Origin of the sequence: Marinomonas aquimarina, from assembly GCF_900089755.1 — a bacterium.
GTDB lineage: Bacteria > Pseudomonadota > Gammaproteobacteria > Pseudomonadales > Marinomonadaceae > Marinomonas > Marinomonas aquimarina.
Genome location: NZ_FLOC01000017.1, coordinates 55,681 through 97,306 on the forward strand (window position 1 = coordinate 55,681; position 41,626 = coordinate 97,306).

At 49.4% G+C, this 41,626-nt stretch carries 36 protein-coding genes and 6 tRNA genes (1 of these 42 cut by a window edge); 28 read left to right on the forward strand and 14 right to left on the reverse strand.

The features are described from left to right. Positions 1-669: the 5' portion of an HDOD domain-containing protein gene (locus MAQ5080_RS13785; RefSeq protein WP_067212016.1), read on the reverse strand. The gene continues 198 nt to the left of window position 1, outside the view; only the first 669 of its 867 coding nucleotides appear in the window; the start codon lies at positions 667-669; the stop codon falls past the left edge of the window. Positions 670-781: 112 nt separating this feature from the next. On the opposite strand from MAQ5080_RS13785, the gene MAQ5080_RS13790 reads away from it, so the two are divergent. Next, a complete protein-coding gene (locus MAQ5080_RS13790) occupies positions 782-1,978 on the forward strand; it encodes a class I SAM-dependent rRNA methyltransferase (RefSeq protein ID WP_067212012.1) in 1,197 nt (398 codons plus the stop codon). Positions 1,979-2,019: 41 nt separating this feature from the next. Here the strand turns inward: MAQ5080_RS13790 and MAQ5080_RS13795 are convergent, their stop codons facing one another. Genes MAQ5080_RS13795 through MAQ5080_RS13810 form a run of 4 tightly spaced genes read right to left on the reverse strand, consistent with a single transcriptional unit; the run spans position 2,020 to position 4,980 of the window. Next, complete coding sequence (locus MAQ5080_RS13795; RefSeq protein ID WP_067212009.1) at positions 2,020-2,613, reverse strand: Crp/Fnr family transcriptional regulator; 594 nt, start codon at positions 2,611-2,613, stop codon at positions 2,020-2,022. Beyond that, positions 2,606-3,514 (reverse strand): DMT family transporter, encoded by a 909-nt coding sequence (locus tag MAQ5080_RS13800; RefSeq protein ID WP_067212006.1) that lies wholly within the window; start codon positions 3,512-3,514, stop codon positions 2,606-2,608. Before MAQ5080_RS13800 ends, MAQ5080_RS13795 begins: the two co-directional genes overlap by 8 nt. A gap of 10 nt (positions 3,515-3,524) precedes the next feature. Next, positions 3,525-4,343 carry an arylamine N-acetyltransferase family protein gene (locus MAQ5080_RS13805; RefSeq protein ID WP_067212002.1) on the reverse strand — a complete coding sequence of 273 codons (819 nt, stop codon included), beginning with the start codon at positions 4,341-4,343 and terminating at the stop codon, positions 3,525-3,527. Positions 4,344-4,356: 13 nt separating this feature from the next. After that, complete coding sequence (locus MAQ5080_RS13810; RefSeq protein WP_067211999.1) at positions 4,357-4,980, reverse strand: nitroreductase family protein; 624 nt, start codon at positions 4,978-4,980, stop codon at positions 4,357-4,359. 126 nt (positions 4,981-5,106) lie between these two features. On the opposite strand from MAQ5080_RS13810, the gene MAQ5080_RS13815 reads away from it, so the two are divergent. Further along, entirely contained in the window at positions 5,107-5,706 is a 600-nt protein-coding gene (locus MAQ5080_RS13815) for an NAD(P)H-dependent oxidoreductase (protein WP_082861132.1), read from the forward strand. A gap of 28 nt (positions 5,707-5,734) precedes the next feature. Then, on the forward strand, positions 5,735-6,244 hold the full coding sequence (locus MAQ5080_RS13820) for a hypothetical protein (protein WP_067211995.1): 510 nt from the start codon (positions 5,735-5,737) through the stop codon (positions 6,242-6,244). A gap of 73 nt (positions 6,245-6,317) precedes the next feature. Here MAQ5080_RS13820 and MAQ5080_RS13825 read toward each other — a convergent pair whose 3' ends face one another. Further along, a complete protein-coding gene (locus MAQ5080_RS13825) occupies positions 6,318-6,983 on the reverse strand; it encodes a histidinol-phosphatase (protein WP_067211992.1) in 666 nt (221 codons plus the stop codon). A gap of 134 nt (positions 6,984-7,117) precedes the next feature. Here MAQ5080_RS13825 and MAQ5080_RS13830 point away from each other — a divergent pair, with 134 nt between their 5' ends. From MAQ5080_RS13830 to lgt, 3 genes are read left to right on the forward strand one after another with little or no spacing between them, the layout of a single operon-like run. Then, entirely contained in the window at positions 7,118-7,618 is a 501-nt protein-coding gene (locus tag MAQ5080_RS13830) for an RNA pyrophosphohydrolase (RefSeq protein ID WP_067211989.1), read from the forward strand. Between the two features lie 31 nt (positions 7,619-7,649). Continuing rightward, entirely contained in the window at positions 7,650-9,935 is a 2,286-nt protein-coding gene (ptsP, locus tag MAQ5080_RS13835; protein WP_067211986.1) for a phosphoenolpyruvate--protein phosphotransferase, read from the forward strand. Positions 9,936-9,957: 22 nt separating this feature from the next. Continuing rightward, complete coding sequence (gene lgt, locus MAQ5080_RS13840; RefSeq protein WP_067211983.1) at positions 9,958-10,755, forward strand: prolipoprotein diacylglyceryl transferase; 798 nt, start codon at positions 9,958-9,960, stop codon at positions 10,753-10,755. 76 nt (positions 10,756-10,831) lie between these two features. On the opposite strand, the gene MAQ5080_RS13845 is transcribed toward lgt, so the two are convergent. Beyond that, complete coding sequence (locus MAQ5080_RS13845) at positions 10,832-11,683, reverse strand: thymidylate synthase (protein WP_067211980.1); 852 nt, start codon at positions 11,681-11,683, stop codon at positions 10,832-10,834. Between the two features lie 104 nt (positions 11,684-11,787). Between MAQ5080_RS13845 and folA the strand changes: the two genes are divergently transcribed. From folA to MAQ5080_RS13860, 3 genes are all read left to right on the forward strand, one after another. Next, positions 11,788-12,288: a type 3 dihydrofolate reductase gene (gene folA, locus MAQ5080_RS13850; protein WP_067211976.1), complete on the forward strand. Its 501-nt coding sequence runs from the start codon at positions 11,788-11,790 to the stop codon at positions 12,286-12,288. 5 nt (positions 12,289-12,293) lie between these two features. After that, a complete protein-coding gene (locus MAQ5080_RS13855) occupies positions 12,294-12,713 on the forward strand; it encodes a secondary thiamine-phosphate synthase enzyme YjbQ (protein WP_067211972.1) in 420 nt (139 codons plus the stop codon). Between the two features lie 147 nt (positions 12,714-12,860). Further along, on the forward strand, positions 12,861-13,805 hold the full coding sequence (locus MAQ5080_RS13860; RefSeq protein ID WP_067211969.1) for a carbon-nitrogen hydrolase family protein: 945 nt from the start codon (positions 12,861-12,863) through the stop codon (positions 13,803-13,805). Positions 13,806-13,836: 31 nt separating this feature from the next. Here the strand turns inward: MAQ5080_RS13860 and MAQ5080_RS13865 are convergent, their stop codons facing one another. From MAQ5080_RS13865 to ilvD, 3 genes are all read right to left on the reverse strand, one after another. Next, positions 13,837-15,060 (reverse strand): PAS domain-containing protein, encoded by a 1,224-nt coding sequence (locus MAQ5080_RS13865; protein WP_067211965.1) that lies wholly within the window; start codon positions 15,058-15,060, stop codon positions 13,837-13,839. Between the two features lie 42 nt (positions 15,061-15,102). Beyond that, positions 15,103-15,945, reverse strand: a complete 843-nt coding sequence (locus MAQ5080_RS13870; protein ID WP_067211962.1) for a 23S rRNA (adenine(2030)-N(6))-methyltransferase RlmJ — start codon at positions 15,943-15,945, stop codon at positions 15,103-15,105. A gap of 75 nt (positions 15,946-16,020) precedes the next feature. Next, entirely contained in the window at positions 16,021-17,865 is a 1,845-nt protein-coding gene (ilvD, locus tag MAQ5080_RS13875) for a dihydroxy-acid dehydratase (RefSeq protein ID WP_067211960.1), read from the reverse strand. Between the two features lie 161 nt (positions 17,866-18,026). Between ilvD and MAQ5080_RS13880 the strand changes: the two genes are divergently transcribed. Next, positions 18,027-19,232 (forward strand): EAL and HDOD domain-containing protein, encoded by a 1,206-nt coding sequence (locus MAQ5080_RS13880; protein ID WP_067211957.1) that lies wholly within the window; start codon positions 18,027-18,029, stop codon positions 19,230-19,232. A 991-nt stretch (positions 19,233-20,223) separates the two neighbouring features. Here MAQ5080_RS13880 and fdxA read toward each other — a convergent pair. Together fdxA and mutS are read right to left on the reverse strand one after the other, a co-directional pair. Then, positions 20,224-20,547, reverse strand: coding sequence for a ferredoxin FdxA (gene fdxA, locus MAQ5080_RS13885; RefSeq protein ID WP_067211954.1), 324 nt, complete (start codon positions 20,545-20,547; stop codon positions 20,224-20,226). A gap of 114 nt (positions 20,548-20,661) precedes the next feature. Next, positions 20,662-23,307 carry a DNA mismatch repair protein MutS gene (mutS, locus tag MAQ5080_RS13890; RefSeq protein WP_067211953.1) on the reverse strand — a complete coding sequence of 882 codons (2,646 nt, stop codon included), beginning with the start codon at positions 23,305-23,307 and terminating at the stop codon, positions 20,662-20,664. 75 nt (positions 23,308-23,382) lie between these two features. Between mutS and MAQ5080_RS13895 the strand changes: the two genes are divergently transcribed. The 4 genes from MAQ5080_RS13895 to MAQ5080_RS13910 all read left to right on the forward strand — a co-directional run bounded on the left by MAQ5080_RS13895 (position 23,383) and on the right by MAQ5080_RS13910 (position 28,342). Then, entirely contained in the window at positions 23,383-23,871 is a 489-nt protein-coding gene (locus MAQ5080_RS13895; protein ID WP_067211950.1) for a CinA family protein, read from the forward strand. A 99-nt stretch (positions 23,872-23,970) separates the two neighbouring features. After that, positions 23,971-25,032: a recombinase RecA gene (gene recA, locus MAQ5080_RS13900; protein WP_067211946.1), complete on the forward strand. Its 1,062-nt coding sequence runs from the start codon at positions 23,971-23,973 to the stop codon at positions 25,030-25,032. 264 nt (positions 25,033-25,296) lie between these two features. After that, a complete protein-coding gene (locus tag MAQ5080_RS13905) occupies positions 25,297-26,682 on the forward strand; it encodes an SLC13 family permease (RefSeq protein ID WP_067211943.1) in 1,386 nt (461 codons plus the stop codon). A 133-nt stretch (positions 26,683-26,815) separates the two neighbouring features. Then, a complete protein-coding gene (locus MAQ5080_RS13910) occupies positions 26,816-28,342 on the forward strand; it encodes a coiled-coil domain-containing protein (protein WP_067332982.1) in 1,527 nt (508 codons plus the stop codon). Here MAQ5080_RS13910 and MAQ5080_RS13915 read toward each other — a convergent pair. Continuing rightward, on the reverse strand, positions 28,339-28,788 hold the full coding sequence (locus tag MAQ5080_RS13915; RefSeq protein WP_067211937.1) for a regulatory protein RecX: 450 nt from the start codon (positions 28,786-28,788) through the stop codon (positions 28,339-28,341). The two genes, MAQ5080_RS13910 and MAQ5080_RS13915, sit on opposite strands and share 4 nt — an antisense overlap. A 179-nt stretch (positions 28,789-28,967) precedes the next feature. On the opposite strand from MAQ5080_RS13915, the gene MAQ5080_RS13920 reads away from it, so the two are divergent. From MAQ5080_RS13920 to MAQ5080_RS13970, 11 genes are all read left to right on the forward strand, one after another. Next, positions 28,968-30,224 (forward strand): D-amino acid dehydrogenase, encoded by a 1,257-nt coding sequence (locus MAQ5080_RS13920; RefSeq protein ID WP_067211935.1) that lies wholly within the window; start codon positions 28,968-28,970, stop codon positions 30,222-30,224. 9 nt (positions 30,225-30,233) lie between these two features. Next, positions 30,234-31,325 carry an alanine racemase gene (alr, locus tag MAQ5080_RS13925; protein WP_067211932.1) on the forward strand — a complete coding sequence of 364 codons (1,092 nt, stop codon included), beginning with the start codon at positions 30,234-30,236 and terminating at the stop codon, positions 31,323-31,325. A 222-nt stretch (positions 31,326-31,547) separates the two neighbouring features. Beyond that, positions 31,548-34,166 (forward strand): alanine--tRNA ligase, encoded by a 2,619-nt coding sequence (gene alaS / locus MAQ5080_RS13930; RefSeq protein WP_067211929.1) that lies wholly within the window; start codon positions 31,548-31,550, stop codon positions 34,164-34,166. Between the two features lie 50 nt (positions 34,167-34,216). Then, the gene (locus MAQ5080_RS13935) at positions 34,217-35,458 is read left to right on the forward strand and encodes an aspartate kinase (RefSeq protein ID WP_067211926.1); all 1,242 of its coding nucleotides are present in this window, start codon (positions 34,217-34,219) and stop codon (positions 35,456-35,458) included. Between the two features lie 135 nt (positions 35,459-35,593). Continuing rightward, positions 35,594-35,782 (forward strand): carbon storage regulator CsrA, encoded by a 189-nt coding sequence (gene csrA / locus MAQ5080_RS13940; protein ID WP_067211923.1) that lies wholly within the window; start codon positions 35,594-35,596, stop codon positions 35,780-35,782. A gap of 63 nt (positions 35,783-35,845) precedes the next feature. Then, positions 35,846-35,935, forward strand: a tRNA-Ser gene (locus MAQ5080_RS13945). A gap of 15 nt (positions 35,936-35,950) precedes the next feature. Further along, positions 35,951-36,027: transfer RNA gene (locus MAQ5080_RS13950), tRNA-Arg, on the forward strand. Between the two features lie 68 nt (positions 36,028-36,095). Further along, positions 36,096-36,172: transfer RNA gene (locus tag MAQ5080_RS13955), tRNA-Arg, on the forward strand. Between the two features lie 25 nt (positions 36,173-36,197). After that, positions 36,198-36,274, forward strand: a tRNA-Arg gene (locus MAQ5080_RS13960). 195 nt (positions 36,275-36,469) lie between these two features. Further along, positions 36,470-36,559: transfer RNA gene (locus MAQ5080_RS13965), tRNA-Ser, on the forward strand. Positions 36,560-36,570: 11 nt separating this feature from the next. Then, positions 36,571-36,647, forward strand: a tRNA-Arg gene (locus tag MAQ5080_RS13970). 53 nt (positions 36,648-36,700) lie between these two features. Here MAQ5080_RS13970 and MAQ5080_RS13975 read toward each other — a convergent pair. Further along, the gene (locus tag MAQ5080_RS13975) at positions 36,701-37,612 is read right to left on the reverse strand and encodes a tRNA dihydrouridine synthase (protein WP_067213483.1); all 912 of its coding nucleotides are present in this window, start codon (positions 37,610-37,612) and stop codon (positions 36,701-36,703) included. 211 nt (positions 37,613-37,823) lie between these two features. Between MAQ5080_RS13975 and MAQ5080_RS13980 the strand changes: the two genes are divergently transcribed. From MAQ5080_RS13980 to MAQ5080_RS13990, 3 genes are read left to right on the forward strand one after another with little or no spacing between them, the layout of a single operon-like run. After that, positions 37,824-38,078, forward strand: coding sequence for an OadG family protein (locus MAQ5080_RS13980; RefSeq protein ID WP_067213481.1), 255 nt, complete (start codon positions 37,824-37,826; stop codon positions 38,076-38,078). A 30-nt stretch (positions 38,079-38,108) separates the two neighbouring features. Next, positions 38,109-39,902 carry a sodium-extruding oxaloacetate decarboxylase subunit alpha gene (gene oadA / locus MAQ5080_RS13985; protein WP_067213479.1) on the forward strand — a complete coding sequence of 598 codons (1,794 nt, stop codon included), beginning with the start codon at positions 38,109-38,111 and terminating at the stop codon, positions 39,900-39,902. A 14-nt stretch (positions 39,903-39,916) separates the two neighbouring features. Then, on the forward strand, positions 39,917-41,089 hold the full coding sequence (locus MAQ5080_RS13990; protein ID WP_067213476.1) for a sodium ion-translocating decarboxylase subunit beta: 1,173 nt from the start codon (positions 39,917-39,919) through the stop codon (positions 41,087-41,089). Positions 41,090-41,626: the final 537 nt, after the last annotated feature.

The following is a 41,626-nucleotide window of genomic DNA, read 5'->3' on the forward strand; positions in this document are numbered from 1 at the left end:
ATCACCGGCTATGCGTTCGTTGAACAATTTTTGCGCACGGTGATGATGAGCAATGACATAACAACACGCTTTCGGAAGCGCCCAAGACTTGGCCAGGTAATAACCCACCACGGAATGGTTGGTGCGAAACTTTTTGTTCTCAATGTCGGTTAACTCAAAGTCGTAGCTCTGATAGCCTTCTTCTAGCACGGCTTTGTAACCGTCAAAGCGGCTCATCATCAGCGGGATACCGGCGTTGTGAAACAGGCCCAGTGCGTAACATTCGTCTTGGTATTTGAAGCCGATCTGATTGGCAATGCTGGAACACACGGAAGCCACATCCATAGCGTTGTCCCAGAAGTTATGTAACTGCTCAATGGCACCATCGGATAGCTCACTCTTGACCGCTAAGCCATTGACGATATTGGCCACAGAATGAATGCCGAGCATCATCACGGCTTGCTGGATCGATGAGATTTTACGGGGTAAGCCGTAGTAAGCCGAGTTGACGAATTTCAATACCGCGGCTGACAGGCCAACATCTTGGGAAATGATTTGTGCGATTCGAGCCATATCAGGCTCCGGCATGGCTTGCTCCATATGCAGATCAACCATGACCTGAGGCTGAGGAGGGATGGTGATCCCCTGCAAAACCCGCTTTAATTGCTCGTCATTTAAACCAGTAGACATCGTAACCCCTGTGAGTATTGGCGGATGAAAGTAAGTGAATTACGCCGATAACGTAGAAATCCATAACTGAACACTTATAATAGCGTTTTTTTATGTAACCTTGGTGAGTACTTTGAGTGTAATTAGGTTAAAAGGGCAAGCAGACAGAAGACTTCGTGCGGGCCATCAGTGGATATATAGCAATGAAGTGAATACCGATGCGACACCTTTGAAGCAGTTTAATGCTGGGGATCAAGTGATCGTGGAAACGGCACACGGCAAGCCAATAGGTGTTGCCATGATCAACCCTAATACACTGATTTGTGGTCGCTTGGTGAGCCGCAGTATCGATATGGTTTTAAACAAATCGACCATCGTACATCGACTTAAGATTGCCTTGTCATTGCGTGAAATGAGCTACCCAGAGCCTTACTACCGTTTGGTATTTGGCGACTCGGATGGCCTATCGGGTCTAGTGGTGGATCGTTTTGGCGATATTCTTGTGGTGCAAATTTCCACCGCCGGCATTGAGCGTTTGAAGACTGAAGTTATCGAAGCCCTGCAAGAAGTAGTCAAGCCAAGCGCGATCCTGATGAAAAATGATGGCAAGATGCGTAATGTCGAAGGCTTGGACACTTACGTGGAAGAAGTCTTTGGGCACGTGCCGGAAGTGGTCTACCTAAAAGAAAACGATGTGCTGTTCCAAGCACCGGTATGGGATGGTCAAAAAACCGGTTGGTTCTACGATCACCGTGAAAACCGCAAAACCATGCAACAGTTTTGTTCCGGTAAAAAAGTCCTAGACGTGTTCTCTTACGTCGGTGGCTGGGGTGTACAAGCCGCTGCTGCAGGCGCCACGGATGTGACCTTTATCGATGCCTCTGAAGCAGCATTGGATCACGTGGATGCCAACTTGGCGTTGAACCAATACGAAGGTGAAGCGAACCTGATGCAAGGGGATGCCTTTGAAGCGATGCAATCTCTGATTGAAGAGAAACAGCGCTTTGATGTCGTGGTCATGGATCCGCCAGCGTTTATCGCCCGCCGTAAAGACATCAAAGCGGGCGAAGGCGCTTACCACCGTGCTAACCAGTTGGCCATGCGCCTGGTGGCAAAAGGCGGTATTTTAGTATCCGGTTCTTGTTCCATGCACCTAGAGACGGGCCGTTTGCACGACATCGTGCGCAGCAATAGCCGTCAGCTAGAGCGCTTCTCACAGCTGATCTACCGTGGCACGCAAGCGCCGGATCACCCAGTGCATCCAGCGATTCCGGAAACGGAATACTTAAAAGCACTGTTTTATCGAGTGCACAATAATATGGGTCTATAAGACTTTTAAAAAACGCAGCTTAGGCTGCGTTTTTTTATGGCTCAGCAGGCATTGCTTTTTAATTGGGCGCGAATACGACTCAAGGCAATGGGGGTTATGCCAATATAAGACGCAATCTGTTGTTGCGGCAGTACGTCCTTCAGCTCTGAGAAGTCACGACAAAAGTCCAAATAGCGCTGCGTAGCGGAGTGCTTCACCATAGCGTATTCTTTTTGCTCCTTGGCAATAAAAATGCCTTCTAAGAACTTGGCATAGGCTTGCGTAAAGGCTAAGTCTTGGCTCATCTGTTGATAAAAGTTCTGCCACAAAAATGAAATCGCCACACTAGGGCAGACCGCTTCAATACTAAAGAGCGCGGGTTGAGTAAGGCCTAGAGCGCGAGTGGAACCCACCAACTTAGGCGCCTTGGCAATGGTCTGTGTATATTCCTTGCCGTTTTGTGAAACGCTGTAATAGCGCACTAAACCACTGCATAAAAAGAACATACGGGCACACGATTCGCCCTGCTGCAGCAAGCAGTCGCCTTTAGCGAGCGTGTGCACCTGGATCTCGGTATTGCACAGACGCCAATCAATTCCCGCTTGGTATTGATCGAAAAAGTGCCTCAGTTGCTGTGTTAAATATTGCTTATCCATCGCGTGACTCTGAAGGGCTAATAGGACGGCTGTCAATCATCAATAAGGCCAATAACACCATAGCGGAGCCGATAATAAAGCCATAGGAATAGAGCATAATGGCCCGGCTTTGACTGGCTTGATATAGGGCAACCCAGATGGGCACAGTATAGCTGAAGGCCAATAGGCGTGATGCCCCACCAGAGCGAATAACTAGCTGCTGCAGCACAAAGGTTAGCAGGGTGGTAAACAGGGTCAAATACAACAGTAATAGCCAAAAGGTTGAACTCTGCCAAGCCACCTCAGCAAGCTCCCCCCATAGTAGGGTGATGGGCAGCAACCAAATACAGCCAAACAACAGGATGCGATAGGCGCCCGCAAAAGCGCTCACTTGCCGTCCCCAATGTTGCACGCTAATCACGTGTAATGCCAATAAGCCACAGGCTATAAAATAGATGCCATCACCCACATGCCATGTCAGCACGCCGTCACGTGTAAAGACCAAGACGCTGATGGCACCAGCGGAGCCAATCATATAACCGAGCCAGTGCTTGAAGGAGGTGCGTTGGCCAAAGCACAGCATCAGCAGAGCGCCGAGTAAGGGCACGAAGGTATACATGACGGAGGTGTTTAAAGACGACGTGGTTTTTAACGCACTAAACAGACCGATAAAAAAGCCCACCAAGGCAGCGCTGATCAATAGATACTTTAGGGTCAGCGAAGTGGATTGGAAGACGGTCCTCAAGGAATGTTCCGCCGGTTTTGGCAGCCAATAGTAAATCGGAGTCATCAATACCAGTGCCATCATAAAACGTAGCCCCGTTGTGGCTAAAGGTGAGGCATAAGAGGTGACATAGGCTGACACAACAAAGGATGAAGCCATCAGCCAGGACCAAATCAGGGCGGCAACAATAGACTGCATTGGGGCCCCCTTAAGGTTGCATGTTGTCGAGTCTTGGCGCGAGATAGTGGCTAAACAAAAACTCACATACCTCCTGTTCGCTACTGAGGTTAAACACCTGTGTCAGTGCTTCAAACAGTGCCTCTGAGGACGCGATCAAACGACTTTCACGACCGCTCGCGCTGTGGTGTGTCAGGCGTTCGTTAGTGATCACATAGGTCTCGCGCGCGCTTTTTTGGCTCACGACGAGGTTATTCACAAACGCCGCGTGCGGATGTTTATGGGAGTAAAAGTGCCCCATTTCACAATCCGCATCGCTGTAGTGGGCTAAATCAAAGCGGTATAAAAGAAAGGGGCCATTTTCCCGTAATTGCCACAGCTCATACTCTTGCTGGTTATTCTGTACCACCTGGTAGCGCTCAAAGCCCGCCTGTTGGGGTAAACGATTAGCCAAGGCCAGAGGCTTAATCGGGCAAGCGGCACCAAAGCCGATGTCGACTAGGTAGTGCTCACCCGCCAGCTTTACCAAGGTTATACGATGTGTTCGTGGTACTGGCCGCTCATCATTGTTAATGACCCTAGCCAGAACTAGGCGAACCTCAAAACCGCAAAGGGAGAGGGCTTCATAGGCCAGTTTATTGTGCTCGAAACAGTAGCCACCTAAGCCTTGTTGTACCACCTTATGGAGAATGGCTTGGCTCTGCAAAGAGATCTCTTGATGCAGCAAAACCGCTAAGTTATTAAAGCTGAAACGTTCTAGATGGCGCTCGGTAAAGGTGCTGAGAAAGTCTAAGCTGGGAGCCTTGGGCTGGCTTAAGCCGAGCGTTGTAAGGTAATTGAGAAGTGTCATACAGGGCGCACCTTTAAGCGAAAAAATGGGCAAATTCAGTCGTTGGAGTACGTACTTTTTCAGGCACAGCAATGCTGTTGTCACGGTAGCCAACGGCACAGATAACGCAGGCATTTAACTGTTTCTCAGTCAGGCCTAACACATGATTAAACGCCTCTTGATCAAAGCCCGTCATTGGGCAGGCATCGATGCGTTGCATCGCCGCTTCGCTCAGTAGCGCTCCCAAGGCTAGGTAAGCCTGCTGTTGGGCCCAGGCTTGGCGTTGTGGCGAGTTTTGAGCGGCCAGAGCGGATTTAATGTGCTCGGCGTAGCCATCGGCGCTGCCGACTTCTGTGCCAGTTTGCTGGTAATAGCGTTGGAAATAACGATCAACAGTGTGATCTCCGATCTGAGTGTCATTCACCAGTACCAACAAATGCGAGCACTGGGTAATTTGGCTTTGGCCATAGGCATGCTCTGACAGCTGAGCTAACACCTGTGAGTCGTCAATGACCCAGATTTGATAGGGCTGCAAACCATAGGACGACGCGGCCAGTCGAGCGGCTTCGATTAGATCGTGGACACGTGCCAATGGAACTTTGTCACTGGAAAACTGTTTTAGTGAATAACGCCATTGCAGGGCAGGGAGAGTGCTCATGGTATTTCCTCTGTTTGGTGTGCATTGGACGTTACTGTAAGCTGGCCTTAAGAATGAGTAATTAACCTAGGTTTAGTCGACCTAATTATTCCTCTCAGCGTTCATCTATTTACAAGGAGCGACTCAATGTATCGAATCAATCAGTTCAAAACGCTGTTGTTGGCAGTCATGACGCTAATGCTGTGCAATCTGGCGTTGGCCAATGACAAACCCTATCAAACCGATATTAAAACACTGGTGATTGTGTCGCACCCGTACCCAGAGCGTTCGGTGATGACCAAGGGCATGCAAGCAGCCGCGGAGAGTGTCGCTGGGGTGACGGTGCGTAATCTAGAAACTCTGTATGGCTTTGATACCCGTGCTATTGATGCGTCTCTAGAAAAGCAGCTCACCCGTGAGCATGACCGTATTGTGTTTATGTTCCCCACCCATTGGTTCAACATTACGCCGATGATGAAGGCCTATATGAATGATGTTTGGGGCAGCGTCGGACCAGGTCTTTGGCAGGGCAAAGAAATGCTACTAGTGACGACAGCGGCAGGGGGCAGCACCACCTACGGGGCATCGGGGCGCATTGGTGTACGCTTGGAAGATGTGTTTACGCCGATGCAAGCCAGTGCCTTGCATGCGGGCATGACTTATTTAGAGCCTTTGGCGTTCCAAGCCATTTCCTCTGCTAAACTGCCAGAGTATCAACAGCAGTTAATTGAGCGTTTGCAGCGATAATGTTTAATAACGATAAAGGGAGCAAACTATGAAACGAGTCTTGGGGGCTTTTGCGTTAGTCGCCTTAGTACCACTAGTGGGGTGTGCATCGAAAACAGTGACGCCATCATTGTCTATGGGGGACAGTGTCGTGTTAGATGGCATTGAGGATCAACGGGGCCATGTGTTTGATCATCAAACTAGTATGCAGGCGCTGTTATTTGTCGATGGCATGAGTGCTAAAGACCTCGCCAGAGAAAGCCTTGAAAGCATTGATACGGCTTGCATGGAGCAAGGCAAGTTGGTGTATCTGGCGGACATCAGTGGTATGCCAAGTTTGATTTCAGATCTGATTGCGATCCCTAAAATGCGCCGTTACCCCTATCCCATCTGGCTTGACCGTGAGGGCGATGTGTCGGATTCGCTGCCCGTGCGTGAGGATCAGGTCACTGTGTTGAAGGTCAATAATCAAGTGATCGAATCGGTCTCTTTTGCCGCCAATGCGGCCATGCTGACAGAGTACATTGCTGATGTTTGCCCTGCCGCCAGCGCTACCTAGTTCAGAATAAGCGCCAGCACAATAAAAAAAGCGAGTCATTAGACTCGCTTTTTCGTATCAGGGAGAACAGGGCTTACCAAGAATTGCCGCGCAGAGAAATATGCGGCCAGCCGCGCTCTTTCGCGATATCGGTCAGGGTCGGGTCGGCGTCCACGGCAATCGGGTGGTCGACCAGCTCCAGCAGGGGTAAGTCATTACGAGAATCACTGTAGAAGTAGCTACCGTCCATGGAATGGCCGGTTTCTTTAAGCCAGTCGTTTAGACGTGTCACCTTGCCCGCTTGGAAGCTCGGCACACCGACAATGTTGCCAGTGTATTCATCGTCAATCACTTCGGGCACTGGCGCGATGATATGATCCATGCCTAGTTCTTCGGCAATGGGGCCCGTGACAAATTGGTTGGTCGCGGTGATTAATAGCAATAAATGACCTTGATCCTTATGGAATTTGATCAATTTAGTGGCTTCTTCTTGCATCATCGGACGCACTTTGTGATCCATGAACTCGGCATGCAGGGCATCGCGTTCTGCTTTGCTAAAACGTGTCAGTGGTTTTAGGCTAAACGCAAGGTATTCAAAAATGTCTAACGTACCGGCTTGGTACTGTTCAAAAAAGCGGTCGTTTGCTTCTTTGTATAGCTTTACATCTACCAGCCCTTTCTCAACTAGAAATTGTCCCCAGTTGTAGTCGCTGTCGCCGCTTAGCAGCGTACCGTCTAAGTCAAATATTGCCAGTGTCACAGCATCACCTATCGATTAAATTGTGCTACACAGTATAGCGATGGCATTGACAAATTACAGCCCGATTAATTGTGCGAAACACGGAATTGTGGAACAATGCTGTGCATTAGATTTTAGTTATAAGGTGAGAGCTCGTGATTGATGCAGACGGATACAGACCGAATGTAGGCATCATCTTGATGAACGAGCGAGGCCAGTTGCTTTGGGCGAGACGCGTAGGTCAAAACGCGTGGCAATTCCCCCAAGGTGGCATTAAAGCGGATGAAACGCCAGAACAAGCCTTGTATCGAGAACTTAAAGAAGAAGTGGGCTTAGAACCACATCAAGTTGAGATTGTCGGTAGAACGCGAGGCTGGTTGCGTTATCGTCTTCCTAAGCGAATGCTTCGTCATAACAGCAAACCCCTGTGCATCGGACAGAAACAGAAATGGTTTTTGCTTTCCATTCGCTGCGCGGATGCGTGCGTATGTGTTGACGGAACAGACTGTCCTGAGTTTGATGGATGGCGCTGGGTTAGCTATTGGTATCCGCTGGGCCAAGTGGTTGCGTTCAAAAAGGATGTCTATCGTCGTGCATTGAAGGAATTAGTGCCCAATGCACACAGATGGCTAAAGCGTAGGAATAAGCCTGTATAAGCTTCCTTCTACTCCAGACAGTTGAGGATATATGTTAAGTTTATTGAGACGAATCACCCAAGAGGTTACGGCAGCACAGTCGCTCCAAGCCGCGCTCGAGATCATCGTGCGTCGTGTGCGACGTGCCATGCGCTCTGAAGTGTGCTCAATCTACTTAGTCGATCCCAACACTCAAGATTACATCTTGATGGCGACTCGCGGTTTGAATGCGGAAGCCGCCGGCAAACTAAGCTTAAAAGCCGATGAAGGCTTGGTCAGCTTGGTCGGACGTCGTGCGGAACCGGTCAACTTAGAAGACGCCCATGTGCACCCTGCGTTCCACTATTTAAGTGGTACCGGGGAAGAGCGCTACAAATCCTTCCTTGGTGTGCCGATCATTCACCATCGCCAGGTGCTCGGTGTTCTGGTGGTACAACACGAGGAACGCCGTCGTTTCGACGAGGGTGAGGAAGCCTTTCTGATTACCCTGTCAGCCCAGCTGGCCGGGGTGATTGCCCACGCGGAAGCGACGGGTGCCATGATGTCGCTCACGTCGAGCACGCCAGCCGGCTCCGATTTCCGCTACAAAGGCGTCGCGGGCAGCTCAGGCGTGGCGATTGGTAAAGCGGCGGTGATTTTCCCACCTGCCGATTTAGATGTGATTCCTGATCGCACGCCGCAAAGTGTCGAAGCGGAGGTGGAAGATTTCTACCAAGCCTTAGAAGCGGTACGTGCCGACATTAAGAAAGTCAGCAGTCGTTTAAGTCAACACATCAGCAGTGATGAAAAAGCGCTGTTTGATGTGTATTTGAAGATCCTAGACGACAACTCGCTGGCCGCAGAGATAATCAAAAAGATCGAAGAGGGTAACTGGGCACCGGGCGCCTTGCGTCAGGTGGTGAAGTTGCACATTTCCTTCTTTGAGCAAATGGAAGACCCTTACTTACGTGAGCGGGCCACGGATATTCGTGACCTGGGTCGTCGCATCCTGTCCCATTTGCAAGAGAAAACCCCAAGTGTCACCGAAGAGATAACGGAACCGGTCATTATCGTCGGTGAAGAGCTTACGGCATCGATGTTGGGGGAATTCCCACTCGATAAAGTCAAAGGTCTGGTCTCCGTGATGGGCTCAAGCAGCTCTCACGTGGCCATTCTCGCCCGTGCTATGGGCATTCCAACGGTGATGGGGGCAGTCGATCTGCCTTACAGCAAGTTGGATAAGGTCGACATGATTGTCGATGGCTACTCTGGCCAGATTTTCACTTACCCATCCGATGCCATCATCGATAGCTACCAGCAGATCGTTGATGAAGAGCGTCAGCTAGAAAGTGAATACGAGCAGCTCAAGGACCTGCCTTGTGAAACCCTCGATGGTCAGCGCATTGGCTTATATGTGAACACAGGTCTACTGGCAGACGTTAACCGTTCACTTGATCGTGGTGCGGAAGGGGTCGGTCTATATCGTACCGAAGTGCCCTTTATGATCCGTGATCGCTTCCCTACCGAAGCTGAGCAAGAACAAATTTACCGTCAGCAGCTGGAAGGCTTTGCCCCCGCGCCGGTGACCATTCGTACCCTAGATGTGGGCGGTGATAAGGCCTTGCCTTATTTCCCCATCAGCGAAGAGAACCCCTTCCTAGGTTGGCGCGGCATTCGCGTCACGCTCGACCATCTTGAAATATTTATGGCACAAATCCGTGCCATGATTAAAGCCAGCGCTGGGCTGCATAACCTGAAAATCATGCTTCCGATGATTTCTAACGTGGCCGAAGTGGAAGAAGCTTTGGCCTTGATTCGCCGTGCCTACGCCGAAGTCAAAGAAGAAGGCTACGATGTGGTCATGCCACAAGTGGGCGTGATGATTGAGGTGCCAAGTGCCGTGTACCAAGCCAAAGAATTGGCCGGCATGGTGGACTTCATGTCTGTTGGCAGTAACGACTTGACCCAATATCTGTTGGCGGTCGATCGTAACAACTCGCGCGTGGCGAACCTGTACCACAACTTCCATCCTGCGGTACTGCGTGCCTTGGCCGACATCGTCGAGCGTACCAAGGGCGAAGGCGTCAAGTTGAGCGTCTGTGGTGAGCTAGCCGGTGACCCGCTGGGGGCCATTTTGATTATGGCGATGGGCTACAACACATTGTCCATGAGCTCCACTAGCTTACCCAAAGTCAAAGCGGTATTGCGAAAGTTAACCATGGAGCAAGCGCAAGATATGCTGCGCCAAGTGCTGCCTTTGGTGCACTCGGATGCGGTGCGTCAAACCATGATGAAACTCGTGCGTGAAGCCGGTGTCGAACGTCTGATCCGTCCGTCTAAAACGGCTGCGCTTCAATAAATCAACAGACTGTAGACCCTTTATGATTGCCTATCCAAATATCGATCCGGTAGCGGTATCGCTCGGTCCTATTGCCATTCATTGGTATGGCCTGATGTACTTAATCGGTTTTGTTTCCGCTTATTACCTGGGCGTGTATCGCGCCAAACGCTCGAATGGCCTATGGACGCCAGAACAAGTCAGCGACATGATTTTCTATGGCGCGGTGGGCGTTATCCTCGGTGGCCGTATCGGCTATATCCTGTTTTATCAATTTCCTTCTTTTGCCGATAACCCACTGCTGTTGTTCCGTATCTGGGAAGGCGGTATGTCGTTCCACGGTGGCCTGTTAGGGGTGATCCTAGCCATGTGGCTTTTTGCCCGTAAGACGCAAAAACACATCATCGACATCTTGGATTTTGGCGCGCCGTTTGTGCCGATTGGTTTGGGCTTAGGCCGCATTGGTAACTTTATCGGTGGGGAACTGTGGGGCAAGGCCACGGATGTTTCTTGGGCGATGATTTTTCCAAGCGATCCATTACAGCTAGCACGCCACCCGTCGCAGCTGTATCAGTTTGCCTTAGAAGGCGTAGCCTTGTTCACGATTCTTTGGTTCTTCTCGCAAAAGTCGAAGCCACGTTACTGCGTCTCAGGTATGTTCCTATTGTGCTACGGCATCTTCCGTATCTTGGTGGAGTTTGTACGCGAGCCTGACCCGCAGCTGGGCTACATTGCCTTTGGTTGGTTAACTCAGGGGCAGATCCTATCGACGCCTATGGTACTGTTGGGGATAGCGCTATTGGTCGTTGGCTTTAAGTTGCAACGCTACCCACAGAAGTAAGCCCTGCTTGATTAATAAAAACGCCGCCTGATTTTGAACAAAATAGGCGGCGTTTTTTATGCGTCACTGACAGCGATTACACCGAGAACGGGTAGGCAATCGCTTCATGGTACTCATAGCCTTCGAGCTCAAAATCATCCAGCGTGACCCAAGTTTCCAAATCTTCCAACGTTTTAATGTCTGGGTTGATTTTGAACGTCGGCGCTGCAAACGGCTCACGTGTTAGCTGCACATCACGCATCAGCTCCAGCTGATCTTCATAGATATGGGCGTTAACGATCTTATGGTACGCCTTGCCCGGTTTTTTGCCGGTAATCTGCGCCATAATGGCCAGTAGGAAATACACTTGCACCATATTAAAGTTCAGCCCTAACGGCACATCACAGCTGCGCTGAGTGCTGTTGAGGTACAGAGTATCGCCCAGTAGCGAGAAATGGTGGCTGTACATACAAGGGCGCAGGCAGGCCATGTGTAACGCACCTGGGTGATAGAAGGTAAAGATCTCACCACGGTTGTCCACCCCCTGAGTTAAGTCATCGACGATTTGACGCAGCTGGTCAACGGAACCGCCATCAGGCTTAGGGAAGTTACGGCCAATGGCACCGTAACAAAGACCCATATCGTCTTCGCCTTTACGGTAGGGGTTGTTTAACCAGGCTTGGTTTTCATTCGCGTTAGCGTCCCACGTCTTCGTGCCTAGGGCGCGAAAGTCGGCAGCGTTATCGTAACCACGTAAATAACCAATAATCTCAGCAATGGCGGATTTCCAGTAGCTCTTACGCGTGGTCACCAACGGAAATTCGCCAGCGCCCACATCGTAGGTCAAGTCGGCGTTAATCACCGTTAGGCAGCGTTTGCCGGTACGTTCGTTAGCAACCCATTCGCCTTCATCGATAATACGACGACAAAGGTCTAGATACTGTTTCATGTAATTGCGCCCTTGGTTGGGGTAAAATGGCGAGAATTATAGCAGATCTTAAACTAAAGCCGAGTGGGCTGTGAGATCGAGAATGAACATACATTGGAGTCAACATGCTGTCCCTAATCGTTGCCATGTCTACCAACCGCGTGATCGGTATTAATAATTCCTTGCCTTGGCATTTGCCAAACGATCTGAAGTACTTCAAACAGGCGACCATGGGCAAGCCAATTGTCATGGGCCGAAATACGTTTGAGTCGATTGGTAAGCCACTGCCAGGACGCCGTAATATCGTCATCAGCCGTAACCCAGACTACCAGCCAGAGGGCGTAGATGTGGTGCGTTCATTGGATGAAGCGATTCGTCTAGGTGAAGATATCTGCTTGGTGGATGGCCAAGAAGAAGTAATGATTATTGGCGGCGCGCAAATCTACTCTTTGGCGCTTGAGCGTGCTGATCGCCTGTACATCACCCATGTGGATGCGGAAATCGAAGGCGATGCGTTCTTCCCTGAAGTAGCTTGGAACAACTACGAAAAAATCGGCGAAGAAGCGTTCCCAGCAGAAGGTCCAAACCCTTACGACTACCGTTTTAGCGTGTACCAAAAGGGCTAATCCCGATGTGGTTGCAAAAAGAAATTCAGCTGTCGCCGCGCAAGCGTGGCTTTCACCTAGTGACGGATGAAATCTTGCGCCAGCTGCCAGAGTTGCGCAAATTCGAAGTGGGTATGTTGAATGTGTTTATCAAACACTCCTCGGCATCGCTCACCATTAACGAAAATGCGGATCCGACCGTACGTGTTGATTTCGAAAGCTTCTTTAATCACGCGGTACCGGAAAACGAGCCTTACTATCGTCATACCTACGAAGGCAGTGATGATATGCCCGCACACCTTAAGAGCAGTATTTTAGGTTCAAGCCTGAATATTCCGGTGACCCGTGGTGATTTGAATTTGGGGATTTGGCAGGGTATTTACCTGTGTGAACATCGTAATCACGGTGGCGCCCGTAGCCTAGTGCTGACTTTGCAAGGCGAATAACCGCTCAAGCTTCCCTCTCTCCCAGACAACCTCAGCCCCTGCGGCTGGGGGACTGCTGCTTGCGTCATACTTTATATTAGACAAAATCGATCATTAACGACGGTGCTGGACTACCCTTAGAGTGATATCTGTTTATCTGGGGGGCGTATGAACATCAAGGTTGCAATCTCGCAAAAACCACCTGTGCTGCTGAATCTTAAGGCATCTTTAGCGAGAGCGTTAGAAATTGTCGAGGAAGCCGCTAGCCATGGTGCTAACCTGATCGTTTTTCCTGAGGCTTTTTTGCCTGGCTATCCCACTTGGATCTGGCGCTTACGCCCAGGTAAGGACATGGCGCTTGGCAGTACGCTTCATGCCATGCTGCGGGCGAACTCTGTTGATCTTGAAGCCGGAGAGTTGGAAGGGTTATGTGAAGCGGCACGGCAGCATAATGTCGTCGTGGTCATGGGGTTAAACGAACGGGACAGTTGCTTTAGTGGTACCACGCTTTACAACACTTTGGTGGTGATCGGCACGGATGGGCGAATTTTAAATCGCCATCGTAAAATGATGCCGACCAACCCTGAGCGTATGGTTTGGGGTATGGGCGATGCGTCGGGACTGAAAGTCGTCGACACGCCGTTTGGCCGAATCGGTGCGCTCATCTGTTGGGAAAACTATATGCCTTTGGCGCGCTATGCACTCTTTGCGCAGGATATCGACATCTATGTGGCACCAACGTGGGACAGTGGCGAAGTGTGGGCTGGCTCGATGAACCACATCGCCCGCGAAGGCGGTTGTTGGGTGTTAAGCAGTGCTACCGCGATGACTGGCGCGGATATCCCCGAAGATTTTCCGGATCGAGAGGCCTTGTTTGACGCTGAGGAATGGATCAACCCTGGCGATGCACTGGTGATCAAGCCCTTTGGTGGTGTGGTCGCGGGTCCGATGCATCAAGAAAAGGACATTCTTTACGCCGAAATAGATGTGGACGAAGCACGACGTTCGCGTAAAGCGCTCGATGTCTCAGGCCATTACAGTCGTCCAGATCTATTTGATCTGCAGGTGGACCGGCGCCCGAAGCCCGCGATTAGGCTTATAGATGATGACTAATGCGGGCTATAGGTTGGTGTAACGGTGCGATTTACTCGGCAATGAAGACGGCAACGCCTTCAGTGCGGCCTTTTTCCACCGCCGAGTTGGCGCTTTGTGCCAGCTCTTCGATGGTTTCACCGTCTTCTGGGAAGGTCGCCAAACCAACACATAGGTTGAGGTGGCTGGCATCGGAGAACTCCAATACTTTTTGCTCTTCGTCGTTGGGCTGCAAGAAACTATTGATCAGCTTTTGCGCGTCTTTAAGACTTGTGTTTGGCAACAGCAGTAACAGTTTGTCTTGTGCCACACGGGCTAAAATATCGGCTTCACGAATCTTCTTATAGATAAAGCGTGCTGAGGTGTGGATCGCCGTATTACGTTGCTCTAATGGCATGTCCGCCAGTAAACCGCGAGCGTCTAGGTCAATCTTGGCCATGGTCAATGGGGTGTATTGACGACGAGCTAAACCAAGTTGCTTAGTGAAGTGTGTCAGCGCTGCGCCACGGTTCAAAAGCCCGGTGAGCTCATCAAAGGTTGCCTGGGAGCGCAGATGCTCTTCTAGGGCTTTCTGAGAGCTGATGTCCTCAATAAAGCCGATGATTTTGACGACTTCAGCATTGGGCCCTTGGCTGTAAGTACGGCCGCGCTCGCGCACCCAAGTGTATTCATCATTGCCACGACGAATACGGTACTCGGATTCGTAATAACGCTGCTTGTGCTGTATGTGTTCGTCCACGGTGCGCTGCATTTTCGGCAGATCGTCTTTGTGTACACGGCTTCGCCACGCTTGGCTATTGTGCGGCGTATCTTCTAAAGAGCAACCTAGTAATGAAGCAATGGATTGTGAGCAGGAGATGGTGTCGCCTTCCACTTCCCACATCCAGATGCCCGCTGACGATTCAGTGAGAGCGAACTTCAACAGGGTGTTTTCTGCGACGCTGAAATCCAGATGCTCGGTGTGAGAGATGTAGCCTAGGACATACTCATCATCCAGCTCTGTTAGAGAAATCTCGGCGGTTAGGAAACGATCACCCACTTCCAAGCGCGCGCTGATACGCTCCACTTGACCACGATTGAGTTTGTTGACGATGTCGGCAAGACTCGATTGATCATCATTGACCAACGACTGCCAAGTTTCTTGGCGAGCGGCACCGACATTTAGATACAGGCTTTCTAAACGTTCATTGGCCGCTACGATTTCACCACTTTGAATCTGTGCGATAAACGCGGGAGTCGGCATATGATGAAATGCTGTGGTAAACGGGATGGACATTTAGAGACTCCTTATCAAGTCAGTGTGCTCGCCTCTCGAGCATTACTCTGGGGTAATCCAACGCAGTTGGAAGTGAGCGTCTTGATCTTCTGCTAACGCATCACGTAAAAACGGAAGGAACTCAGCGGCTTCTTTTTCCAGCGTCCAAGGTGGGTTGACAACGATCATGCCACTGCCAGCCATACCGCGCTTGGTTTCGGTGCCGCGAATGTTCAATTCCAATAGTAATGTGTTTCTAATTTTGGTTGCCGCGACCGCATTAAGCAAATCGTCCGCTTGACGTCGATTCAACACCGGGTACCAAATAGCAAAGGTGCCTTGAGCGAAGCGTTTGTGACCCTCTTCCAGCGCTTTGACGACTTTTTTGTAGTCGTTCTTCACTTCGTAAGGTGGGTCCATCAAGACAAAGCCACGTTTTTGTGGCGGCGGTAACATGGCTTTTACCGCCAAGAAACCATCATCTTTTACCACATTTGCCACTCTTTTTTTAGGGAAAAGTGCAGCAAGTACAGGGTAGTCATTTGGGTGCAACTCACACAAATGCATTTTATCTTTTTGGCGCAGGTAGTGGTCCACCACCATCGGGCTACCTGGGTAAACCTCTAATTCACCTTCAGGGTTGAGCTCTTTGACGATCTCAACAAAGCGCTCAAGCGGCTCAGGTAAATCGCTGCGCTCCATTAAGCGGCTGATGCCGGTGTCGTATTCTTGGTTTAACTGGGCTTGATCGGAAGCCAGTTCATACAAGCCAATGCCAGCGTGGGTATCAAGGTAGAAGAAGGGCGCGTCTTTCTTGGTTAAATGACGGCAGATTTGGCTGGCAACGAGGTGCTTGAGAATGTCGGCGTGGTTGCCAGCATGGTAAATATGGCGATAGCTGAGCATGGCATAGGGTCCAATATAATTAAAAAAAGCCGCCCCTCTTGTGGAGGCGCGGCTTTTAGAGGTTAAACGATAGGCTTAGTCTAGTTGGTCTAGATCGCGTACCGCACCTTTGTCTGCGCTGGTAGCAAAGTGTGCGTACACTTTCAGTGCAGGTGATACTTTACGTGGACGAGTTTCCACTGGTTTCCAAGCGTCTGCGCCTTTCGCGTCCATCGCGGCACGACGGTGAGCAAGCTCTTCGTCAGTCAACATAACATTGATGGTACGGTTCGGGATGTCGATCAAGATGCGATCGCCATTTTCTACCAAACCAATCGCACCACCTGCCGCCGCTTCTGGTGAAACGTGACCGATTGATAGACCAGAGGTACCGCCAGAGAAACGGCCGTCAGTCAGTAGGGCACAGGCTTTTCCTAGGCCTTTAGACTTGATGTAAGACGTTGGGTACAGCATTTCTTGCATGCCTGGACCACCTTTAGGACCTTCGTAGCGAACGATAACCACATCGCCAGCTTCGACTTTGTCTTCAAGGATGTTCTTAACCGCTTCGTCCTGAGACTCGGTAACGTGTGCTTTACCTTCGAATACAAGGATCGACTCGTCAACACCAGCACTCTTCACCACACAGCCATCTTGAGCAATGTTACCGTAAAGTACTGCTAGACCACCTTCTAGAGAGAAAGCGTTTTCTAGAGAGCGGATACAGCCATTAGCACGGTCGCCATCAAGTGTTGGCCAGCGGCATGATTGGCTGAAGGCTACTTGCGTTGGGATACCACCAGGGCCAGCTTTGTAGAATTCCACGACTTCCGGCGTAGGTGATTCCATGATGTCCCACTTCTTCAAACCATCAAGCATGGTATCAGAGTGTACGGTGTGCACTTGGTTGTGCAGAGCGCCGGCACGGTTCAGTTCACCCAGTAGACCGAAGATACCACCGGCACGGTGTACGTCTTCGATGTGGTATTTCTGAGTGTTTGGTGCCACTTTACATAGCTGAGGCACTTTACGAGACAGACGGTCGATGTCTTGCATGGTGAAGTCTACGCCGGCTTCACGCGCCATGGCTAGCAAGTGTAGGATAGTGTTGGTTGAACCACCCATAGCAATGTCTAGTGTCATCGCGTTTTCGAACGCTTCGAACGTCGCGATTGAGCGTGGTAGCCACTTCTCTTCGTCTTTTTCGTAGTAGTTTTTAGCGATTTCAACGATGCGTCGACCTGCTTCTAGGAATAGGCGCTCACGGTCAGCGTGTGTCGCAACCACAGTACCGTTACCTGGCAGACTCAAACCTAGTGCTTCGGTTAGACAGTTCATAGAGTTCGCTGTGAACATACCAGAACAAGAACCACACGTTGGGCAGGCAGAGCGTTCGATCTCTTCTACCACTTCATCTGACACGCTGTCGTCTGCCGCGATGACCATGGCATCAACAAGGTCTAGTTTGTGCTCAGAAAGCTTGGTTTTACCCGCTTCCATTGGGCCGCCAGACACGAAGATGACTGGAATGTTTAGGCGCAGAGCCGCCATTAACATCCCCGGTGTGATCTTGTCACAGTTAGAGATACAAACTAATGCATCGGCACAGTGTGCGTTAACCATGTACTCAACCGAGTCTGCGATCAAGTCACGTGATGGCAAGCTGTACAGCATACCGTCGTGGCCCATAGCGATACCGTCGTCGACCGCGATCGTGTTGAATTCTTTTGCAACACCGCCCGCCGCTTCGATTTCACGGCAAACAAGCTGACCTAGGTCCTTTAGATGCACGTGACCTGGCACGAACTGAGTGAACGAGTTCGCGACAGCAATAATTGGTTTATGAAAATCTTCATCCTTCATGCCTGTTGCACGCCATAGCGCACGAGCACCGGCCATATTGCGGCCGCCAGTGGATGTTTTGGAGCGGTAAGTTGGCATTTGTATCCCCACAATTTATTTTGCTTTCTTTATAAGCTTCATGTTACCAAGTTTATTGCCCTCGCCCAAAGCGAAATTTGGCAATATACTGCTTAAATAGTAGTAACGATATGCCATGCCATTTCGACAGGGCAGTTAATGATTAAAAGGTACGAAAATATATGATGTATCACAATGTTGCGCTTGCTCGACAGCCGATCGTGGATAATCGTTTATCTACGATCGGTTACGAGTTGTTGTATCGCCGCAACGCTGACGCCTCTAACGCCGACATTTATAACCAAGTGGGCGCCACAGCACAGGTGATAACGACCTGCGTGCTGGATTTAGGGATGCACAACATTGTGGGCAGCACTGGGAAGGCGTTTGTAAACTTTCCACGAGGCTACCTCGTTAACCCAAGTGGTGTGCCGTTACCAAAAGAGCACACCGTCATTGAGGTGCTTGAGAGTGCTGGGTTTGACGCCGTGCTGTTGGCTTCTTTGCGCCGTTGGCATAACGCTGGCTTTAAGATTGCGTTGGATGACTTCGTCTATGAACCGCGCTTAACCCCATTTGTGGAAATCGCCGATTACATTAAGTTGGATATGGTGGCGCTGGGTAAAGATAAGTTTCATCAGCAAGTTGAGGCGTTGCGCCCCTACGATGTCAAGTTGATCGCTGAGAAGGTCGAAACTTGGGAGGATTACCATTTCGCAAAGCTGCTGGATGTGGACTATTTCCAAGGGTATTTCTTTGAAAAGCCGCAAGCGATTGCCAAAAAAGCGTCTAATGTCAATCAAATGACCTTGATGCAATTGATGGCCTCTTTGATGCGCGCCGGTGACCTGCCAATTGAAGAATTGGAACAAATCGTCGGCCAAGACATTGGTTTGGTCCACAAGCTATTGAAGTATCTTAACTCACCCATGACAGGGTTAGTGGCCTCGGTCGATTCTTTGCGTTTGGCTATTATGTTGATTGGTACAGAGCAGCTGAAATCGATCACCAACCTATTGTTGATGTCCGAGATGACGGCTGATCGAGAAGTTTTGCAAGGTCAGGTACTGCTGCGTGCTAAGCACGCGGAGCTGTTCGCCAAAGCGCAGCAATACGCGAACGAAGAACGCTATTTCCTCGCCGGCATGTTGTCGATGATCGATGTCTGTGTCGGCGTTGACCTGGACAACGTGCTATCGGAGCTGCCATTACCACTTGAATTCACCAACGCCATTCTCGAACGTACTGGTCGTGTAGGCTATACCCTAGATTTGATCGAAGCGTATGAGAAAAATCGCCCTATCAAGTCCGAACAGGATATGGAAGTGCTCGCAGAGACCTATGCAGACGCAGTGAAATGGGTCGAAGGGTTCCGCTCGGCTTTCTAAAATGCAGTGTTTTGTAGGGATATTCCTACAAAGGCTGTAGGGTATTTCTCTAATTTCGCAATAAAATAGTAAGAAAAATGTACAATTTTTTGTAAGCTTATGATTTAAAAGGATTAATCTTAATTTTCTCTTCTTGCTCTTTTTTTGCAACTTATCTAGAAAACGGTATAGTTAACCCATCCAAACGGAACTCATGGACTGAGATGCACATGGAGTGCGGCAAAGTAGGATACTTTGTGGGATGCAAAATGGATGAGTGATGGACACTCTAAGACGGATTTTCACATTAGGAAACAGGCTCTACGGATAAGAGCTAAAGAGCCAAGTAGGGCATAGCACAGGGAAGGGCGTTAGGGATAACCACTCAATGGATGAGCGCTTTAAAGGATTTAGAGCACAACAACGGGTAGCTTAGGCTACCCTTTTTTGTTTTTAACGCTCACTGAGCGCTACAAACCAGCCCCAGAGGCACCCATATCTGTGGTCGTTGGTGGTGGTTTTGTAAGGCAAATCTGACAAGAGTGTAGGGTGTTTCGCTAATGTTTGCGGAATAATAGAAATTTACCCAGTGAAATTTTCTATCTATATGATTTTATTGAATAAATTTCTATTTTTGGTTTTTTTGTTAGACGTTGCATCTTGCTCAAAATAGGGTACATTTAACTTATCCAAACGGAACTCATGGACTGAGACAGCACAGAGACGTGCAGCAAAGCAAGAGGCTTTGTGGGATAACAGGAATCGAGTGAGGATCACTCAAAGACGGACTTTGACAGGACAAACTAACTCGACGGATTTGAGTTACAGGCCAAGATGGCAAGTTACGGACTGACAGCGACGGAATCGCACACTCAAGGAACGAGCGCTTTAACGGACTAAAGCAACAAAACGGGCAGCCTAGGCTGCCCTTTTCTTTGCCAGCTATTTATCAAACGCCTTTTGCAGGCATAAAAAAAGCAGCCGAAGCTGCTTCTTTTCAAGTATTTCAAGCTTAGCGCTCTAGGTACTCAAGCTTGTCTTCCACACCGTCCCACTGGGCTGCATCAGGAAGAGCGTCTTTTTGCTCAGTGATGTTTGGCCAGATCAAAGACAGTTCTTGGTTTAGCTCAACGAATACTTCTTGGCCTTCTGGTAGCTCGTCTTCAGAGAAGATCGCTGCCGCAGGACATTCTGGTTCACAAAGAGCACAGTCGATACACTCGTCTGGGTTAATTGCTAGAAAGTTTGGGCCTTCGTAAAAGCAATCTACAGGGCAGACTTCTACACAGTCTGTGTATTTACAACGGATACAGTTGTCAGTAACGATGAAAGCCATTCGACTTCTCCTAGAATCAGTTCAAAATTTTGCCAGTATTTTAGTGGCATAGGGCGCAAAGCGGCAAGGGACAATTGGCTGTCCCTCTAAACTTTCTGATATTAGCTTATGCAGCTACAGACCACTTTTCAATTTGTGCAATAGATTAAGCGCTTCCAGCGGTGTGGTGTTGTCTATATCAACCGCAGCAATTGCCTCTTTTAGTTGGCTGGCTTCGTCCACGGCAAACATATCCACTTGCAGTGGCGCTGCTGCGGGTTGGCTGGCGGCTGATGGCATAGGCTGTGGTTGCACCTCTGGTGCGGCAATAGGCGCATCTTGGACACTAATCGGTTGCGCCACGCGCTCGCCTTCCAGTTCGCCCAATTTCTGACGGGCTTCGAGAATCACACTTCTTGGAACACCGGCTAGCTGTGCCACTTGCAGACCGTATGACTGGCTCGCTGGACCATCGTGTACCTGGTGCATAAAGACGATCTCGTCTTCGTACTCGGTGGCGGTTAGGTGAACGTTGGCGGCATTCGGTAAACGCTCCGCTAATGTGGTGAGCTCGAAATAGTGCGTGGCGAACAAGACATAGCTGCCCAGCTCATTGGCAAGGTATTCCACCGCTGACCAAGCCAGCGACAAACCATCAAAGGTGCTGGTACCACGGCCGACTTCATCCATCAGTACCAAGCTATCTTTGGTCGCGTTGTTGAGAATGTTGGCCGTTTCCGTCATTTCCACCATAAAGGTTGAGCGACCACCTGCCAGATCGTCCGAAGAGCCCATGCGCGTGAAGATACGATCGACCACGGAAATCGATGCTGACTCAGCCGGTACGAAACTACCCGTATGAGCGAGCAAGCTGATGATGGCGATTTGGCGCATATAGGTGGATTTACCACCCATGTTCGGACCTGTGATCATCAACAGGCTGCGACCCTCGTGCAGGTCTAAGTCATTCGGGATAAAAGGATCTGAAATAACCGACTCCACCACCGGGTGACGTCCCGCTTGGATAGCGATGCCACCACGGTTGTGCACTTCAGGGCAGCAAAAGCTTAAACGGTTGGCACGTTCGGCAAAACACGCCAGCACATCCAGCTGAGACACTGCTTGGCTGGCGGTCTGCAGTGGGCCTAGCACAGCGTTTAGCTTATCTAGTAATTGCTCGTACAGTTGCTTTTCACGGGCTAAGGCTTTCGATTTGGCACTAAGGGCTTTGTCTTCGAACTCTTTCAGTTCTGGGGTGATAAAACGCTCGGCATTCTTCAATGTTTGGCGGCGTACGTATTCCGTCGGCGCCATATCGGAATGCAAACGACTGATCTCAATGTAGTAGCCGTGCACTCGGTTGTAGCCCACTTTTAATGAGGCAATACCTGTGCGCTCTTTTTCACGACGTTCTACCTCGGCCAAGTAATCGGTGGCGTTGGTGGAAAGAGAAATCAGTTCATCCAGTTCTTCATCGTACCCCTGAGCCATGACGCCGCCATCACGAATCACCGCAGGTGGGTTTTCCACTAAAGCGCGTGCTAATTCGTCCGTTAGCTCTGGTTGTTCTACTAGACGATCGTGTAGTTGTGAAAGACGAACATTTTCTGGCATCTCATTTAGAATGCGGCGCAGCTCGGGCATGGTTTCCAGTGCCATGCGTAGGCGGACTAAATCACGAGGACGAGCGGAACGCAGTGCCACACGAGATAAAATTCGCTCCATATCACCGACGGCCTTGATGGTGCTTTGCAGGGTTTCAAAGGCAAAGTTGTTCATCAGGTCACGCACCGCATGTTGACGGCTGTGAATTTCTTCAAGCTTGCGAATCGGGGTGTGTAACCAGCGCTTTAGCAAGCGCGAGCCCATCGGCGTGGTACAGCTGTCAATCACGCTCATCAAGGTGTTGCTGGTGCTGCCGTTGAGGTTCTGATCGATTTCTAAGTTACGACGGGTGGCGCCGTCGATCAGAACTGAGTCATCACGTTGCTCAACACTGATGGCTTGAATATGCGGCAGTGCTGAGCGTTGGGTATCTTTGGCGTACTGTAGCAAGGCGCCAGCTGAGGCAATCGCTGCCGTCAGAGCTTCGCAGCCAAAGCCAGATAAATCTTTGGTGTTAAATTGCTGAATCAGCTGACGGTAGCTGGATTCAAAGTCAAAATGCCAAGGGCCCAGTTCGCTGACCCCCCGTTCAAGGGTAATCAGATCGCGGGCAGGGAAGTCCTCCGATAGGAGAATCTCTTTTGGTGATAAACGCTGTAACTCGCTGGCGAGCGCTTCGTGGCCATCGACTTCAAACACACAGAAACGGCCGCTGGCCATGTCTAGGTAAGAGAAGCCAAACACATCGAGGCCTTTACGTTGTACGTGAGCGACAGATAACAGTAAGTTTTCACGTTTTTCCTCAAGGAACGCTTCATCACTGATGGTGCCGGGTGTCACAATACGCGCCACTTGACGCTCTACAGGGCCCTTGCTGGTCGCTGGGTCGCCCACTTGTTCAGCAATCACCACCGATTCACCCATACGAACAAGGCGGGCGATGTAGTTTTCTGCGGCGTGGAAGGGAATGCCTGCCATAGGAATCGGTTTACCGCCAGAATGACCCCGAGCCGTAAGCGTAATATCTAACAATTCGGCCGCGCGTTTGGCGTCGTCGTAGAACAACTCATAGAAGTCACCCATGCGATAAAACAGCATCTGATTGGGGTGCTGTGACTTGAGGCCAAAATATTGGCGCATCATGGGGGTATGGTTGTCTTTGTCTGATTGGCTCATGTGAAGGCTCACGTTGTATGGATGAAACAGGGCCGATATTCTAAGGCATAATTTATTGATATTTAAGGGAACACAATGGTTCAAGAAAAATTCCTTAAAGACTTGGTGAAACAAGTGGCACAGCGCTTGTCAGAACGCCAGCAAATGCTGGTCACCGCTGAGTCCTGTACTGGTGGTTTGATTGGTGCTTACTGCACTGAGTTAGCGGGCAGTTCGGAGTGGTTTTATGGCGGCGTGATCAGCTACGCCAATGAAGCCAAAGTCGATGGCTTAGGCGTTTCCGATGTCACGCTTAACACCGAGGGCGCGGTGAGTGAGTCGACGGTACAGCAAATGTGTGCCGGTGCCTTGGCGCTTGGTGGTGATGTGGCGGTGGCCGTCAGTGGTGTCGCCGGCCCAAGTGGTGGCAGTGTCACTAAGCCAGTGGGCTGTGTGTACATTGGTTGGCAGGTGAAAGGGCAGCCAGCCATAGTCGAGCGCTGTCAGTTTGAAGGTACGCGTCGCGCGATTCGTCGTGAGACGGTGGCGCGAGCGCTACAAGGTGTTTTAGAGCAGACAAAATAAAAATCTGTGTTTTTATACAGTATTTTCTTGAGCGTCTTTTTAAAACGCGCTACATTAAGCTCAGTTTAAATCTACGGATATACCACTTAGGATTGAAATATGGCTTCCACGGCAGACAACAAGAAAAAAGCGTTAGACGCAGCGCTTTCACAAATCGAGCGTCAGTTTGGTAAAGGCGCCATCATGAAAATGGGTGAAGGTGCGAAATTAGACATCGAAACCGTTTCAACTGGCTCACTTGGCTTGGACATCGCCTTGGGGGCGGGTGGTCTGCCATACGGTCGTATTTGTGAGATCTATGGTCCAGAATCTTCTGGTAAAACAACGCTGACGCTAAGCGTCATCGCTGAAGCGCAGAAGCAAGGTAAAACTTGTGCCTTTATCGATGCGGAGCACGCGCTTGACCCATCTTACGCGGAAAAACTAGGCGTCAACATCGGTGAACTATTGGTGTCTCAGCCAGACACGGGTGAACAAGCGCTCGAAATCTGTGACATGCTGGTGCGTTCAAACAGTGTTGATGTAGTCATCGTTGACTCGGTCGCAGCGCTGGTACCTAAGTCTGAAATCGAAGGCGAAATGGGTGACTCTTCTGTTGGTGTGCAAGCGCGTCTATTGTCACAAGCGATGCGTAAACTGACAGGCTCCATCAAACACGCTAACTGTCTTGTTGTGTTCATCAACCAGATCCGTATGAAGATCGGTGTGATGTTCGGTTCGCCTGAGACCACAACTGGTGGTAACGCACTGAAATTCTACAGCTCGGTTCGTCTAGACATTCGTCGTATTGGTTCGGTGAAGCAGGGTGACGAAGTCATCGGTAACGAAACCCGTGTGAAAGTGGTGAAGAACAAGATTGCGCCACCATTCAAACAAGCAGAGTTCCAAATCATGTACGGTGCCGGTATCTACCGCATGGGTGAAATCATCGACTTGGGCGTGAAGCAAGGCTTCATTGATAAGTCGGGAGCTTGGTACGCCTACGGCGGTAATAAGATTGGCCAAGGTAAAGCCAACGCGGCGCAATACCTAGCCGACAACCCAGCGATTGCCCAAGAAGTCGAAGGCATGATTCGCGAAGCCTTGTTGACCAAAACGAAGAAATCAGAAGAGTCTGCGGACGCTGCTGATGCGCTAGAAAGCGAAGAACTGGATTTTTAATTCAGATAAGAAGCTTCAGAGAAAGCAGCCTTAGGGCTGCTTTTTTTATGCCTGAAAGGGGCTAAATGCGTAGAGAAAGCTATCTTTATGCTTTTTATTGTTGGGAATCTATTGTTTTGCAGCAAAACGCTAGCTGAACTGACATATTTTTCCGTTATCCCATGTTGCCAGGCTGCTTAGGGTTTGGACTATCATCCTCATGCCTCTACATGGCGCTCGGATGGAGCGCTATGGTGATGATTGCCTCGATAAGGAAATATAATAATGAATCCAAATGATGCTTCAACGATACAAAACACACCGCCAACAGGGCTCTTTAATGCCAAGAGCTGGATTGTGTTAGCGGATGTCATTCTGTTTGCTGTGTTATACAACACCCTGCCATTTGAGCCCAATATTGTCTTAGGCCTTAGCATATTGGTGTTTATTGCAGTGCTGTGGCTGACCGAAGCCTTGCATGTCACCGTGACCGCGATCCTAGTGCCTGTTGTGGCCGTGTTATTTGGCGTGTTTGATACCCAGACGGCCCTGCATAACTTTTCAAACGCCACGATTTACCTATTTCTAGGGGGCTTTGCCCTCGCTGCAGCGATGCGTGTGCAAGGCTTGGATAAAGTCATTGCCGATAAAGTCTTACTGTTGGCGCGCGGTAGTATGAGTGTGGCGGTGTTTATGCTGTTTGGCGTCACGGCTTTGTTGTCTATGTGGATCAGTAACACCGCGACCGCGGCGATGATGTTACCGCTGGTACTGGGCCTACTGAGTAAGGTGGATGAAGAGCGTGGCCACCGCACCTACGTGTTTGTGCTGTTAGGCATTGCCTACAGTGCCAGCATTGGTGGTATTGCGACCCTTGTTGGGAGTCCGCCAAATGCCATTGCCGCGGCGCAAGTCGGGTTGTCATTTAGCGATTGGATGATGTTTGGTCTACCTGTCTCCGTGGTGATGCTGCCTGTGGCGGTGGCGATCTTATATTTGGTGTTAAAACCGGACCTACGTGGCAACTTTGAGTTGCAGGTGGCGCAGATTGAATGGAGCCGCGGCAAACTGCTGACCTTAGCGATCTTCTCTTTGACGGTATTTCTGTGGATTTTCAGTAAACCCATTAACGGTATGCTGGGAGGTATTAAGAGTTTTGACACCATTATTGCCCTAGGGGCCATTATCTTGATTTGTTTCTCTGGAACAGCGAAGTGGAAAGATATTGAGAAAACCGCAGATTGGGGAGTATTGCTGTTGTTTGGTGGCGGTATCTGTTTAAGCAATGTGCTGAAGCAGACGGGCGCCAGTATGTTTCTTGCCAATGAGCTCAGTGCCCTAATTGCCGACTTTAACTTGGTGATGGTGATCCTAGTGATTGCGGCGTTTGTGGTGTTCTTGACCGAGTTTGCCAGTAATACCGCCAGTGCTGCTTTGTTGATTCCCGTGTTTAGTGCCTTGGCGGAAGCCTTTGGTGTGTCACCGGTGATTCTGGCCGTGCTGATTGCCATTTCGGCTTCTTGTGCCTTTATGTTGCCCGTGGCAACACCGCCCAATGCGATTGTGTTTGCTTCGGGACATATTAAGCAGAGCGAAATGATGCGTGTCGGCTTTATCTTGAATATTGCCTGTATCGCCTTACTCAGCGTCATTGCGGTACTGTTCTGGTAAGTGTGATAGAGGTCGTCCTGATGTTGGGACGCTGACGTACAGTGCCCCAACTGTTAAAAAGCGTAAGGCCTATGGTGTCGCTTTTTATTAGCGACTATTCTAGGGTGAAATCACTAGAAACTCGGGACTTTGCATGGATTTGTTTTGGATGCTCGTTAGTGCCTCTGGCGTATCTGCTGTGCTGCTGGCGATCAGTGCTGGCTGGTATTGGCATGTCCGGCGCACGCAGGCGTCTGAGACAAGCGCGTTGGACGACTCCGAGGACGACCGAGCAGATGCCGAGGTGGTGGTTGACGACACTGTTTCACAAACTGAGCGCTGGTTAGAGCTGATTGATCAGCAATTGGTCTTTTGCCAAGAGTTACTGGAGCAGCAGCGGGCGGTGGGAGAAGACGATCTGACATTACGCTGCTGGCAGACCTTCCTGAACATAGAGCGTATTCTTTTACAGCAACAAGATGCCAACTTCGAAGATTATCTCGATCAATTTGAATTTGTGTTAGAGCAACTCAAGCATGCCCAAGAAATTGATGCCTTGTTAAAACAACTGACTGTCAGCAATCAATTGCTTAAGCATCTCAACAAGATTGTTCAAACCACCAGTGAGTCGGTGTTTGAGCAGGTCAATATCACCGCGAATCTCAACCTTAAATTGGAGCAGTTGCAAGAGCGCTTGCAAGCGGAAGTCAGGCTCGATAAAGAGCTCGCTGGAGTGCGCGAGGAGCTGGCCAGCTTGTTTGATATGGCGGAGCAATTAAAGCAGCAAGTGGATACTCAAGAAGAGCAGGATAAGGTCTATATGGAGATGCTCTCGGAGTTTTTAGGTAGCGTCTCTTCGGACAGCTTTCTCTCGCCAATTAAAAATGAGCTGGACGAAAAAGTGCATGAGTTACAGCACCTTGCTGACTATCGTGCACAGGTGATTGCGGAGTTAAAGGAGCGTTTAAAGACATTACGCAGCGCCAGTGCGGGGCAGCAGGATTACATCGCCGAATGCGATATCGCCTGTGCTCGCTTTGAAAAAAGCTTATTGGAGAGCAATAAGGTGATCAAAGCTTTGGAGCAAAAGCTGGAAAGTTTGCAAACCATCAAATACAACTTAAATGTTGATCGTCGGAAACGAGAAGAGGCATTAAAAGTCAAAGATGCGGCGCTTCGAGCCAAGGGCGTAGAGACCAAGCTGAAAGCGCAGGCGGCGATTGCCCGTGAACAGAGTTCGGTCGATGCTATCGTCGACTTTATGGATAAAGTGCCTTTGTCGGCGGAGTTTAGTGACTTTGAAACCCAGCAAAGTGAGAAGTTGGCGACCCTGCAACAATTGGTCAATGAATCCGAGTTGTACGTCAGTGTTTTGGAGCGTGATCTTGAAAAGGAGAAATTTGAGCATGAGCAGCTGCTAGCGCGCCAGCAACAAGGAGGAGCCGAACCGCCCGTTTTGTCCACTCAAGAGCAAGAAGAGCTGCGCAACTTACGGGAAGTAAACAGTGAGCTTGAAGAAGAGAAGATTCGCTTACTTGAGCAGCTGTCGGCAACCCACGACGATGGCGAAGCCATTCAGGTGTTGCAGCAGCGCATCAAGGAGCTCGATATGAAAATTGAGACGCTGCAAATCAACTACGTCAATATGGAAGAGCGCTACCTCAACTCACTTATGTCTTAATCTTCTTCAGACCATTCTGTGGCATATTTGACTTCATCAAAACTAAAACCACGATAGACCAGATAGCGTGTCTGTTTCGCACGCGCTTTGAAGTCTTTTTCAACGGCGTTACCGAATTTGCGTTGTTTCAGCTCAAGCGCTAATTCAAACCAGTCCACCTCCAGTGAGTTCAGCGCGTGCTTAGCCATCTGCTCAGGAATGCCTTTCATACGCAGTTCATTCAAAATGCGTTGCTTGCCAAGGGGTTTAGCGGCTTTGCTGCGGCTAAATGCTTCGGCATAACGCTCGTCGCTAAGATAGTTCAACTCCAGTAAATAATGGATTGCGTTATCTATCGCGTCTTGCTCATAGCCTTTTCGTGCCAGTTTTTGTTGCAACTCTTTGGTGGAGTGTTCGCGCGCACCGAGTAGCCATAAGGCGTAATTTCTCGCGTCTTGCTCCGACATGTCTGATCCTAAATAAAATGAAAATGATTATAGCTGAAATGATTGAATTATGAATTTATATTAAATTCTTCTTAATGTTTATTTTATAGTTTTTATCTCTACATATTTACATTTAAATAGTAAGATATTTTGGTTTTCTTTTGCAAAAATAGCGAATAATTCTTCTGTAGAGGTTTGCTATGAAAGTTTGTATTTTGGGCGCAGGTGTTATTGGTCTGACATCGGCTTATTATCTTGCGAAGAAAGGCATGCAAGTGACTGTGATTGATCGTCAAGCTGACGTGGCATTGGAAGCCAGCTTTGCCAATGCCGGTCAGGTGTCCCCTGGTTACTCGGCGCCTTGGGCGGCTCCAGGGGTACCATTGAAAGCGGTCAAGTGGCTGTTCGAAAAGTACTCGCCGCTTAAGATCAGCCCAGAATTGGAGCTGAAAAAGATCGCTTGGATGTCGCAAATGCTGAGTAACTGTACTGCTGCCAAATACAACACCAATAAGTCACGCATGATGGCACTGGCTGAATACAGTCGTGATTGTTTTATCGATCTGCGTAACGACATCGGCATTCAATACGATGATGGTCAAGGTGGTACTTTACAGCTGTTCCGCAGCGATGCTCAGGTGGAAAGCTCTGAGAAGGACATCAAGGTACTCAAATCTTTAGGGGTCGCGCACCAAGTCTTGAACCCTACAGAGATCTTAACAGTGGAGCCTGGTTTGGCCCCAGTGATTGATAAGTTTAAAGGCGGTTTGCGTCTGACGGGCGATGAGATGGGCGATTGTTTTATGTTTTGTCAGGCGTTGAAAAAACAGTGCGAAAGCTTAGGCGTGCAGTTTAAGTTCAACACCAATATTACTAAGCTTGTGGTGGAGCAGGGTAAGGTTCAAGCGCTGGCGACTGGCGACGGGGATGTAGCGTGTGAGCAGCTGTTGGTCTGCTTAGGCAGCTATTCGAAAGAAATGCTTAAAGTGATAGGCATTAATGTACCGATTTACCCTGTCAAAGGTTACTCTTTAACGGTACCCATTAGTGATGCCAAATTCGCGCCGACATCGACGATTATGGATGAAACCTATAAAGTAGCGGTCACTCGCCTTGGCGATCGTATCCGCGCTGCCGGCACCGCAGAGCTAGCGGGCTATAATCTTGATTTGCCAAAAGCCAGAACAGACACCATTGCTCATGTGGTCGGCGATGTCTTTCCACAAGGCGCAGATCTGACTGAGGCAGAGTATTGGACTGGACTGCGTCCAATGACACCCGATGGCACGCCCATCATCGGTGCCACCTCAATCAAGGGACTGTACCTCAACACGGGACATGGCACATTAGGTTGGACCATGAGTTGCGGCTCAGCAGCCGTTATTGCTGATATCATAGCAGGCGAGCCAACGGCGATTGATTCGTCCAGCCTAGCTGTACAACGTTACGCAAACTAAGGGGCATAGATGTCAAGGCCACTTACAGCGACCGTCGATTTAGAGGCGATCCTGTCAAATTATCGATACGCAAAACAATTGCACCCAACATGCAAGGCTTTTGCGGTAGTAAAAAGCAATGCCTATGGCCATGGGGCCGTGCGTGTTGCGCAATATCTTGAGGGGGATGCCGACGCCTTCGCGGTGGCTTCTATTGAAGAAGCGCTGGAGCTGCGTGAAGCGGGGATCGAATCGCCCATTATGTTGCTGGAAGGCATTTTTGAGCCGGCCGAATGGGAGCTGTGTGCTGAGCAGGGCTTCTGGACCGCGTTGGAAAACAGCATGCAGCTGGAGAGCTTGCTAACGCTAGGGAAACCCGTTGAAAAAGTCTTTGTGAAACTGGATAGCGGCATGCACCGTTTGGGCGTTAACAAAGAAACCGCCGCTGAATACGTGCAGACCCTGCGTGATTCCGGTTTGGTCGGAGAGGTGCTGTTGATGACGCACTTTGCGTGTGCCGACGATTTAGCCGACCTGACGACTATGAAGCAACTGGCGTATTTTGAGCAAACCCGTCAGCTGATTGGTAAGGTTGAAGCCAGTGTCGCCAATTCCGCGGCGATTATGAAGTGGAGCGTCCCCGAAGGTGGTTGGATTCGCCCTGGGATCATGCTCTATGGCATCTCCCCCTTTGCAGAAGTGAGTGGGGTGGAGTTAGGTTTGAAGCCAGCCATGACGTTAACTTCCAAAGTGATCTCAGTTCGCCAAGTGAGCACCGGTGATAAGGTCGGCTATGGCTTGTCCTATCAGGCCGCTGCGGATCATCAGTTGCTAACGGTGGCGGTAGGTTATGGTGACGGCTACCCTCGGGCCGCAGATCACGGTACGCCGATGCTAATTAACGGCAAACCTGCCGAATTGGCTGGTCGCGTGTCGATGGATATGATTACCGCGAAACGGGTAACAGAGAGCTCTGTTCCTGCCGCAATTGGTGATGAGGTGGTGCTCTGGGGCAATGGCGTGCCAGTGGAAAAAGTCGCTTACTGGTCGGGGACCATTGGCTATGAGCTGGTCACGCGTATGACGTCACGGCCACATTTTGTCTACCAGGGTGAAGAATAACCGCCGTCTGACCCTTCTTTACACGATTTGATGGTGATAAAGCACCATCAAATCGCTATTTTTGATCAAAAACTAACGAAATTCATTTTTTAGGTTTTGATCAACTACGCCGTTTGCGTGTACTATTTTCTACCTTTCTAAAGCACTGTAGCGGTCTTATTGCTAAGACAGTCGTGCTGTTTAATTTGCCAGATATTTATAGAGATAGAGTCTCATCCAATTATGAAGAGTTCTGAGTTACGCCAAGCCTTTTTGTCTTTCTTTGAAAGCAAGCAGCACCAGATCGTGGAATCCAGCTCACTGGTTCCAGGCAATGACCCGACCTTGTTGTTTACCAACGCGGGCATGGTGCAATTTAAAGATGTATTCCTAGGTGCTGATAAGCGTCCTTACACGCGTGCCACGACGTCTCAGCGTTGTGTGCGTGCCGGTGGTAAGCACAATGACCTTGAAAACGTAGGTTACACAGCGCGTCACCATACATTCTTTGAAATGTTGGGTAACTTCAGCTTCGGTGACTACTTCAAAGACGATGCCATCTCTTACGCTTGGGAATTCCTAACCGGTGTACTTGGCTTGCCAAAAGACAAGCTTCTGGTAACCGTCTACGAAGAAGACGACGAAGCGTTCGCGATCTGGAAAGACAAGATCGGCGTACCAGAGGAAAAAATCATTCGTATCGGCGATAACAAGGGTGCACGCTACGCTTCTGATAACTTCTGGGCGATGGGTGATACCGGTCCTTGTGGTCCATGTACAGAAGTGTTCTACGATCACGGTGAGCATATTTGGGGTGGGCCTCCAGGGTCTCCAGAAGAAGACGGCGACCGTTTCATCGAAATCTGGAACGTTGTATTTATGCAATACAACCGTTCCGCTGATGGCACTATGGCGAATCTGCCTAAGCCATCTGTTGATACGGGGATGGGTCTTGAGCGTATCGCGGCGATTTTGCAGGGCGTGCACTCAAACTACGAAATCGACCTGTTCCAAAATCTAATCAAAGCGTCTGCAGCAGCGGTAGGTACAGAAGATCTGTCTTCTCAGTCGCTACGCGTTATTGCTGACCACATTCGTTCATGTTCCTTCATGATCGTGGATGGCGTGGTGCCTTCGAACGAAGGCCGTGGCTATGTACTACGTCGTATTATCCGTCGTGCAGTACGTCACGGTAACAAACTGGGTCAGACACAGCCGTTCTTCCACAAATTGGTTGCCGCGCTAGATGCTGAAATGGGTGATGCTTACCCTGAGCTACGTAAACTGGCTGACCGTGTCGCGTCGATTCTTTTGAAAGAAGAAGAGCAGTTCGCGAAAACACTGGATCAAGGTATGCGTATTCTTGAAGAAGCCATCTCAAACCTAGGCGATAGCAAAACTATCCCTGGTGAGACCATCTTCAAACTGTATGACACCTACGGCTTCCCAGCGGATTTAACCAACGATGTGGCGCGTGAAGCGGGTCTTGAAATCGACGAAGCAGGCTTTGAAGCGGCAATGGATGAGCAGCGTGCCCGTGCTCGTTCAGCAAGTAACTTCAGTATGGATATGTCGGGTTCGGTTAGTGTTGACGGTCAAACTGAATTCACCGGTTACAAACACCTAGAAGGTTACAGCCCTGTAGAGCAAATTCTTGTCGATGGCGAGTCCGTTGACGCGCTACAAGAAGGCCAGAAAGGTCTAGTGATCCTTGAGAAAACACCATTTTACGGTGAGTCAGGTGGTCAGGTGGGTGACCAAGGTTGGTTCCGTGGCCCTGCTGCTGTAAAAGTAAGCAACACCACTAAGCAAGGCAAGGTGCATCTACACCACGTTGAAGTACGTGAAGGCACTTTAAAAGTGGGTGACGTGGTCACAACAGAAGTTGATAAGTCACTGCGTAATGCCACCGCTCTAAACCACTCGGCAACACACTTGTTACACGAAGCACTACGCCGTGTACTAGGTGATCATGTATTGCAGAAAGGTTCTTTGAATGATCCAGAGCGTCTACGTTTCGACTTCTCTCACTTTGAAGGCATGACACCAGCTGAGCTTGAGCAAGTAGAAGATATCGTTAACGAGCAAATTCGACTAAACCACGAAACCGTTACCGAAATCATGGACATTGAAGCGGCGAAATCGAAAGGTGCTCACGCACTGTTCGGTGAGAAATACGAAGCCGAGGTTCGTGTACTAACCATGGGCTCTGAGTACTCCATCGAATTGTGTGGTGGTACGCACGTTAAGCGCACCGGTGATATTGGTCTATTTAAGATCGTTCAAGAAAGCGGTATCGCAGCGGGCGTTCGTCGTATCGAAGCGGTAACGGGTAAAGCTGCGATTGATGTAACGCGTCAAACGGATGCGTCTTTGTCGCAAATCGCTGGTCTGTTCAAAGCAAGTAAAGATTCTGCGTTAGATAAAGTGGTTGCACTAAACGATCAAGCACGCGCGCTACAAAAAGAGATCGATCAGCTGAAATCTAAGCTGGCGGCACAAGCGGGTGCGGACTTGGCATCTCAAGCTGAAGACATTGACGGCGGCAAGTTGTTGGTGGCGCAAGTTGAGATCGACGATCCAAAAGGCTTACGTGACCTTCTGGACGAGCTGAAGAGCAAGCTTGAGTCAGCGGTGATCCTATTGGCGGCCGTGAACGACGACAAAGTCAGCCTGATTGCTGGCGTAACCAAAGAATTAACGTCTAAGGTTAAAGCAGGTGACCTGATCAAGATGGCGGCCCCTTACGTGGATGGTCGCGGCGGTGGTCGTCCTGACATGGCACAAGCAGGTGGTAGTAAGCCTGAGGGTGTTGCAGAGGTGCTGGCTGTCGTTCCTGACTGGGTCAAAGAACGAGTATAGTTAAGTAATACGCGCCCCTCTGGGGCGCTTTTTATTTGGGATGACGTAATATGGCATTGTTAGTGCAAAAATATGGCGGCACCTCAGTAGGCTCAGTGGAGCGTATTGAAGCGGTGGCCGATCGTGTCTTGAAACACAAGCAACAGGGAGACGACATCATCGTGGTGGTGTCGGCCATGAGCGGTGAGACCAACCGACTGATTGGGTTGGCGAAAAGCATTCAGGCGGCTCCTGATGCCCGTGAAATGGACGTTCTCCTATCCACCGGTGAGCAAGTGACGATTGCCTTGTTAAGCATGGCGCTGATGCAGCGTGGTTTGCAGGCAAAGTCTTACACTGGTAGCCAAGTACGTATTACCACAGACAGTGCCCACGGTAAGGCGCGTATCCAAGACATTGATACCGAATCCATGCGTGCCGATTTGGATGACGGCAAGGTATTGGTCGTGGCAGGGTTCCAAGGAGCCGATGAGCTTGGCAACATTACCACTCTTGGCCGCGGTGGATCGGATACCACTGGGGTGGCGCTGGCGGCAGCGCTGAAAGCCGATGAGTGTCAAATTTATACCGACGTGGACGGCGTTTACACCACCGATCCCCGCGTCGTGGACAGTGCCCGTCGCTTAGAAAAAATTACGTTTGAAGAAATGCTTGAGATGGCGAGCCTTGGCTCCAAAGTCTTGCAGATACGGTCTGTTGAGTTTGCCGGTAAGTATCAAGTTCCACTGCGTGTGCTTTCAAGTTTTGTTGAAGGGGAGGGCACGCTTATTACTACTGATGGAGAGGTTTCTATGGAACAGCCAGCGGTTTCTGGTATTGCGTTTAACCGAGATGAAGCAAAGCTAACGCTCAAAGGGGTGCCGGATGTACCGGGTGTGGCTTCAAAGATTCTAGGTCCAGTAAGTGATGCCAATATTGAAGTGGATATGATTGTCCAAAACGTTTCGATGGATGGGACAACGGATTTTACCTTTACCGTGCATCGCAATGACTACGATAAGGCGCTTAAGGTGCTAGACTTGGTCGCCAAAGCACTAAAAGCTAAGGAAGTGCTTTCTGACGATAAAATCGCTAAAGTATCTATTGTCGGAGTGGGGATGCGTTCTCATGCAGGGGTGGCGACCAGTATGTTCAAAGCCTTGGCAGAAGAGTCAATTAATATCCAACTTATCTCCACATCCGAGATTAAGGTATCTGTCATAATTGATGAGAAATACATGGAACTAGCTGTTCGTGCATTACATTCGGCATTTAAACTTAACGAACCCAATGCAGGTGTTTGCGAAGCGTAACACTTTTCTACAAGTTCATGGTTAAGTTGTATAGATTCGAATCAAGAGAGCGGCTACAATTCACCTTGTAAGGGAATTCCTACAAAAGGGTAAGGGGTTTCTGACATCTCACAAGGATTATAAAGGAGAAGTGTTATGCTTATTTTAACTCGTCGCGTTGGTGAAACTCTAATGGTTGGTGATGAAGTATCAGTGACTGTATTGGGTGTAAAGGGTAACCAAGTACGTATCGGTATCAATGCACCGAAAGATGTTTCTGTACACCGTGAAGAAATTTATCTTCGCATTCAGAAAGAGCAAGACGACCAATCTTCAGAAGATTAAATTTTTTTTAAAAAAAGTCTTTACATAACAAATGGGGTCTCTATAATACGCCGCACTTGTTACGGAGAGTTGGCCGAGTGGCCGAAGGCGCTCCCCTGCTAAGGGAGTATGGGGTGAAACTCATCGAGGGTTCGAATCCCTCACTCTCCGCCATTTTAAATGTGCTGTGCATCCGTAGCTCAGCTGGATAGAGTACTCGGCTACGAACCGAGCGGTCAGAGGTTCGAATCCTCTCGGATGCGCCATTTAAAACAAGAGACAAGTTAAATTAGCTAAAACTATCCTTTTAGTTAATCGTGAAAATTTTAGATATGCATCCGTAGCTCAGCTGGATAGAGTACTCGGCTACGAACCGAGCGGTCGGAGGTTCGAATCCTCCCGGATGCGCCATCTAAAATATCATACAAGTAGTTACGCATCCGTAGCTCAGCTGGATAGAGTACTCGGCTACGAACCGAGCGGTCGGAGGTTCGAATCCTCCCGGATGCGCCATTACTTCCTTTCTAAGTAAGTTCTAAAGTTTTCCTCATATTTATCAAGTTACTGATTCTTTCGCTTTGCATTTTTCTTGGCGGCGTGTGAGCTTTAGATCTCTACTGATTGTTTTTATTAAGATTTTTTTAAAAACTTACAGACATATGGGTTGCGTTTGTCGTTACGACTATTCATAATACGCAACACATCGACGGAGAGCTGGCCGAGTGGCCGAAGGCGCTCCCCTGCTAAGGGAGTATGGGGTGAAACTCATCGAGGGTTCGAATCCCTCGCTCTCCGCCATTTTTAAATGTGCATCCGTAGCTCAGCTGGATAGAGTACTCGGCTACGAACCGAGCGGTCAGAGGTTCGAATCCTCTCGGATGCGCCATTTAACTTTCCTTAAGACATCCTGTCTAACGTTACTTCCCAATTATTCAGTTATTAATTTTGTATGGCTTGCATTAAAGCTTTTAGTTCGTCGGTATGCTGCGTGCTACGGATGGCTTTTAGATTGTCGGCAATGACGGGCCAGTCGCGGCGTAAGTGAGCGCTCCACTGTTTAATGCGACCCAGTGTTGCAAAGTCGTCATAGTGCTCTAGCAATTCATCGATATAGCCATTGATCAGTAAAAACAATTCTTCCAGCGAGCCCTGCTGGCCACCCTTGAGTTCACGAAATATAAAGGGGTTGCTGAGGCTGCCGCGACCAATCATAAAATGCGTGCACCCGGTAATGGCTTGGCAACGATTTAATGAATCACGATCTTGAATGTCGCCATTGGCGATAATCGTCATAGTTGAGCGTTTAACGGCTTCGCCAATCTTTTCCCAGCGTGCCGCTGGCCCATAGCCATCTTTCTTGGTGCGGCCATGGATTGTGAGTGTGCTAGCCCCAGCTTGCTCAATGGCATCTAGATTTTCGAAAAATAAACTTTCATCTAAATAGCCGAGACGCATCTTTGCCGATAGTGGTATATGGTCTGGCAGAGCGTTGCGAACAGCTTGCACCACCGCGTATAAAAGCTCTGGATCTTGTAGCATAAACGAGCCGCCACCATGGCCGTTGACGCGCTTAGCTGGACAGCCAAAATTCAAATCCACATGCGTGGCGCCGGCAGCACCGGCTTCGGCTGCCGTGTTCGCCATGGTTTCCATATTGGAGCCCAGTAGCTGTAGGTGAACTGGATGATGATAAGGGGTTTGCGCGTGCTGGTTTAATTCAGGCACCAAGCGTTTTAAAGAGGCGGCAGGAACCCGTCGTTGGGTGACACGGACGAACTCCGAGACCAGGTAATCCATGCCTCCGACACGCGATAAAAGTGTCCGCATTGTATGATCCATGACACCTTCCATTGGTGCGACCGCCAGTATGATATCCGGTGGTGATTGATTAGGTGTGGCGCAATTGAGCAAGTTCACGTTGTCAACATCCAAGCAAAAAAATATGAAAACTATATGCTTTGTGATACAAAAGAATGCATATTGGGGAATTTTTGTGCATCACAGCATCTGTGGAGTACGGATAACCGCGCCCTGAATTATTCAGATTTTAATGGAAAGTGCTATGAATAACTTAATTAACGATGGCCTTGGCTTGTTGTTGCTAGGTATGGGATTCGTATTTGTGTTCCTGTGCTTGCTGATTGTAGCAACAGGGCTTATGTCGAAATTTATCAACCGATATTTTCCTGAAGCCGCTCCGGTCACGAAGAAGCCTGCCACAGTGCCAAGTTCTGCTTCTGCTGCAAGCGCTTCCGCTACTGATCCAAAAGTTGCTGCAGCAATTACTGCCGCAATTCATCAACATCGTAACCGTTAATTCCAACTATAAACGATTAGAGGCCGCAATATGTCAAATAACAAACAACCACTTGGCATCACGGATGTCGTATTAAGAGACGCTCATCAATCATTGTTCGCGACGCGTATGCGTATCGACGATATGCTTCCTATTGCTGAAAAGTTGGATCAAGTTGGTTTTTGGTCACTAGAGTCATGGGGTGGCGCGACCTTTGATTCTTGTATTCGTTTTATCGGTGAAGACCCATGGGATCGTATTCGTGAACTGAAAAAAGCGATGCCGAATACGCCACAACAGATGCTACTACGTGGTCAAAACCTTTTAGGTTACCGTCACTACGCTGACGATGTGGTCTCCAAGTTCGTTGAGCGTGCGGCGAAAAACGGTGTTGATGTGTTCCGTATCTTTGATGCGATGAACGACCCGCGCAACCTAGAGACGGCAATTAAAGCGGTTAAAGCTGAAGGTAAGCACGCCCAGGGCACAATTTCCTACACCAAGAGCCGTGTTCACACGCTGCAGAATTGGATCGATTACGCCAAAACCTTAGAAGATATGGGGGCTGACTCGATTGCCATCAAAGACATGTCAGGTATTTTGACGCCATACGATGCCTTTGAATTGGTGGGTAAGCTAAAAGACCAAACGCAATTAGAAGTTCAACTGCACGCCCACGCGACGTCTGGTCTGTCCGATATGACCATTCTAAAAGCAGTGGAAGCGGGTGTTGATCGTGTTGATACAGCCATTTCATCAATGTCGATGACCTACGGCCATTCAGCAACAGAGTCAGTTGTAGCAGCACTTCAGGGTACAGATCGCGATACCGGTCTAGATCTGGAAAAACTTGAAGAGATTGCGGCTTACTTCCGTAACGTGCGTAAGAAGTACGCTAAATTCGAAGGCTCTCTACGTGGTACGGATTCTCGTATCCTGATCGCTCAAGTACCTGGTGGCATGTTGACTAACATGGAAAGTCAGCTGCGTGAGCAGGGTGCGTCGGATAAGTTTGACCAAGTGCTGGAAGAAATTCCTCGCGTACGTGAAGACCTTGGTTTGATCCCACTAGTGACACCAACGTCACAAATCGTCGGCACGCAAGCGGTACTGAACGTACTGACAGGTGAACGTTACAAGTCGATCTCGAAAGAAACGGCTGGCGTACTAAAAGGCGAATACGGCGCGGCACCTGCAGAGTTTAATAAAGAACTGCAAGCACGTGTGCTGGACGGTGCTGAAGCGATCACTTGTCGTCCTGCGGATCTGCTTGAGCCAGAGATGGATAAACTGTCTGCTGAGTTGAAAGAATTGGCGAAAGAGAAGGGCGTTAAGCTTGCCTCGGACGAAATTGACGATGTGTTGACTTACGCCTTGTTCCCTCAGATCGGTTTGAAATTCCTACAGAATCGTGGCGATGCGTCGGCCTTTGAGCCTGCTCCAACACTAGAAGATGCAGCGCCTGCCGCCGCACCTAAAGCCGCTGCTGAAGGCCCAGCAGTTTACACGGTCAATGTTTCAGGTCAGAGCTTTGTTGTGCAAGTATCAGAAGGCGGTGATGTGAGTAACATCCAGCCAGTTGCTGCCGCACCACAAGCATCAGCACCTGCTGCTGCGCCAGCCCCAGCGGGTGGCGGTGAAGACGTGCCTGCACCATTGGCCGGCAACATCTTTAAAGTCTTGGTATCTCCAGGTCAGCAGGTTGCAGAAGGCGAAACTGTGATGATCATGGAAGCCATGAAGATGGAAACGGAAATCTCTGCGCCGAAAGCCGGTACAGTAGCTTCTGTATACGTAAAAGAGGGTGACGCCGTTCAGGTTGGTCAAGCCCTATTAGCTCTATAGTGGGTCGATAAAGAATGGAACAGAAACTTCTCAACCTGTATCACGATACAGGGATATACCAACTGGAACTTGGCCAGGCAATCATGATGGTTGTTGGCCTGCTGTTGGTTTTCCTAGCGATCAAAAAAGGCTTTGAGCCGCTATTGTTATTGCCGATTGGTATTGGTGCAGTATTGGTCAACATTCCAGGTGCTGGCTTTATGGCAGCACCAGTGTATGACGCGACGGGCCACATGGTGTCTCCGGGTGGTTTGCAGTATTACATCTATCATGGTGGTATCGAAACAGGTCTTTTCCCGTTGCTGATCTTTATGGGTGTGGGTGCCATGACCGACTTTGGTCCTATGTTGGCGAACCCTAAAACCCTGCTACTGGGTGCAGCGGCGCAATTTGGTATCTTCGCGACGGTGATTGGTGCGGTATTGCTAGGTGCCTTTGGCATCATGGACTTTACCTTAGCGGATGCGGCCGCGATTGGTATCATTGGTGGTGCGGACGGTCCTACGGCTATCTTCGTTGCCAGCCGATTGGCGCCAGAATTGCTAGGGGCGATCGCGGTAGCGGCCTACTCATACATGGCATTGGTGCCATTGATTCAGCCACCTATTATGCGTGCGCTGACATCAGTAGAAGAACGCTCGATCAAAATGGAACAACTACGCCATGTCTCTAAAGGCGAGAAAATCGTCTTCCCGATTGTGGTAACAGTTCTAGTGGCGATGTTCTTACCATCAGCAGCACCGCTACTAGGTATGTTCTGTTTTGGTAACTTGATGCGTGAATGTGGCGTAGTGGATCGCTTAAGTGATACGGCACAAAATGCATTGATCAACATCGTGACAATTTTCCTAGGTCTAGGTGTGGGTTCAAAACTGAGCGCCGAAGCTTTCTTGAACATTGAAACACTGGGTATCTTGTCGCTAGGTTTGGTTGCCTTCTCTATCGGTACTGCAACGGGTGTTTTAATGGCTAAGATTATGAATAAATTTTCTGCTACAGCGATTAACCCACTTATCGGTGCCGCTGGGGTATCAGCCGTACCAATGGCCGCTCGTGTGGCGAACAAAGTTGGTCTTGAAGCAAATAAGCAAAACTTCTTGCTAATGCACGCAATGGGACCAAACGTTGCCGGTGTAATTGGTTCTGCAGTAGCCGCTGGTGTAATGCTAAGTTACGTTGGTGGTTAATTAGCACACCCCAGAGTTTGTTTTCTAAAAGCCCGCTACTGATTTCCGTAGCGGGCTTTTTGTTTTTAAGGCATTGGCTCATTCTTTCGTGGCTTAGGGGTCAGATCCCTTCTAAGTATCAGCTTCCAATGTCTTCTATCTGTTAAGGGATCTGACCCCTTTTAATGAGGATTAGGTGGAGGGAGTCGTTATGACGGCTTGTTTAGTAAGTGGTTATCTATTTATTGATCGATAAATGCTTGAATGTGATCAATAAATAATCAATCTTGCGGTTTTCTCTTATAAATTCGATGTTTTTTAAAAATAATTCAAAAAGTGCTTGCGCTGAAAATCCTGATGCGTATTATACGCCTCCACTGACACGGCAGACCACAACGGACTGCGAAGCGAACTGGAAACAGCAAGCAACGGTGTCAACGCTCTTTAAAATAGATAATCAGATAATTTGTGTGGGCGCTCGCTGGAGACTTCTCAAAAACTTTGAAGTCTTAAGCAAGTGACCATGTCAATTCGCTTTACGTTCTTTAATCTTAGGGT

Excerpts from the sequence above, each read along its gene's own strand:
- MAQ5080_RS13795 (WP_067212009.1), bottom strand. The coding sequence starts at position 2,613 with ATGGATAAGCAATATTTAACACAGCAACTGAGGCACTTTTTCGATCAA.
- MAQ5080_RS13800 (WP_067212006.1), bottom strand. The coding sequence starts at position 3,514 with ATGCAGTCTATTGTTGCCGCCCTGATTTGGTCCTGGCTGATGGCTTCA.
- MAQ5080_RS13805 (WP_067212002.1), bottom strand. The coding sequence starts at position 4,343 with ATGACACTTCTCAATTACCTTACAACGCTCGGCTTAAGCCAGCCCAAG.
- MAQ5080_RS13810 (WP_067211999.1), bottom strand. The coding sequence starts at position 4,980 with ATGAGCACTCTCCCTGCCCTGCAATGGCGTTATTCACTAAAACAGTTT.
- MAQ5080_RS13815 (WP_082861132.1), top strand. The coding sequence starts at position 5,107 with ATGTATCGAATCAATCAGTTCAAAACGCTGTTGTTGGCAGTCATGACG.
- MAQ5080_RS13820 (WP_067211995.1), top strand. The coding sequence starts at position 5,735 with ATGAAACGAGTCTTGGGGGCTTTTGCGTTAGTCGCCTTAGTACCACTA.
- ptsP (WP_067211986.1), top strand. The coding sequence starts at position 7,650 with ATGTTAAGTTTATTGAGACGAATCACCCAAGAGGTTACGGCAGCACAG.
- lgt (WP_067211983.1), top strand. The coding sequence starts at position 9,958 with ATGATTGCCTATCCAAATATCGATCCGGTAGCGGTATCGCTCGGTCCT.
- MAQ5080_RS13845 (WP_067211980.1), bottom strand. The coding sequence starts at position 11,683 with ATGAAACAGTATCTAGACCTTTGTCGTCGTATTATCGATGAAGGCGAA.
- folA (WP_067211976.1), top strand. The coding sequence starts at position 11,788 with ATGCTGTCCCTAATCGTTGCCATGTCTACCAACCGCGTGATCGGTATT.
- MAQ5080_RS13855 (WP_067211972.1), top strand. The coding sequence starts at position 12,294 with ATGTGGTTGCAAAAAGAAATTCAGCTGTCGCCGCGCAAGCGTGGCTTT.
- MAQ5080_RS13860 (WP_067211969.1), top strand. The coding sequence starts at position 12,861 with ATGAACATCAAGGTTGCAATCTCGCAAAAACCACCTGTGCTGCTGAAT.
- MAQ5080_RS13865 (WP_067211965.1), bottom strand. The coding sequence starts at position 15,060 with ATGTCCATCCCGTTTACCACAGCATTTCATCATATGCCGACTCCCGCG.
- MAQ5080_RS13870 (WP_067211962.1), bottom strand. The coding sequence starts at position 15,945 with ATGCTCAGCTATCGCCATATTTACCATGCTGGCAACCACGCCGACATT.
- ilvD (WP_067211960.1), bottom strand. The coding sequence starts at position 17,865 with ATGCCAACTTACCGCTCCAAAACATCCACTGGCGGCCGCAATATGGCC.
- MAQ5080_RS13880 (WP_067211957.1), top strand. The coding sequence starts at position 18,027 with ATGATGTATCACAATGTTGCGCTTGCTCGACAGCCGATCGTGGATAAT.
- fdxA (WP_067211954.1), bottom strand. The coding sequence starts at position 20,547 with ATGGCTTTCATCGTTACTGACAACTGTATCCGTTGTAAATACACAGAC.
- mutS (WP_067211953.1), bottom strand. The coding sequence starts at position 23,307 with ATGAGCCAATCAGACAAAGACAACCATACCCCCATGATGCGCCAATAT.
- MAQ5080_RS13895 (WP_067211950.1), top strand. The coding sequence starts at position 23,383 with ATGGTTCAAGAAAAATTCCTTAAAGACTTGGTGAAACAAGTGGCACAG.
- recA (WP_067211946.1), top strand. The coding sequence starts at position 23,971 with ATGGCTTCCACGGCAGACAACAAGAAAAAAGCGTTAGACGCAGCGCTT.
- MAQ5080_RS13905 (WP_067211943.1), top strand. The coding sequence starts at position 25,297 with ATGAATCCAAATGATGCTTCAACGATACAAAACACACCGCCAACAGGG.
- MAQ5080_RS13910 (WP_067332982.1), top strand. The coding sequence starts at position 26,816 with ATGGATTTGTTTTGGATGCTCGTTAGTGCCTCTGGCGTATCTGCTGTG.
- MAQ5080_RS13915 (WP_067211937.1), bottom strand. The coding sequence starts at position 28,788 with ATGTCGGAGCAAGACGCGAGAAATTACGCCTTATGGCTACTCGGTGCG.
- MAQ5080_RS13920 (WP_067211935.1), top strand. The coding sequence starts at position 28,968 with ATGAAAGTTTGTATTTTGGGCGCAGGTGTTATTGGTCTGACATCGGCT.
- alr (WP_067211932.1), top strand. The coding sequence starts at position 30,234 with ATGTCAAGGCCACTTACAGCGACCGTCGATTTAGAGGCGATCCTGTCA.
- alaS (WP_067211929.1), top strand. The coding sequence starts at position 31,548 with ATGAAGAGTTCTGAGTTACGCCAAGCCTTTTTGTCTTTCTTTGAAAGC.
- MAQ5080_RS13935 (WP_067211926.1), top strand. The coding sequence starts at position 34,217 with ATGGCATTGTTAGTGCAAAAATATGGCGGCACCTCAGTAGGCTCAGTG.
- csrA (WP_067211923.1), top strand. The coding sequence starts at position 35,594 with ATGCTTATTTTAACTCGTCGCGTTGGTGAAACTCTAATGGTTGGTGAT.
- MAQ5080_RS13975 (WP_067213483.1), bottom strand. The coding sequence starts at position 37,612 with ATGGAAGGTGTCATGGATCATACAATGCGGACACTTTTATCGCGTGTC.
- MAQ5080_RS13980 (WP_067213481.1), top strand. The coding sequence starts at position 37,824 with ATGAATAACTTAATTAACGATGGCCTTGGCTTGTTGTTGCTAGGTATG.
- oadA (WP_067213479.1), top strand. The coding sequence starts at position 38,109 with ATGTCAAATAACAAACAACCACTTGGCATCACGGATGTCGTATTAAGA.
- MAQ5080_RS13990 (WP_067213476.1), top strand. The coding sequence starts at position 39,917 with ATGGAACAGAAACTTCTCAACCTGTATCACGATACAGGGATATACCAA.